Raw genomic sequence first — 56,875 nt, 5'->3', positions numbered from 1 at the left:
GCAGTCGAATCATCGGACGGAGCGAAAGACAGCTTGCCGCCTTCGCTCGTGATTTTCACCAAGGCGTTCATTGGACGCACGAGTGTGCCCAAAGTGCCCTTGACGCTGATCTTGTCAGCTGTAACGGTAACGTCCACACCTTGCGGGATGGCGACCGGCATTTTTCCTACGCGGGACATTGTTTGTCTCTCCTTGCGCTTAGGCGACGTAGCAAAGCACTTCGCCGCCGATGCCGGCTTGACGTGCTTTACGGTCGGTCATCACACCTTGCGGCGTAGTGACGATCGCCACACCCAGGCCATTCATGACCTGAGGGATATCGTGGCGGCCCTTGTAGATGCGCAGGCCGGGACGGCTCACGCGCTCGATGCGCTCAATCACCGGCTTACCGGCGTAGTACTTCAGCGCGATCTCCAACTCTGGACGGGCGGCTTCGCCACGCACAGCAAAACTGTCGATGTAGCCTTCGTCCTTGAGGACTTTGGCAATCGCCACTTTCAATTTCGAGGAAGGCATCACGACGCTGACCTTCTCAACGCTTTGGGCGTTTCGAATGCGGGTCAACATGTCGGCGATAGGATCACTCATGCTCATTTGCGATTTCTCCTAATCGTGCCGATTACCAGCTAGCCTTGACGACACCAGGGATGTCGCCTTTGAAGGCCAGCTCACGAATTTTGTTACGGCCCAAGCCGAACTTGCGGAACGTACCGCGGGGACGACCAGTCAACGCGCAGCGGTTACGCTGGCGAGTTGGATAGGCGTTGCGTGGGAGCTTTTGCAGCTCCAGGCGCGCCAAGTAACGCTCTTCGTCAGACTTCTTAGCGTCGTTGATGATGGCCTTCAGATTCGCATACTTAGTAGCGAATTTGGCAACCAGCGCATCACGCTTGAGTTCACGTTGAATGAGAGAAGTTTTAGCCACAAGTCACCTCAGTTCTTGAACGGAAACTTGAATGCTGCCAGCAAGGCCTTGCACTCATCGTCCGTCTTGGCAGAGGTGGTGATGCTGATGTTCAGCCCACGCAGCGCATCCACCTTGTCGTAATCGATCTCGGGGAAGATGATTTGTTCTTTGACGCCGATGTTGTAGTTACCACGGCCGTCGAACGAGCGGCCGGAGATACCCCGGAAGTCACGCACACGCGGCAAGGCGATAGTTACAAAACGATCCAAGAACTCATACATCTGAACGCCACGCAGCGTCACCATGCAACCGATAGGCACCGAGTCACGGATCTTGAAACCCGCAATCGCCTTCTTAGACTTGGTGACAACTGGCTTTTGACCAGCGATCTTAGTCAGGTCACTGACTGCGTGATCCATAACCTTCTTGTCGGCTACGGCCTCGCTCACACCCATATTGAGTGTGATCTTGGTGATGCGTGGCACCTCCATGACCGACGTGTAGCCAAACTTTTCAGTCAGGCCGGGCACAACTTTTTCGCGATAAAACGCTTGCAAACGAGCCATGTCGAACCCCTTAGGCCTTGATCTCTTCGCCGGTCGACTTATAGACGCGCACCTTCTTGCCGTCGGCTAGCAACTTAATGCCCACGCGATCGGCCTTACCGGATGCAGCGTTAAAAATCGCCACGTTGGATTGATGGATAGGCATCGTCTTGTCGACCACGCCGCCAGTAGTACCCTTCATTGGGTTTGGCTTGACGTGCTTCTTGACCATATTCACACCGTCAACAACGATGTGATCTTGGTCAATACGCTGCGCTACTGCGCCGCGTTTGCCCTTGTCGCGACCGGTCAAAACAATGACCTCGTCGCCTTTGCGAATCTTGTTCATGGCAATACCTTTTACTGTGGCCGCGCTCAGAGCACTTCAGGCGCCAGCGACACGATCTTCATAAACCGCTCGGTACGCAATTCACGCGTCACGGGGCCAAAGATGCGAGTGCCGATTGGCTCCAGCTTGGCGTTCAGCAGCACAGCAGCATTGCCGTCGAACTTGACCAGCGAGCCGTCCTGACGACGAACACCCTTGGCGGTACGAACGACCACTGCACTGTAAACCTCGCCCTTTTTAACTCGGGACCGAGGCGCAGCTTCTTTGATGCTGACCTTGATAATGTCACCAATCCCTGCATACCGGCGCCTGGAACCACCAAGCACTTTGATGCACATGACGGATTTAGCGCCAGTGTTGTCCGCGACGTCGAGTCGCGATTGCATTTGAATCATGTCTATCCCCAACTTTTCCCAAATCACCACCAAGCCTAGGCCAGGGAGTTCATCGGTCAGTCTTGGGCCCGTTGACCAAGTGAAAACCCATCACACCCGTGATGACCTTGCACCCAGCAGTAGAGGGCGGATCCGAGGCCTTAACGCATCATGAAATGCGCCTTGCGTTCGGCGAAGCTTTAGATTGTGCATCAAAAGCTAAGCGACCGTCAAGCCTCGGCGTGAAATAACTTTTAAAAGAGTGACGGAGATACTTCCGCCACTCAGTACCAATCAGGACTTAGAGAGCAGCCGCTTGCGCCAACATCGTGTTCGCGTCACTGACTTCAAATTTACCCGCCGCTTCGATGTTGAGCGTTTTGACCTGGCCATTCACCAACAACATCGAGTAACGCTGTGAACGTAGGCCCATGCCGCGAGTGGCGAGATCAAGTGTCAAACCCGTCGCCTTGGTGAAGTCCGCACTGCCATCGGCCATCATGCGCACTTTGCCTGCCGCTGCCAGATCCCGGCCCCAAGCACCCATGACAAACACGTCATTGACCGACACGCACCAGATCTCGTCCACCCCTGCTGCCTTTAGCGCGGCCGTTTGAGCGATATAGCCAGGCACATGCTGAGCGGAGCAGGTCGGCGTAAAAGCGCCAGGCAGAGCAAACACAGCAATTGTCTTTCCAGCGGTTGCCGCAGCAACGTCCACTGCGTTTGGACCGATAGAACAAGCACCGCCCTCGACGTCGACAAACTCTTGAAGAGTGCCAGCCGGGACTTGATCACCAATTTTCAGCATGAAAGTTCTCCAAAAACGAATTGCACACACGCAGACTCAAAGAAAAAACGGCCGGGCGCCGGTTCCCCAGCACTCCGACCGTTCTGCACAATCAGGCTTGAGGCCGTCTTGCGTCTTTACCGTCAGTCCAAATCAAACGATTTGAGCCTTCTCGACCAAGCGGGTCACAACCCAGCTCTTGGTCTTCGAAATTGGACGGCCTTCAGCGATTTCAACGACATCGCCCATCTTGTACTCGCCATTTTCATCATGAGCGTGGTACTTGCGGGACAGCGCGACGATCTTGCCATAGAGCTCGTGCTTGGCACGGCGCTCAACGAGCACGGTCACAGTCTTGGAACGCTTGTCGCTGACCACACGGCCCACCAGGGTCCGTGTGTTCTTCTCTTGAGCTTGCGTCATTTCGCGGCTCCCTTCTTCTTCTCGGCCAAAACAGTCTTGACGCGAGCAATGTCACGGCGCGTGTTGCCCAACACAGTGTGGTTGGTCAACTGTTGCGTCGCTTTTTGCATGCGCAGACCGAAATGGGCCTTCAGCAGATCGGTCACTTCCTTCTCCAAGGCAGCGACATCTTTGCTACGCAGTTCAGATGCATTCATGGTGTTCTCCGCTTCAGGTGCCGACCTGGCGAGTCACGAAGGTGCAACGCAATGGCAGCTTTGCAGCAGCCAACGTGAACGCTTCGCGAGCCAAGGCTTCTGGCACACCGTTGATCTCGTAGAGCACCTTGCCTGGCTGAATCTCAGCGACGTAGTACTCTGGATTGCCCTTGCCGTTACCCATCCGGACTTCAGCAGGCTTCTGGGAGATCGGCTTGTCAGGGAAGATGCGGATGAAGATGCGACCACCGCGCTTGATATGGCGCGAGATAGCACGACGTGCAGCTTCAATTTGACGAGCCGTCAGACGGCCGCGTTCGGTAGCCTTCAGGCCGAAGTCACCGAAAGACACGGCGGCGCCGCGGGTTGCAACACCAGTGTTACGACCCTTTTGCTCCTTGCGGTATTTGCGACGAGCTGGTTGCAGCATTGTTATTCTCCTTTGGCCTCGCCACCAACGGGCGCGGCCTTGCGGACCACGCGCTTGGCAGCGGGCTGGGCTGCGTCACCTGTTGCGGCCGGCTTGTCGCCGCCCTCACCAGGAGCGCCACTCGAACGCGGACCACCACGGCTGTCACCAGGACGGCCACGGCCGGCAGGAGCGCCTGGGCGAGCATTGCGACGTGGGCGACGATCGTCGTCACCTGCATCGCTCTTGATCACCGGCGCATCGCCATTGGCCAAACGGTCACCGCGGTAAACCCAGACCTTCACGCCAATAATGCCGTAAGTGGTGCTGGCTTCCGAGAAGCCGTAGTCAATGTCAGCCTTCAGCGTATGAAGAGGCACGCGTCCTTCGCGATACCACTCGCAACGAGCGATTTCGATACCGTTCAAACGGCCCGAAGACATGATCTTGATGCCCAGGGCGCCAAGACGCATCGCGTTCTGCATCGCACGCTTCATGGCGCGGCGGAACATGATGCGCTTTTCCAGCTGCTGAGTGATCGAGTCAGCGATCAGTTGAGCATCGATTTCAGGCTTGCGCACTTCTTCGATGTTCACTGCCACTGGCACGCCCAGACGCTTGGTCAGTTCGGCCTTCAGGTGTTCGATGTCCTCGCCCTTTTTGCCGATCACCACACCCGGACGAGCCGAGTAAATAGTGATGCGTGCATTCTTGGCTGGACGCTCAATCAGAATGCGCGAAACCGCAGCATTCTTCAGCTTCGCCTTCAGGTATTCGCGAACTTGCAGATCTTCAGCCAACATGGTGGCGAAGTTCTTGTTCGACGCATACCAGCGCGACGCCCAGTTACGAGTGACAGGCAGGCGAAAACCGGTCGGATGTATTTTCTGTCCCATAGTCTTCCTTCAGCCTTCAGTTGCCGACCGACACGAAGATGTGGCAAGTAGGCTTGCTGATGCGGTTGCCACGGCCTTTGGCCCGGGCAGAAAAACGCTTCAGCGTAGCACCTTGCTCCACATAGATCGTGGTGACTTTAAGCTCATCAATATCGGCGCCGTCGTTATGCTCGGCGTTGGCGATCGCAGATTCGAGCGCCTTCTTGATGATGCCAGCGGCCTTTTTCTGGGTGAATTCCAGGATGTTGAGAGCCTGGTCCACCTTCTTGCCGCGGATGAGGTCCGCCACGAGCCTGCCCTTATAGGCAGACAAGCGGACTCCGCGAACGATTGCACGGGTTTCCATCGTCTCAGTCCTTATTTCTTCCCGGCCTTCTTGTCGGCCGGATGGCCTTTGAAGGTGCGGGTCAGCGCGAATTCGCCCAGTTTGTGGCCGACCATTTGGTCAGAAACATAAACCGGCACGTGTTGCTTGCCGTTGTGCACAGCGATCGTCAACCCGATGAATTCGGGCAAGATCGTCGAGCGACGCGACCAAGTCTTGATAGGCTTCTTGTCCTTGATGGCAACCGCTTTCTCGACCTTAGCCAAGAGGTGGTGATCAATGAACGGGCCCTTCTTCAGTGAACGAGTCATGGCCTACCCTTTACTTCTTGCGACGCGAAACGATGAACGTCTGCGTGCGCTTGTTGCTACGAGTGCGGAAGCCCTTCGTGAGGGTGTTCCACGGCGACACAGGCGCCTGGCCTTCACCGGTACGACCTTCACCACCACCGTGCGGGTGATCCACCGGGTTCATCGCTGTACCGCGAACGGTTGGGCGAATACCCTTCCAACGGATCGCACCGGCCTTGCCGTACTGGCGCAGTTGGTGTTCTTCGTTGCTGACTTCGCCAATGGTTGCGCGGCAGTCGATATGGATCTTGCGGACTTCACCGGAGCGCAAGCGCAACTGGGCGTAAACGCCTTCGCGCGCCATCAGCACCACAGACACGCCAGCCGAACGCGCAATTTGCGCACCCTTGCCAGGCTGCATCTCGACGCAGTGAATGGTCGAACCCACCGGGATGTTGCGGATTGGCAATGTGTTACCGGCCTTGATGGGAGCCTCGGCTCCGCTCAAAACGGTTGAACCCACTTCCAAGCCACGCGGTGCAATGATGTAGCTGCGCAAGCCGTCGGCATAACACACCAAAGCGATGTGAGCCGTGCGGTTTGGGTCGTACTCAATGCGCTCAACCTTGGCCGGAATACCGTCCTTGTTGCGCTTGAAGTCGACAAGCCGATAGTGCTGCTTGTGACCGCCGCCCCGATGGCGAACCGTGATGTGACCGTTGTTATTACGGCCGGAATTTTGCTTTTGTGGCTCAAGCAACGATGCTTCGGGCGCGCCCTTATGCAGATGCTTGTGCACCACCTTCACGACGGCACGGCGGCCAGGTGAAGTAGGTTTGACTTTAACGACAGCCATTACGCAGCCTCCCCGGTGAAGTTGAGCTCTTGGCCCGCCTTCAGCGAAACATAAGCCTTCTTGATGTGGTCACGGCGACCGATCGAGCGGCCAAATTTCTTGACCTTGCCCTTCACGTTCACCACGTTCACCGCCTCAACCTCGACCTTGAACATCAGTTCAACAGCGGCCTTGATTTCTGGCTTGGTGGCGTCGCGCATCACCTTGAACAAGACTTGATTGTGCTTTTCAGCAACCGCCGTGGCCTTTTCGGACACGATGGGAGCGAGCAACACCTGGGCCAAACGGCCTTCAGAATACTTTACGGCGCTCATGCCAGCATCTCCGTCAGTTGTTCCATTGCAGCCTTAGTCACCAGGACCTTCTTGTAGAAGACCAGCGACAACGGATCGGCGTAGCGTGGCTCGCAAACCAGCACATTGGCCAGGTTGCGCGATGCCAACAGCAAGTTGTCGTCCACTTGGTCAGCAATGACCATCACCGATTCGAGGCCCATGGCCTTGAATTTAGCGGCCAAGAGCTTGGTCTTCGGGGCTTCGAGAGTGATCGAATCCACCACAGCCAGGCGACCTTCACGAGCCAACTGCGAGAGGATCGCAGCCATACCGGCGCGATACATCTTCTTGTTGAGCTTGTGTGTGAAGTTCTCGTCGGGCATGTTCGGGAAAATCCGACCACCTCCGCGCCACAAAGGCGAGGAAGTCATACCAGCACGAGCACGGCCAGTTCCCTTTTGACGGAAAGGCTTCTTCGTCGAGTGCTTAACTTGTTCGCGATCCTTCTGGGCGCGGGTACCTTGGCGGGCGTTGGCCTGGAAGGCCACGACCACCTGGTGAACCAGGGCTTCGTTGTAGTCGCGAGCAAACAGCGTGTCAGGAGCGTCCACCTTAGCGGTGGCCTGACCTTGTTCATTCAGGAGCTCGAGCTGCATCAGATGGCTCCCTTCTTGAGCTTGACCTTGACGGCAGGGCGAACGACAACGTGGCCGTTCTTGGAGCCCGGCACAGCACCACGGACCAGCAGCAGTTGACGAGCCTCGTCAATGCGCACGATGTCCAGGTTTTGTGTTGTCACGGACTCATCACCCATGTGACCGCACATCTTCTTGCCGGGGAAAACCCGACCAGGATCCTGAGCCATCGAAATGGAACCAGGAACATTGTGCGACCGACTGTTACCGTGCGAAGCACGCTGCGAGTGGAAGTTGTGACGCTTGATGGTACCGGCAAAGCCTTTACCGATCGAAGTTCCTTGAACGTCAACCAACTGACCAATTGCAAACAAGGAGATTGGCACTTGCACGCCAGCCTTGTATTCAGCTGCAACATCAGCGGTAACGCGGAATTCGCTCATGACTTCACCAGCCTCAACACCCGCCTTGGCGAGGTGTCCGGCTTCCGGCTTGGTGACGCGCGATGCTATGCGCGTACCGAACGCCACCTGAATGGCGGTGTAGCCGTCGGTCTCTACGGTCTTGATCTGGGTCACGCGGTTGTTGGACACATCCAGCACCGTCACAGGAACGGCGTCGCCGTCGTCTGTGAAGATGCGCATCATGCCCACCTTGCGGCCCAGCAATCCGAGACGATTGCTTAGACTCATGTTTTTCTCCAGCCCCTCAGGTTGACCCTGGAAGCCATTTACATACACCCGACATCGATTGGCCGGGCTGACCAGTGCAACACATGAATGACCTAACCCTTGCGGGCCAAACCTGTGCTGCGCCAAATTCCGCGCAGGAAATTCCTCCGCGGAAAAGCTGGCGAGTATAGCGTGAAAGTTGCGACTAGCGCAAGTGCCACCTATCTCGCCAACAAAAAAGGGCCGCCTTGGCGGCTGCCCTGGCCATCAATCCACCGAAGTGGATCGATGTTTTTACTGCAACTTGATCTCGACGTCGACGCCGGCAGGCAGGTCGAGCTTCATCAAAGCATCAACTGTCTTGTCGGTAGGATCAACGATGTCCATCAAACGCTGGTGCGTACGGATTTCGAACTGGTCGCGCGATGTCTTGTTGACGTGCGGCGAACGCAGGATATCGAAGCGCTGCATGCGTGTCGGCAATGGCACTGGGCCCTTGACGATGGCGCCAGTGCGCTTGGCGGTTTCAACGATTTCAGCTGCCGATTGATCGATCAACTTGTAGTCAAACGCCTTCAGGCGGATGCGGATCTTTTGCTTTTGCATGACGATTCCTTCAAAGAGCGAGCGGCACAGAGCCGCGAAGTGGGTGAAGCCCTGCTTGCTACCACTCGCGGCAAGCAGGACCGGTCACGCAAAAGTCTTAGGCGATGATCGTAGCAACCACGCCCGAACCAACGGTACGGCCACCTTCGCGAATCGCGAAGCGCAGACCAGTTTCCATCGCGATCGGAGCGATCAACTTGATCGTCATACCGACGTTATCGCCAGGCATAACCATTTCCTTGTCCGCTGGCAGCTCAACAGCACCGGTCACGTCAGTTGTACGGAAGTAGAACTGTGGACGGTAGTTGTTGAAGAACGGCGTGTGACGGCCGCCCTCTTCCTTCGACAAGACATACACCTCAGCCGTGAAGTGGGTGTGTGGCTTGATCGAACCCGGCTTGCTCAGCACTTGGCCGCGCTCAACATCTTCACGCTTGGTGCCGCGCAGCAAGATGCCGACGTTGTCACCAGCTTGACCTTGATCGAGCAACTTGCGGAACATTTCCACGCCGGTCACGGTTGTCTTCTGGACATCACGGATACCAACGATTTCGATTTCTTCGCCGACCTTGATGATGCCGCGCTCGATACGACCAGTCACCACGGTGCCGCGGCCAGAGATCGAGAACACGTCTTCAACCGGCAGCAAGAAGGCGCCGTCCATGGCACGCTCAGGCTGGGGAATGTAGCTGTCCAGCGCTTCGGCCAGAGCCATGATCGCGCCTTCGCCCAAGGGGCCTGTGTCGCCTTCCAGCGCCAACTTGGCCGAACCCTTGATGATCGGTGTGTCGTCGCCAGGGAAGTCGTACTTGGACAAGAGCTCGCGCACTTCCATTTCGACCAGTTCCAGCAACTCAGCGTCGTCCACCATGTCGCACTTGTTCAGGAAGACGATGATGTACTTCACGCCCACCTGACGAGCCAACAAGATGTGCTCGCGGGTCTGTGGCATCGGGCCGTCAGCGGCCGAGCAAACCAGAATCGCGCCGTCCATCTGCGCCGCGCCGGTGATCATGTTCTTCACATAGTCAGCGTGGCCTGGGCAGTCCACGTGTGCGTAGTGACGGCCGGCCGTCTCGTACTCAACGTGAGCAGTGTTGATCGTGATGCCGCGGGCTTTTTCTTCCGGTGCTGCGTCGATCTGGTCGTAAGCCTTGGCCTCGCCGCCAAACTTCTTCGACAGCACGGTCGCGATAGCAGCCGTCAGCGTGGTCTTGCCATGGTCAACGTGACCGATCGTGCCCACATTGACGTGCGGCTTGGTACGTTCAAATTTGCTTTTTGCCATTTGTATTCTCCGAAAAGAGCATTTTGCCAATCTACTGGTTTAGCGTTTCCACAGCACCTTGAACCCCCAACGATTGGCAATTGGGGTAGCGACTGCAAAGACGAACTTGAAATGCAAAAAGAGGTCAGCCCAAAGGCCAACCTCTCCAAAGACTCTTACTTACCGCGGGCGGTAATGATCGCCTCGGCCACGTTCTTAGGAGCTTCGCTGTAATGCTTGAACTCCATCGTGTACGTGGCACGACCCTGGGTCGCAGAACGCAGTGTGGTCGAGTAGCCGAACATTTCCGACAACGGAACTTCGGCCTTGATGACCTTGCCGCCACCGACCATGTCGTCCATGCCTTGAACCATACCGCGACGGCTGGACAGATCGCCCATCACGTTACCGGCGTAGTCTTCAGGCGTTTCGACTTCCACAGCCATCATTGGCTCCAGAATCACCGGCGAAGCGCGGCGGCAGCCTTCCTTGAAGCCCAAGGAAGCAGCCATCTTGAACGCGTTTTCGTTCGAGTCAACTTCGTGGTAGGAACCGAAAGTCAATGTGACCTTCACGTCCACAACCGGGAAGCCGGCCAACACGCCGTTAGGCAGCGACTCAAGCACACCCTTCTCAACCGCAGGGATGAATTCACGTGGAACCACACCGCCCTTGATCGCGTCGACGAACTCGAAGCCCTTGCCCGGCTCTTGCGGCTCAACCGTCAGCACCACGTGACCGTATTGACCCTTACCGCCCGACTGACGAACGAACTTGCCGTCGACATCCGCAACCGACTTGCGAATGGTTTCGCGGTAGGCCACTTGCGGCTTGCCGACGTTGGCCTCAACACCGAACTCGCGCTTCATGCGATCGACAATAATTTCCAGGTGCAACTCGCCCATGCCGGAAATGATGGTCTGGCCCGACTCTTCGTCGGTACGCAGACGGAACGATGGATCTTCCTTGGCCAAACGGCCCAGAGCGATACCCATCTTTTCCTGGTCGGCCTTGGTCTTAGGCTCAACCGCTTGCGAAATCACTGGCTCAGGGAACACCATCTTTTCCAAGGTGATGATCGACTCTGGATCGCACAATGTTTCGCCGGTGGTCACGTCCTTCAAGCCCACGCATGCTGCGATGTCGCCGGCCAGAATTTCCGAGATTTCCTCGCGCTGGTTGGCGTGCATCTGCAAGATACGACCGATACGCTCTTTCTTGCTGCGAATCGGGTTGTAGACCGAATCACCCGACTTCAAGACGCCCGAATAGACGCGCACGAAAGTCAGCTGACCCACATACGGGTCGGTCATCAGCTTGAAGGCCAGAGCCGAGAACTTGGCCGAGTCAGACGCTTCGCGAGTCACTGGCTTGTCGTCTTCGTCCGTGCCCGGCACTGGAGGAACGTCCAGCGGCGAAGGCATGAAGTCGATCACGCCGTCCAGCATGCGCTGCACGCCCTTGTTCTTGAACGCGGTACCGCAGAACATCGGCTGGATTTCGGCAGCCAAGGTACGCGTACGGATGCCCTGCATGACTTCAGCATCGCTGAGTTCACCGGTTTCCAGGTACTTGTTCATCATGTCTTCGTTCGACTCGGCGGCGGCTTCAACCAGGTTGTCGCGCCACTTTTGTGCTTCCGCCAGCAGTTCAGCCGGGATTTCACGGTAGTCGAACTTCATACCCTGGGACGCTTCGTCCCAGTAGATGGCCTTCATCACGGTCAAGTCGATGACGCCTTGGAAGTTGTCTTCGGCACCAATCGGCAGCACCACGGGCACTGGATTGGCCTTCAGACGTGCCTTCATCTGGTCATAGACCTTGTAGAAGTTGGCGCCCGTGCGGTCCATCTTGTTGACGAAAGCAAGGCGTGGAACCTTGTACTTGTTAGCCTGGCGCCACACAGTCTCGGACTGTGGCTGCACGCCACCGACGGCGCAATAGACCATGCAAGCACCGTCCAACACACGCATCGAACGCTCAACTTCGATCGTGAAGTCAACGTGCCCGGGGGTGTCAATGATGTTGATGCGGTGCTCGGCGCGGCTTGCGTCCATGCCCTTCCAGAAGCAAGTCGTGGCAGCCGACGTAATCGTGATGCCGCGCTCTTGCTCTTGTTCCATCCAGTCCATGGTGGCAGCGCCATCATGGACTTCACCGATCTTGTGGTTCACACCGGTGTAGTAAAGGATCCGCTCTGTCGTCGTTGTCTTACCGGCGTCAATGTGCGCCGAGATACCGATATTGCGGTAGCGCTCGATAGGGGTCTTGCGTGCCATGATGTCACTCCAAAAAGGCAGGAGCCGCCAGCGGGTTAGTATTAACCCGAGGCGGCCGGAACTTGGTAGTTTAGAAGCGGAAGTGCGAGAACGCCTTGTTGGCTTCTGCCATGCGGTGAACTTCGTCACGCTTTTTCATGGCGCCGCCGCGGCCTTCAGCAGCCTCGAGCAATTCGTTAGCCAAACGCTGGAACATCGACTTCTCACCGCGCTTGCGGGCCGATTCCTTCAGCCAACGCATGGCCAAAGCCATCCGACGAACGGGGCGAACTTCCACGGGAACTTGGTAGTTTGCACCGCCGACACGGCGTGACTTCACTTCAACCATTGGCTTGACGTTGTTCAGGGCGACCATGAACACTTCCAGCGGGTCTTTGCCGGCCTTCTTTTCGATTTGCTCCAAAGCGCCATAAATGATGCGCTCTGCAACGGCCTTCTTGCCCGATTCCATGATCACGTTCATGAATTTGGACAGGTCAACATTACCGAATTTTGGATCAGGCAGGATTTCCCGCTTGGGTACTTCGCGACGACGTGGCATGGGATTCTTCCTCTTGCTTCAGTTGGTACGGGCATATGCCCTGCACCGTTGGATGGCCACCGACTTCTGGGGCATCCACTTACTCGATCTATTGCCACTCTTGAGAGCGACATGAGTCGAAAAATATCGAGCGCCAGCAAAATGCCGGGCCGACATGGCTTGTATTACTTGTTCTTCGGACGCTTCGCGCCGTACTTGGAGCGCGACTGCTTGCGGTCTTTCACGCCCTGCAAGTCGAGTGATCCACGCACGATGTGGTAACGCACACCTGGCAAGTCCTTGACCCGGCCGCCGCGCACCAGCACAACGCTGTGCTCTTGCAAGTTGTGGCCTTCACCGCCGATGTACGAGATAACCTCGAAACCGTTGGTCAGACGCACCTTGGCGACTTTACGCAAAGCCGAGTTAGGCTTCTTAGGAGTCGTGGTGTACACACGAGTGCACACGCCACGACGCTGGGGGCAACCCTGCATCGCTGGCGACTTAGATTTCGTGACCTCGGTCTCTCGACCGTGGCGCACGAGTTGATTGATTGTTGGCATAAGTAACTTGTTCCCGTTTGAAGTCACACGCTTCGGCTCAAAGGCACTCAGGATGAGTGCAAGCCCTGTGTAGCCCCTTGCAAAACCGACAAACCCAAAGGAATTCGCCGGATTTTCTTAGTGCGCCGCGCCATGCGGAGCACTTGAGGATGCTTCGGCCGCGCGAAATGCGCAGCAAGGCCCGCCGAAGAGCCTGTGATTGTAGTCCAGAACAGTCCTAAGATACAAGTGGCGCATTTGCCGCAGGTGGATCGCCTACCTTTTCCCTCGACTAATACCCACAGTTGACCAGTTGTCCCAGGTCGGAAGTCTATGGATTCAAGTCACAACACGCCCACGATGATCCCAGTAATCCCAGTCCCCACGAACGCAGCTCCACCGAAGGTTGTCATTGACACCCAAGTCATCATGGATTGGTTGGTCTTCAACAATCAAAGCGTTGCCCCTTTGATTCAGGCCGTGCAAACCCAGGCCTTGAGATGGATTGGCCTCGCCGCCATGAAGGCGGAGTTACTGCATGTGCTGGGGCGCGGCATTGCCGCGAGTTACGGGCCCGATCTTGTTTTGATTGACCAAGAGTTTGCGCGCTGGTGCCATCTGATAGAAAAGGATCCCCTGCCCGCGGTTCGGCTGGTCTGCCGGGACAAGGACGATCAGATGTTCATCGACTTAGCCTTGGCCGAACAGGCGAGCTTTCTGATTTCGCGCGACCGGGCGGTTTTGGCCTTGGCGAAACGTGCGCGGCGAGCCGGGCTTGCGATCATGACGCCGGAGGCTTGGATCAAGCAGGCAACACCCGCAGCCACGGGAGTTTCGCAAGCAGAATGAAGAAAGGCCGCCCATAGGGCGGCCTTTTCAATTGAGGGCGAAAGCTCTCAGTGATTATTCAGCACTACCTTCGATGTCCGCGTCAACGTGAGCCATCTGGGCGGAAGCCAATTCTTCGGCCTCCTGCTGAGCAATCGCGCGACGCTCGGTGTCGTCCATCTTTTCCTTGGCAATACGAGCACGGTGGAATGCCATGCCTGTACCTGCCGGGATCAAACGTCCAACGATGACGTTTTCCTTCAAGCCGCGCAGCTCGTCGCGCTTGCCCATGATGGCAGCCTCGGTCAGCACGCGGGTGGTTTCCTGGAAGGAAGCCGCCGAGATGAAGGAGTCGGTCGACAGGGAAGCCTTGGTAATACCCATCAGCACGTCGACGTGGGTGGCAATCATCTTGCCTTCCTTGCGCAGACGGTCGTTGGTATCCAACAGCTCCGAGCGCTCAACTTGCTCGTTGATGATGTACTTCGAATCGCCAGAGTTGGTGATTTGCACGCGACGCAGCATCTGGCGAACGATCACCTCGATGTGCTTGTCGTTGATCTTCACGCCCTGCAAGCGATACACGTCCTGCACTTCGTCGACGATGTAGCGAGCCAGCTCTTCGATACCCAGCAAACGCAGGATGTCTTGAGGGTCGGCCGAGCCGTCCACAATCAATTCGCCGCGGTTGACCACCTGGCCTTCGTGCACCAAGATGTTCTTCTCCTTGGGCACCAGCTCTTCGTGCTTCTTGCCATCCGGATCGGTAATTTCCAGGCGATTCTTGCCCTTGGTTTCCTTACCGAAGGAGACCGTACCGGTCATCTCGGCCAGCAGACCCACATCCTTAGGTGAACGGGCCTCAAACAGCTCGGCAACCCGCGGCAAGCCGCCGGTAATGTCTCGCGTTTTCTGACCTTCCATGGGGATACGAGCCAGCACTTCGCCCGGAGCCAATTCTTGACCGTCGCGCACCTGAATCAGCGCGCCGACTGGGAAGCCAATCGTCACCGAGTGATCGGTGCCAGGAATCTTGACTTCGTTGCCATTGGCGTCGAGCAACTTGACCTGTGGACGCACCACCTTGGTCGCGCCGCGGCGCTTGGCGTCAATCACCACCAGTGTGGACAAACCGGTCACTTCGTCGACCTGCTTGGCCACGGTGACGCCCTCTTCCACATTCTCGAACTTCGCCTGACCGGCGAACTCGGTAATGATTGGACGGGTCAGCGGATCCCAATTGGCAAGAATAGTACCGGCCTTGATGGCTTGATCAGCACGGATGCTCAACACGGCGCCGTAAGGCACCTTGTGACGCTCGCGCTCACGGCCATGGGGATCGGCAATGATGATTTCGCCGGAACGCGAAATCACCACCAAATCACCCTTGCCGTTGGTCACGTAGCGCATCGTCGCATTGAAGCCGATCAAGCCTTCGGACTTGGCATCTACGCTGGAAGCAACCGCCGCACGCGAAGCCGCACCACCGATGTGGAAGGTACGCATGGTCAGCTGGGTACCCGGCTCACCGATCGACTGCGCCGCGATCACACCGACGGCTTCACCGATATTGACCATGCCACCACGACCCAGGTCGCGACCGTAGCAATGGGCGCACAGACCGAAACGGGTCGCGCAGGTCAGCGGCGTGCGGACCTTGATCTCGTCCACGCCATGCGTTTCCAGCATGTCCAGCGTGTCTTCGTCCAGCATGCTGAGCGCAGGCAACACAACCGCTTGCGTTTCTGGATGCAGCACGTCGATCGCAGTCACGCGGCCGAGCACGCGGTCACGCAAGGACTCGATCACTTCACCGCCCTCAACCAGAGCGCGCATCGCCATACCGTTTTCGGTACCGCAATCTTCTTCGATCACCACCAAGTCTTGCGTCACGTCCACCAGGCGACGTGTCAGGTAACCCGAGTTCGCTGTCTTCAAAGCCGTATCCGCCAGACCCTTACGAGCACCGTGGGTGGAAATGAAGTACTGCAGAACGTTCAGACCTTCGCGGAAGTTCGCGGTAATCGGCGTCTCGATGATGGAGCCGTCAGGCTTGGCCATCAAACCCCGCATACCGGAGAGCTGGCGAATCTGAGCGGCAGAACCTCGAGCGCCCGAGTCAGCCATCATGTAAATCGAGTTGAAGGACTCCTGATCCACCTGATTGCCGTGACGGTCGGTCGTCTTCTGCTTGGACAGCTGGCTCATCATGACCTTGCCGACTTCGTCGCCGGTCTTGCCCCAGATGTCCACCACCTTGTTGTAACGCTCGCCGGAAGTCACCAAACCGGAGATGTACTGCTGTTCGATCTCCTTGACTTCCTTCTCGGCGCGCTCGATCAGCATCGGCTTCTCGGGCGGCACCAACATGTCGTCAACAGCGATCGAAATACCTGCACGCGTTGCCAGCTTGAAACCAGCTTGCAGCAGCTTGTCTGCCAAGACGACCGTTTCCTTCAGACCGCACTTGCGGAATGACATATTGATCAACTTGGAGATTTCTTTCTTCTTCAGCGCCTTGTCGATATTGGCGAACGGCAAGCCCTTGGGCAAGATTTCGCTCAGCAACGCGCGACCAACGGTCGTGCTAACCAGCTTGGTCTCGGGGATCCATTCGATCTCCTGACCTTCGACCACGGCGCCCTTGGTGTACTGCACCATGCGCACATTGATACGGGCAGTGATTTCAACGGCACCGTTTTCCAAGGCGCGGATCAACTCGGAGATGTCCGAGAAGACCATGCCCTCGCCCTTGCCGTTGATGCGCTCGCGGGTGGCGTAGTACAAGCCCAGCACCACGTCTTGCGACGGCACGATCGACGGCTCGCCCGAAGCCGGGAACAGCACGTTGTTGGAGGCCAGCATCAGCGTGCGGGCTTCCATTTGCGCTTCGATCGACAGCGGCACGTGAACAGCCATCTGGTCACCGTCGAAGTCGGCGTTGAAGGCGGCGCAAACCAGCGGGTGCAGCTGAATGGCCTTGCCTTCGATCAACACAGGCTCAAAGGCCTGAATGCCCAAACGGTGCAGCGTAGGCGCACGGTTCAAGAGCACCGGATGCTCCTTGATGACCTCTTCCAGGATGTCCCAAACGACTGGCGAGCCGGATTCGACTTCCTTCTTGGCGGCCTTGATCGTCGTCGCGATGCCCATGGCCTCGAGGCGCGAGAAGATGAAGGGCTTGAACAACTCAAGCGCCATCAACTTGGGCAAACCGCACTGATGCAGCTTCAGCGTTGGGCCCACCACAATGACCGAACGGCCAGAGTAGTCGACGCGCTTGCCCAGCAAGTTCTGACGGAAACGACCGCCCTTGCCCTTGATCATGTCGGCCAGCGACTTCAACGCCCGCTTGTTGGCGCCGGTCATGGCCTTGCCGCGACGACCGTTGTCCAGCAGCGAGTCAACCGCTTCCTGCAACATGCGCTTTTCGTTGCGCACGATGATCTCAGGGGCCTTCAACTCCAGCAGACGAGCCAGACGGTTGTTGCGGTTGATGACGCGACGATACAGATCGTTCAGGTCGGAGGTCGCAAAGCGGCCGCCGTCCAATGGCACCAGCGGACGCAGGTCCGGTGGCAACACGGGCAGCACTTCCAGCACCATCCAGTTTGGCTTGATGCCCGAGCGTTTGAAGGCTTCCATCACCTTGAGGCGCTTGGAATTCTTCTTGACCTTCAGCTCGGAGCCGGTCATGTCGTTGCGCAGGCGGTCGATCTCGACGTCGAGATCCATATCTTCCAGCAAGCGCTTGACGCCTTCGGCACCCATCAGGGCAACGAATTCATCACCGAACTCAACGACCTTCGCGTCGTAGTCATCCTCGGTCATGATCGTGAATTTCTTCAACGGTGTCATGCCTGGGTCAACCACCACATATGCTTCAAAGTACAAGACGCGTTCGATGTCGCGCAGCGTCATGTCCAGCACCAGGCCCAAGCGCGATGGCAGGGACTTCAGGAACCAGATGTGGGCGCAAGGGGCGGCCAGGTCGATATGACCCATGCGGTCACGGCGAACCTTGGTCTGGGTGACTTCAACGCCGCACTTCTCGCAGATAACGCCGCGATGCTTCAGGCGCTTGTACTTGCCGCACAGGCATTCGTAGTCCTTGATAGGCCCGAAGATCTTGGCGCAGAACAAGCCGTCGCGCTCGGGCTTGAAGGTGCGGTAGTTGATGGTTTCAGGCTTCTTCACCTCACCAAATGACCACGAACGAATCTTCTCGGGCGATGCAAGCCCGATCTTGATGGCGTCGAAGTGTTCATCCGGGGTGAACTGCTTGAACAGGTCCAGTAAGCCTTTCATGGCTTTCTCCTAATTTGTGTTTGGAAGCGAATCTAGAAACGAATGGAGGGCAGAGTCACCGCAATTGCGGTGCCCTGCCACGCACAGCGCTTAGTTACGCTCCAACTCAATATCGATACCGAGCGACCGGATTTCCTTGACCAACACGTTGAACGATTCCGGCATGCCGGCTTCGATCGTGTGCTCACCCTTGACGATGCTCTCGTAGACCTTGGTCCGGCCGTTCACGTCATCGGACTTGACCGTCAGCATTTCCTGCAAGATGTAGGAGGCGCCATAAGCTTCCAGCGCCCACACTTCCATCTCACCGAAACGCTGGCCACCGAACTGAGCCTTACCACCCAGCGGCTGCTGAGTGACCAAGCTGTACGGGCCGGTCGAACGGGCGTGCATCTTGTCGTCCACCAAGTGGTGCAACTTCAGCACATGCATATAGCCCACGGTCGTCGGACGCTCGAAAGCCTCGCCGGTACGGCCATCAGACAGGAACGCCTGGGTACGCGTGGCGGTCAAGCCCTTCTTGGCGGCGATGTCATCCGGGTACGCCAACTTCAGCATCGCGCGGATTTCTTCTTCCTTGGCCCCGTCAAACACCGGCGTCGCAAACGGCACGCCGTTGGTCAGGTTGTGCGCCATCTCAACGATTTCGGTGTCGTTCAGATCGTCAAGGTGCTCCTTCTTGCCGGACTGGTTGTACAACTCGTCGAAGAACTTGCGCAACTCGGCCACGCGGGCTTCTTGCTGCAGCATGTCGCCGATGCGCTGACCAATGCCCTTGCCGGCCCAACCCAGGTGCACTTCCAAAACCTGACCCACGTTCATCCGTGAAGGCACGCCCAGCGGGTTCAAGACGATGTCAACGGTGGTGCCGTCGGCCATATAAGGCATGTCTTCGATCGGAGCGATCTTGGACACAACACCCTTGTTACCGTGACGACCGGCCATCTTGTCACCCGGCTGCAAGCGACGCTTGACGGCCAGATAGACCTTGACCATCTTCAGCACGCCAGCCGGCAGCTCATCACCTTGCGTCAACTTCTTGCGCTTTTCTTCAAAGCCCAAGTCGAAGCTGTGGCGGGTCTGCTCCAGCGAGTTCTTGATCGACTCCAATTGGTTGGCGACCTCGTCCTCGGCGGGACGGATATCGAACCAGTGGAATTTCTCGACGCTCTGCAGATAGGCCTTGTCGATGACAGTGCCCTTGGCGATCTTCTGCGGGCCGCCGTTGGCCACGCGGCCGGTCAGCAGCTTCTCGATACGGTCGAACGAGTCGGCCTCCACGATACGCAGTTGGTCGTTCAGGTCCAGGCGGAAGCGCTTCAGCTCATCGTCAATGATCTGCTGAGCACGCTTGTCGCGCTGGATGCCTTCACGGGTGAAGACCTGCACGTCGATGACGGTGCCCGAAGTGCCTTGATCGACACGCAGGGACGTGTCCTTCACGTCGGAAGCCTTCTCGCCGAAGATGGCGCGCAGCAGCTTCTCTTCAGGCGTCAGCGTGGTCTCGCCCTTGGGCGTGACCTTGCCGACCAGCACGTCGCCGGCGTTGACTTCGGCGCCGACGTAGACGATGCCGGACTCATCCAAACGACCAAGCTGCTGCTCGGACAAGTTCGGAATGTCGCGGGTGATTTCTTCGCTGCCCAGCTTGGTGTCACGCGCATTGACCACCAACTCTTCGATGTGAATCGAGGTGTAGCGGTCTTCAGCGATCACACGCTCCGAGATCAGGATCGAATCCTCGAAGTTGTAGCCGTTCCATGGCATGAAGGCGACCAGCATGTTCTGGCCCAGCGCCAACTCACCGATGTCGGTGGAAGCACCGTCAGCAATGATGTCCTCGGCAGCCACCTTGTCACCACGGCGCACGATAGGGCGCTGATGGATATTGGTGTTCTGGTTGGAACGCTGGTACTTGATCAGGTTGTAGATGTCGACGCCAACTTCACCGGCCACGGTTTCGTTGTCATTGACACGAATCACGATACGGTTGGTATCGACGTAGTCGACGATACCGCCGCGGCGCGCCGCCACAACAGTGCCCGAGTCCTTGGCTGCGACACGTTCCACACCGGTACCGACCATGGCCTTTTCGGGACGCAAGATAGGCACGGCCTGACGCTGCATATTCGCACCCATCAAGGCGCGATTCGCATCATCGTGCTCAAGGAATGGCACCAGCGAGGCCGCGACCGACACGATCTGCGTAGGCGCAACGTCCATGTACTGGATGCGCTCTGGACTGGTCAACACCGATTCGCCGTTCTCGCGCGCCGACACCAACTCGTCCGTCAGCGAACCTTCGCTGCTCAAGGTCGCGTTCGCCTGGGCGATCACGTACTTGCCTTCTTCGATGGCCGACAGATAGTCGATCTGGCTCGTGATCTTGCCGTCGACAACGCGACGATAAGGGGTTTCCAGGAAGCCATACTCGTTCAGCTGCGCGTACAGAGCCAAGGAGTTGATCAGACCAATGTTCGGGCCTTCAGGTGTTTCAATTGGGCAGACACGACCGTAGTGAGTCGGGTGCACGTCGCGGACTTCAAAGCCAGCGCGCTCACGCGTCAAACCACCAGGGCCCAGGGCGGAAACGCGACGCTTGTGCGTGATTTCCGACAAGGGGTTGGTCTGGTCCATGAATTGCGACAGCTGCGACGCACCGAAGAACTCTTTCAACGCGGCCGAAATCGGCTTGGAGTTGATCAAGTCATGCGGCATCAAGGCTTCGGTCTCGGCTTGACCCAGACGTTCCTTGACGGCCTTCTCGATCCGAGCCAGACCCGAACGGTACTGGTTCTCGGCCAGTTCGCCGACGCAACGTACGCGACGATTGCCCAAGTGGTCGATGTCATCGACTTCGCCACGGCCATTGCGCAGCTCGACCAAGATCTTGACAACGTCCAGGACGTCTTCGTTCGACAAGGTCATCGCGCCTTCCGGCGTATCGCGGCCAGCACGGGCGTTGAACTTCATGCGGCCCACGCGCGACAGATCGTAGGTGTCCGGGTTGTAGAACAAGCGGTTGAACAGCGCTTCGACCGCGTCTTCCGTTGGCGGCTCGCCTGGGCGCATCATGCGATAGATCGCAACGCGCGCGGCCAGCTGGTCAGCGGTTTCGTCGGCGGCCAGGGTCTGGCTGATGTAAGCACCTTCGTCCAGCTCGTTCGTGAACAAGCACTGCACGTCCTTGATGCCGGCCTGACGCAGCTTCTTCAGCAAAGCGTCGGTCAATTCATCATTGGCCTTGGCGATGATCTCGCCGGTGTCGCCGTCGACCATGTTCTTGGCCAACACACGGCCGACCAAGAAGTCTTCAGGCACCGTGACGTGCTGCGTGCCGGACTGCTCCAGTTGACGCGTGTGACGCGCGGTGATGCGCTTGTCTTTTTCGACAATGACGGCACCGGACTTGTCGGTGATGTCAAAGCGGGCAACTTCACCCTTTAGACGGTCGGCCACAAATTCCATTTGTGCGCCGGCGTCCATCAGACGGAAGTTGTCGAAGACGAAGAAGTGCGCCAGGATTTGCTCGGGGTTCAGGCCGATGGCCTTGAGCAGAATCGTGACAGGCATCTTGCGGCGACGGTCAACGCGGAAGAACAGGATGTCTTTGGCGTCGAATTCAAAGTCCAACCACGAACCGCGGTAAGGAATGATGCGAGCCGAGAACAACAGCTTGCCGCTAGAGTGCGTCTTGCCCTTGTCGTGTTCGAAGAACACGCCAGGCGAGCGATGCAACTGGGAGACGATGACACGCTCGGTGCCATTGACGATGAAGGAGCCGTAATCGGTCATGAGCGGAACTTCGCCCATATAGACCTCTTGCTCCTTGATCTCCTTGACCGTCTTCGCCTGGGGCGATTCACGGTCATAGATGATCATCTGCAGACGCGCACGAACGGCGGCCGCATACGTCAAACCACGCTGCTGGCACTCGCGAGTGTCAAACGGCGGTTTGGCGATGTTGAATTCGAGGAATTTCATCTCCACGAAACCATTGTGCGAAACAATGGGGAACGCGGAAAGGAAAGCTGCTTGCAGGCCCTCGGGCTTGCGTTTAGCAGGGGGGACGTCCTTTTGCAGGAAGGCCACATAAGCCTCTTTCTGCATGGTGAGCAAATAAGGAACGTTGAGAACGCTCTCACGCTTGCCGAAGCTCTTGCGAATTCGCTTGCGCTCGGTAAAGCTATAGGGGGTTGCTTGCGCCATAAACACTCCGTGTCGAGAGCCCACCCCTGGCCGTGGGACGGGCTTCGTCGGCGACTGGCTTCTCGAACTCCATCCCGGACGGACGGCTCGACGCTTGGTGATTGGCCACTACCAACCGCTGGCGGACAACTTCGGCATTGCACCAAAGCCCGACCAAACCGGTTCTCTGCAGTCGGATCAGAGAACACTTGAAATAACCGCACATCATACCTCGCGCGACGCTTTCAACTAATCTCTACCCGGAATAACCCTCAAACGCTAAAAGGGGAGGCCGTGAGGCCACCCCTTTTAAGCCTTGCTAAGCGCCTGTTTATCGATCTGCCCCCAGCCCTCGTCAGGTGGAGCAAAACATTCAACACGCGCCAATTGCAGGCCTGTCAGCAAAACTGAAGCAGCTCGCAAGCCACCCCAATTCGAGACAATTACTTGACGTCGACCTTAGCGCCGGCTTCTTCAAGCTTCTTCTTGGCGGCTTCGGCATCAGCCTTGGACACGCCTTCCTTGACAGCCTTAGGAGCGCCGTCGACCAGGTCTTTAGCTTCCTTCAGGCCCAGGCCGGTGATTTCGCGAACAGCCTTAATCACGGAAACCTTCTGTGCGCCGCAATCGGTCAGGATCACGTTGAACTCGGTCTGCTCTTCAGCAGCAGCAGCGCCACCAGCTGCGCCACCGGCAGCAGGAGCGGCCATAGCAGCGGCGGACACGCCGAATTTTTCTTCAATGGCCTTGACCAGGTCATTGAGTTCCAGAACGGTCATTGCGTCCAGGGCGGAGATGAATGCGTCTTTATCGAATGCCATTTTTAGGCTCCTAGATAGATTGTTTGATGAGCCGGGTGAGGTGGTGGGTGTCATGCACCCGCCTCGCCCTCAACACATCAATAGTGGTTGCTTTATCAGCAGATCGTTCAGGCGGCAGGTGCAGCTTCTGCTGCAACTTCCGTGGCTTCGGCAGCAGGAGCTGCGCCGGCGGCACGTTGTTCCGACACTGCGGCCAATGCGCGTGCGAAACGCGACACAGGCGACTGCATCAGACCCAAGAGCTGGGCCAGCAAAACTTCCTTGCTTGGGACTGAAGCCAATGCCTTAACGGCGTTGACGTCCAGAGCCTTACCACCGTAGGCACCACCCTTGATGATCAGTTTGTCGTTGGTTTTAGCGAAGTCAGACATGACTTTCGCAGCAGCGACAGCGTCTTCAGAAAAGCCATAGATCAGCGGGCCGACCATGCTCTCCGAGATGCACTCGAACTGAGTACCGGCGACGGCACGACGCGCCAGGGTGTTCTTCAGCACGTGAAGATACACACCCTTGGCACGCGATTCGACGCGCAGCTTGTTCAAGGCTTCTACGGTGAGGCCACGGTATTCGGCCAACGCCAAGGTCTGCGACTTAGCCGCTTGGGCTGCCACATCCGTAACGACGGCTGCTTTCTCGTTGCGATTGAGACTCAAGGTCTACTCCTCACAAATACGTGCCCTTTGCCTTGCGGCTCTAGACACACCCGGGTTCAGCGACCTTCTGTCCAGAAACCCACCGGTCGACCCTCAACGAATCGACCGACAAATCCTTTACAGCGGGACCGCCATCTGCGCTGGCTTCAAACAAGGCCGCAAGCTTTGACACCCTCGGCACCGTTATCCATTAAGCAAACGCCCGCAAGCATTCGCACCAACGGTCTTGGATGACGCGAATCAGATTTGCACCCGATTCGCCCCACCAATTCTTCAGCACAGCGCCAGACTCGCGCTGCGCAAATTTTCTTAGCTTAAGCGGAAGCCTGAGCGTTGATGCTGGCCACATCCACACGGGCGCCAACGCCCATGGTGGAGGACACTGCTACCTTACGCAGGTAGACACCCTTGCTGGTCGCTGGCTTGGACTTGTTCAAAGCCTCGATCAGCGCGCGCAAGTTGCCTTCCAGCTTGTCGGTGTCGAACGAGCGACGACCCAAGGTGCCGTGAATGATGCCGCCCTTGTCAACGCGGAACTGGACTTGACCAGCCTTGGCATTGCGAACAGCAGTCGCGACGTCAGGCGTCACGGTGCCGACCTTGGGGTTAGGCATCAGGCCGCGTGGGCCCAGCACTTGACCCAAGGTACCAACGATACGCATGGTGTCAGGCGAGGCGATGACCACGTCGAAAGGCATGTCACCAGCCTTGATACGCTCGGCCAAATCTTCCATGCCGACGATGTCAGCACCGGCAGCACGGGCTTCGTCAGCCTTGGCGCCTTGGGCGAACACAGCGACGCGCTTGGTCTTGCCGATACCGTGAGGCATCACGACCGCGCCGCGAACGACCTGATCAGACTTCTTCGAGTCCACGCCCAGCTGAACAGCCACGTCGATGGATTCGTCGAACTTGGCGACGGCCAGGCTCTTCACCAGATTCAGCGCTTCGCTCAGCGAGTACAGCTTGGTCGTCTCGACCTTGCCCAGATTGGCCTTTTGGCGTTTTGTAAGCTTGGCCATATCAGACTCCTTCCACCAGCACGCCCATCGAGCGAGCCGAACCAGCAATCGTACGAACTGCTGCGTCCAGATCGGCTGCAGTCAGGTCCTTGGTCTTGATCTTGGCGATCTCTTCCAACTGGGCGCGGGTCAGCTTGCCGACCTTTTCCAGGTGCGGCTTGGCCGAACCCTTGTCCAGCTTGGCCAACTTCTTGATCAGAGCAGTCGCTGGAGGCGACTTGATCACGAAGGTGAAGCTCTTGTCCGCGAAAGCGGTAATCACCACCGGCAGCTTCATGCCTGGCTCATGACCCTGCGTCTGGGCGTTGAACGCCTTGCAGAATTCCATGATGTTCAGGCCACGCTGACCCAGCGCGGGACCGACTGGCGGCGATGGATTCGCCTTGCCTGCCGCTACTTGCAGCTTGATAAAGCCGACAATTTTCTTAGCCATATATTCTCCTGACAGAGTCACGGCGGCTGAGCCGCAACCCCTGAGTGCTAGCGCAAGGGGCTAGCGGCTTGACGCCACATACCCTTGCTCCTCTTGTTCACATCTCGTTGTGAACTGACTACGGACAGATGCCAGCCGATGACTCGGCCAACAGGCTCTGTCAAGCCTTTAAACCTTCTCGACTTGAGCGAAGTCCAACTCGACCGGCGTCGCGCGGCCGAAGATGGTGACCGACACGCTGACCTTGGATTTGTCGTAGTTGACACCCTCGATGGCGCCGTTGAAGTCCGTAAACGGGCCTTCCTTGACGCGCACGATTTCGCCAACCATCCACTCGACCTTTGGCCGCGGCTTCTCGATGCCTTCTTGCATCTGGTTGACGATCTTGTTGACCTCCGCCTCGGAGATCGGAGCGGGACGATTCTTTGCTCCACCCACAAAACCAGTCACCTTGGAAGTGTGCTTGACCAAATGCCAAGTGTCATCTTCCATCACCATTTCAACCAGCACATAGCCCGGGAAAAAGCGTCGCTCGGTGACAGCCTTCTTGCCATTCTTCAACTCAACGACTTCTTCGGTCGGCACCAAGATGCGACCAAACTTGTCTTGCATTTCGGCCCGGTCGATGCGTTCACGCAAATTGCGTTCGACCGCCTTCTCCATACCCGAATAGGCATGCACCACATACCAGCGCTTGGGGAGTCCGGTCGGCACGACGGCCTCGGCCGCGGCATTGCCTTGTTCTTCAGTCATTGCAATCCTTCAACGCTTACTTAACGCTTCCAACCCAAGACCAGGTCGTACAACACCCACTCCAGCGTCTTGTCGGTCAACCAGAGGAACAAAGCCATGATCACCACGAAGGCAAAAACATAGCCGGTCATTTGGCGCGCTTCTTTGTGCGTCGGCCAAACCACCTTGCGCACCTCGCGCGCCGAGTCGCGCCCATAAGCGATCAACGACTTGCCCGATTCGGAAGTAAAAAACGCACCGACCGAAGCCGCCAGCAACACCAGCAGCGCCGCCCATTGCGCGATCGGGCCCTGCTTTGCCAACGCATAGTAGGCGACCAAAGCGGCCGCCAGCAACAGGACAGCACCGGCCAGCTTCGCTTTGTCAGCGCTGGTCGTTACCGTTTCGACTTGAGAATTGGACATTGATTCACTTCCATGCCACACAAAGCTTGCGGACATTCGATATTTCAAACACTTGTTTGGTGATACCCACCAGCAGCAAAGCCCGCCGGGAATAACTCCCGCGGGCCGATTGCCTAGAACCAATAAACCAACAACCGTGATCAGCGGAAGTTGGCAGGGGCGGAGGGTTTCGAACCTTCAACCTTCGGTTTTGGAGACCGACGCTCTGCCAATTGAGCTACGCCCCTATGGCGCTGATAGTTTAAGCGATGATCGTAGCAACCACGCCCGAACCAACGGTACGGCCACCTTCGCGAATCGCGAAGCGCAGACCAGTTTCCATCGCGATCGGAGCGATCAACTTGATCGTCATACCGACGTTATCGCCAGGCATAACCATTTCCTTGTCCGCTGGCAGCTCAACAGCACCGGTCACGTCAGTTGTACGGAAGTAGAACTGTGGACGGTAGTTGTTGAAGAACGGCGTGTGACGGCCGCCCTCTTCCTTCGACAAGACATACACCTCAGCCGTGAAGTGGGTGTGTGGCTTGATCGAACCCGGCTTGCTCAGCACTTGGCCGCGCTCAACATCTTCACGCTTGGTGCCGCGCAGCAAGATGCCGACGTTGTCACCAGCTTGACCTTGATCGAGCAACTTGCGGAACATTTCCACGCCGGTCACGGTTGTCTTCTGGACATCACGGATACCAACGATTTCGATTTCTTCGCCGACCTTGATGATGCCGCGCTCGATACGACCAGTCACCACGGTGCCGCGGCCAGAGATCGAGAACACGTCTTCAACCGGCAGCAAGAAGGCGCCGTCCATGGCACGCTCAGGCTGGGGAATGTAGCTGTCCAGCGCTTCGGCCAGAGCCATGATCGCGCCTTCGCCCAAGGGGCCTGTGTCGCCTTCCAGCGCCAACTTGGCCGAACCCTTGATGATCGGTGTGTCGTCGCCAGGGAAGTCGTACTTGGACAAGAGCTCGCGCACTTCCATTTCGACCAGTTCCAGCAACTCAGCGTCGTCCACCATGTCGCACTTGTTCAGGAAGACGATGATGTACTTCACGCCCACCTGACGAGCCAACAAGATGTGCTCGCGGGTCTGTGGCATCGGGCCGTCAGCGGCCGAGCAAACCAGAATCGCGCCGTCCATCTGCGCCGCGCCGGTGATCATGTTCTTCACATAGTCAGCGTGGCCTGGGCAGTCCACGTGTGCGTAGTGACGGCCGGCCGTCTCGTACTCAACGTGAGCAGTGTTGATCGTGATGCCGCGGGCTTTTTCTTCCGGTGCTGCGTCGATCTGGTCGTAAGCCTTGGCCTCGCCGCCGAACTTCTTCGACAGCACGGTTGCGATAGCAGCCGTCAGCGTGGTCTTGCCATGGTCAACGTGACCGATCGTGCCCACATTGACGTGCGGCTTGGTACGTTCAAATTTGCTTTTTGCCATTTCTGCGCTCCGAGAGAGTATCAGTACAGACTAGAAGAAGAAAACAGGTGGTGCCCATGACGCGGATCGAACGCGTGACCTCTCCCTTACCAAGGGAGTGCTCTACCACTGAGCCACATGGGCATCGACACAGGTTTGGAGACTTGACTCAAAACCGCAAACCAGTATCGACGACTTACAAACAACACAAACCGACACCAACAACACTGGAGCGGGAGACGGGAATCGAACCCGCGTGATCAGCTTGGAAGGCTGGAGTTCTACCATTGAACTACTCCCGCCCGGGAGCCTTGCTTGCCTTACTTCTAACAACCCTCCTGGGATCGAGTCGCCGGACCGGCCAGCGACTCGAATCAAGAAAAGCGTTTGCCTTGGTGGAGGAGGCTGGATTCGAACCAGCGTACGCGTTAGCGGGCAGATTTACAGTCTGCTGCCTTTAACCACTCGGCCACCCCTCCGAGGCAAGCCCGCAACTATAGCACAGCATTTTTGCAGCGCAAACAACTTTCTTGAACTCTGGTGAAGAACCTCGGCACCAAGCCGCCCTAGACAGCGTGAAGTCAGCTGAACCCCGACAACCAAGTCAATACCACCCCACGCCCGCGCCAGATACCAATCAGCTACCTACCACAAGCTAGCCAAGTCAATTCAAGGAGTAAGAGTCAAGCAAAAAGGCCGTCGCAAGAAGGCTACAAAACGACGCCTACAAGGCAATTTCTGCTTTTACGCACTTTTAAAACTTTGCGGAGCGGAGCAGTATTTACCCCAGCTTCAGCGCTCGCCACACCTCATGAACAGGGCGCTTAGCTCGATGCTGGACCTTCTCTCGTTGATTTTCCCGGTCCAGCCGCCGCAAGCAGCCGCCGCCGAAAGAAAGGTAGCCAGGCCAAGCATGCAAGCTTGAACATTTCGGTGGCGGCGCCGCCACAGCAGGGAAAACACGGACATAAAAGTGGTAGCAAAGTGGCACTACCGAGCCGTATAGTGGCATGGCATTGGTTGCATTCGTATGTCTTTAGCGGTGTCAAGCCTTGAGCGGTCACAAAAAAACGACCGCCAGAGCTGAGGTACCAAGTGGAAACAGGCCGAGTTGTTAATTAGTTATCTCTTGGCCAATTTAAGGAAAAGAAATGAAGGTCAAACAGAGCCCTATCGCAGCTGCCGTCACGATGACGCTGCTGAGCATCACTATGGCTGCACAGGCGCAGCAAGCAGCAACTGCTCCAGCTGCGGCACAAGACACAGCCCAACTTGAAGCGGTTGTGATCACAGGTATCCGCGCTTCGCTGCAAAGCGCAGCCAACATCAAGAAGGGTGCTAGCGCCGTCGTTGATGCTGTTTCTGCAGAAGACATCGGCAAGCTGCCAGACAGCGACGTGGGCCAGGCCCTGGGTCGTATCCCTGGAGTTACTGTCGGTCGTGCTTTCGGCCAAGGCGCTTCGGTCTCGATTCGCGGCACCGACCCGCAAATGACCTACACCACGCTGAACGGTCAATCCGTTGCATCGACCGGTTGGTATGACCAACAAACCATTGACCGCTCGTTCAATTACTCCCTGCTGCCAGCCGAACTCATCGGCGGCATGGAGGTCTTCAAGTCGTCGCAAGCTGATTTGACTGAAGGTGGCATCGGCGGCACCGTCATTGTGCGGACACGCAAGCCTTTGGATCTGGATGCCAACACAGCTTTCGTCAGCGCAAAGCTGGGCAAAGGCTCGGTCAGCGATGATCTGAGCAAGGAAGTTTCAGGCCTGTACAGCTGGAAGGATTCCCAGAAGAAGTTCGGCGCTCTGATCGCCGTCGCTTACGAGGACTCCGAGTACATTCGTCGCGGTATTGAGTCCGACGCACGTTGGTCAGGCGACGTCGCCCCGACAACTTTTGTTCAAGACCGCAAGCGCACCGCCGTCAACGTGGCACTGCAAGCTCGCCCAACCAAGTCGATTGACCTGGGCCTGAACTACTTGGCCTTGGAACTGACGGGTGACAACTCGAATACCAGCCACTACATCTTCCCAGGCAACGCCAAAACAGACCCTTGCTCGCAGAAGAATGCTGCTGGTTTGTGCACCAAGAGCGACATCACCGCTGCGAACGCGACGGACGCCTTCGTGCAAACTTGGGCTCGTACCGGCAAGATGACTTCGGACACTCTGGCACTGACCGGAACATTCCGCGCCGACACATTCAAGGTTGACGCCGCAGCCGGCTCGACGAAGGCCGAAGGCGGTACCTCGCAGACGACTAACTATTCATACGGTTGGTGGACGGCTGGCAGCTCTTTGCCGAAGTGGGTCGGTTCCATCGACGCAACGGGCAAGCAAATTTCGGTCAATCCTGGCGCGAACCAAAACGTCGCTCTGTCTAATCTGCCAGCAAAAACAGGTCCTGCCGGCTCTTGGGCAACTTCACGTGGTCCAAACTCGGACAAAGAAACTTACGCCCAGGCTGACCTGACCATGGACCTGGAACTGGGCCCCATCAACTCGTTCAAGACTGGCGTGCGTGCCACCGATCACGAGTTCAAGAAGAGCACCGACCGGGCGAGTTTTGCCGCCACAGCCATTGAGGCTGATACCGCCAGCCTGTACAACGGCAATATCGCCATGGGCACGAACGGCTGGAATTCGCCAAAGCCAAACATCGGCGGCATGATGGCTAACACCAATGCCAACGTGACGGGCTGGACCGAAGAGCGTGGCGGCTTGGGCATCATTAAAGAGAAGAACACCGCTGCCTACGGCATGTTCGAGTTTGAGAAAGACCAGTGGCGCGGTAACTTCGGCCTGCGCTACATCAGTTCCAAGGTGACTGGAACTGGTTATGCCTTCGACGGTACGCCACTGGCAACCGGTGATATTGACCAGAACCAGGGCTGGAGCAAGAACCGGACATCGAAGGATGCGAGCTATAGCGACTGGCTGCCATCGTTGAACGTCGCCTACACGCTGCAGAAGAACACATTGCTGCGTATGGCTGCGGGTCAAGCCATCACTCGTCCAAACTTTGACAATATGTTCCTGGCCAGCCAAAGCGGATGGAAGGACACCGTCGCGGGCAACGAGACGATGACTTTCGGCGATGTGGGCCTCAAGCCGCAAAAGTCGACTCAGTTCGACCTCGGTTTGGAGTACTACTACGGCAAGGGCAATTTGGTCGCCGGCGGTGTGTTCTACAAGGACATCAACAACTTCATCACGACCAACACCAAGGTTGACCAAAAGATCGGTGTGATCAGCCCAGATAGCGGCAAAGACAGCTGGACAGTCAACCAGTTCGTCAACGCTGGCGGCGGCAAGATCAGGGGCTTGGAAGCGCAAATCAACCATGCCTTCGACAACGGCTTTGGCGTTGCAGCGAACTACACCTACTCGGATGCCACCGCCCCAGGCGAGAGCTTCCAAGACCGGCGCGCGCTGTTCACCTTGGCCTCCAAGCACACTTACAACGTGGTGGGCTACTACGAAATGGCGGACTTCTCTGCCCGTATGGCCTACAACTATCGCTCGGAGTACATGATTCGTGAAACCGGCTGGTACGGTAACCGTATGCACGAAGGTTTCGGCACCTTGGACCTGGGCCTGGGCTACAACATCACGAAGAACATTCGCCTGAACTTTGATGCCACCAACCTGCTTGCAGCTGATGACGTCCAGTTTGGCGCAGCAGGCGTAGACACCACTGTCAAGGCACCATTGAAAGTGGGTTATCCCGCATGGTCCTTCATGGGTGAGCGTACTTACCGCGTGGGCATCAGCGCCAAGTTCTGATCTGGCTTAAGTCTTGAAAGCAAAAAGCCCGGCACTCGCCGGGCTTTTTTTATTTGAGCTTGGTGTTATCAAAAATCGAAAAAAGTATTCACAGTCAAACGCCCTTTGCGTGGGTCATCGCAAATGCCGATACTCGGATTGATGCAAGCGCTGTGCAACAAGCTGCCTGGGTACAACACCAAACGGTTGAAGCGGGCTGGCATCATCCCTAAGAATGTGAAACGTTGATCGGAGTCATCAAAGTACCTCGGGCTTGGATCGGCCTCACGCAACTCCTCGCAATAGACATCTGAATAATGCCGGCAATTCTCAGGCGTGACTCTTTGAATACCGGTGGCCACATGTCGATAAAAACCGGTCCCCCCATGCTCCGGACCACACAAATACAAAAGTACGGCCATATGGTGCGGTGATACCGAATCAAAATGCGGCGTCCTTTGCATCATGCCCAAACCATCGGGCGCCACCGTTGTCAGTGAAAACTCACATTCACTCTTTCGTAAATCAAGATGCTCCGGCACTTGGAAATTCATTTTGATCAACGGGTCCACCAATTCGACCAAGGCATTGGAATACTCGGCCGGCGCCGTTGCACGGATACCTGGATATCCTTTTTTCTGATCAAAACCCGGGCAAGGGAGAAACTTGCTTCCACTGGCAGCCGCAAGCATCAACTCGGGTTCTGTCAAAAAGTCATCGATAAAAACGACCTGATGCCCGCCCACTGTCACGGACTGAATATCAGGCGGCATGCGAACAGAAATTTTATTAATCATGATTTACTTTGATATAAAAAGAGCTGCACTGCGCATGGATGAATCAAGCAGGGCGCATGCTTTTGTAAGCTGCCAAAAATCCATCGATCCATTCGCGGTGACCGATGAGTTCCTTGGCCAAAAAACTTTCTGTGTTCCTGACGTTTTGAAGCTCACGCGTGAAGGCTTGCAGCTCTGCTTGCGTCATGTTTTTCTTGATCGTTTTGTATTTCATACCGTACAAAACAAACAGAAAGTTCTCCACGTCAAATAAATCAAAACGACTGAAGAAGTCAGATTTTTTGGGGGCATTGAATTTCCACATAGCAAGTCGCTCCGTCAAAACATCCGACAACTTGGGCTCCATGGTATTTAGGCGCCAAAAGTCGGAGTCGCGCCGGTCTGAAATGCAGTAGTGCAATTGAACAAAATCCATTACACGCTCCCACGTGTATGAGATGACTTTGTTGCAATAATCCGCGGCAACTGACATGCCGGACTTGTCAACCGAGAAGTTTCTAGCAAACAAATCGGCGGCCAAGTCAGTTACAAAAATAGAGGTCGCCTCCAAAGGCTCCACAAAGCCTTGGGCCAAGCCTAGAGCCACCACGTTTTTGCACCAAAATTTCTCGCGATAGCCGATTTTCATCGGGATTCTGCGCGGCGAGAGCCGTTCTGCATCCATGCCAAGATGCGCCGCCAAGCCCTGCAGGGCCTGCTCTTGCGTCATGTGCGCACTGGCGTAAACAAAGCCCACTCCGCGCCGATTTGTCAAAGGAATATCCCAAAGCCAACCGGCTTGGTGCGCCTTCGCAAGTGTGTAGGGAGGAATTTCACAAGCCGGCTCGGTCGCAATTTGTACAGCCAAAGCCGTATCAGTCAATATCTGCGCCGACTTATCAACGAAGGGTACCTGGTAAAGTTTACCCAGCAGCAGGGAATTAAAGCCCGTGCAGTCGACGTAAAAGTCATAATGAAGGCGCTCGCCCTCTTGGGTCAACAAATAATCGACCTCTCCCCTTTCATTCAGGCATGCATCAATGATGGTGGCCAGCTTGTGCTTAACTCGCAATTTTTGCACCGCATTCTTGGCCAGCAATTGGCCAAACTTCACGGCATTAAAATGGTAGGCATAGTTGACCGGCCCCTCAAACGGCGGGGACTCTATTTTCTTGGGGGCTTTCATCGCCTCCGCCAAGCCGGGCACTTCAGTCACTTCCGCAAATTCAGTAGTTTCAGCCTGTTGCAAATACAGTGAGCTGGTGTCAATCCCGCCTGGGTAAGGCGAAGAAAAGGGGTGATAGTAGAAATTTTCGATTCCGGAGGGCCCAGCGGCCATCCAATCAACAAATTTGATACCCACCTTGAAGGTCGTATCGCAGGTAGCCAACAAATCGGCTTCCGAAATACCAAACTTCATCAATGATTTCCGGATGTGCGGGACCGTACCTTCCCCCACACCAATAATGCCAATCTCCGGGGATTCAATCACAGTGATGGTGATGTCTTGCTCCGCTCGAAGCTCCACAGCCAAATGATTGGCAGCTAACCAACCGGCTGTGCCTCCGCCAATGATGGCTATATTTTTGACTCGCATCGACTGCTTCCCCATAGAAATGGCAATTTTCCCAAAAAAACACCTTAGCCCGAAGCTAAACAAGCAAGGCCGGAGCTGAAAAGTTTTTATCGAAGCTTCAGCCCATCAAACAGCTCTTCAAGTTATTCATTCTGGAAGCTTCGGCCAGCTTTTGATATGTCCACACCCCCTGAAGGGGGTGCAGTCACAAATATTCACAAATTCAAATTATGATGCCTTGCTTATGGCTCGGCGCCATAATTTTCTGTAGCCGACTCAACTCTACTACCTCCGAGGCGAAGAATGAAGTATTGGAAACTGGCAGCGCTCACTTTGATTTCGGGGTTTTTTGTGGGCTGTTCAAGTATCCAAACTCCTGAGTCGGCGGAATCTCTGGCCTTGCGCTTAGATCTTGATACCTGCCGAGCCTCAAGCCTTTTGGAAGTTCCGCCAAAGGTGGTGGTGATCACGCCGGCGATATCATTGCCCGACCAGATGAGATGCTCCTCGAGCAGTCAAAGCGGGGGTGCGACGGGCTGCGAAAGAATCCCCGGCCTGCGGTTTCCCGCCGTTGAGGAAGATCTCAATGCCGAGCCCCGGGCCCAGCTCTTCAGTGCCTGTCTGATGGTTAAACGCTATTCAGTACAACCCGTCATTGCCAGCGCGCCCAGCACGCACACCCTCCAAACTACAAAGAGTCTTCCAGCATCCCCGGCCTCATTGACCGCGAAAACGACCGAAGGGCTCGCCGCTCCTGAGATCGTCGCTAGCACGACCGTCAGCACAGACATGCTTGAGTCACTGCGCTCCCGGCCTTGGCAGGGCATCAAGGATTGCGACACATGCCCGCGCATGGTTTTGATTCCCTCCGGTAGCTTCAATATGGGCAGCACGGCGAGCCCATCGGAGCAACCTGTTCACACCGTCAAACTGCGCAGCTTCTTGCTGGGCAAATATGAGGTCACACAAGCGGAATGGCAGGCCGTCATGGGCAAGAACCCCAGCGCCAATACCTCCTGCGGCCGCCGCTGCCCGGTTGAGCGTGTGACCTGGAATCAGGCTCAAGAGTTTTTGAAAAGGCTCAACAGCCGCACCGGCTTGAATTTCCGGCTGCCCAGCGAAGCTGAATGGGAGTATGCGGCACGCGCTGGGCAAGACACGCGGGCTCAAGATGAAGCGTTTCAGACCCTGAAGAACTTTGCTTGGTACAACGGCAATAGCGGCGGGGAAGCTCATCCGGTCGGCCAAAAGATCCCGAATGCTTTTGGGCTGCATGATATGCAGGGCAATGTTTGGGAATGGGTCGAGGATGCCCAATACGATAACTACCAAGGGGCTCACCCTGCAGGCCTGGCGAGGCAAGTCAGCTCACCAAAGCAAGAAAAGCGCATCCTTCGTGGCGGCTCCTATTTTGACAACCCGAAATCACTCAGGACCAGCCATCGCAATGCTGACGAGCCAGATGCGGTCTACGTCTTCTTTGGCTTGCGAGTCGCTCGCGACCTCGAACCCGCTACAAGACAGGTTGAACGCAGCGATCCTTCAAGCTCCAAGCCGCAGTAGCCCGCTACTCGCTCAATATTGCAGTGGCCGCAGAGGCTTCAAGTGAAGCTCGCTTTGAAGCCTCACACCTTGAAGTAGATTTTGCGTCTATCCAGCTCTCGCACTATCAGCGCCCACACGCCCACGAAAGCCAGTGCGAACGCCAGTGACTGACCATATGGCCCGACCAAGGGCTCGAGCCAGCCGAAGGCGCTGGCGTAGAGGGGCTTCATCAGGCCAAAACCTTCCAGCAGCACCGTGCACATCCAGGCGCCCGCATAGGCTGCGATCGCGTTGACGCCAAAGCTGCGGCCAATCGGCGGCCAGCCGGTCTTGTCGATCAACTGATGCGCCAGCCCCAAGGCCAAGGCACCGAGACCGCCGGTCCACAGCACAAAGCTGGACGTCCATAACTGCTTGTTCAGCGGCAACCATTCGGCCCAGATCAGCCCCAACATCGCGCAGCCCAAGCCAAGTGCGATCAAGTTGAGGATTTGAGCGCGGCGCAGGTACTGGCCCGCTATCAAGCCCAGCAACGTCGTCGACAAAGCGCCCAAGGTGCTGACCAGGCCTTCTGGATCATGACCAATACCGGTCGCCGCCGCCCATTCGAGCGCAAAGCGCCCAAGCAGCAACGCATCCCAGCGCGAGGCAATATTGCCGATCTTCTCGAGCGAGCCACCCCAGGTGAGCAGACCGGCGTAGCCAATCAAGAGCGTTGCCAGCAGCAGCCACTGCGCGCGCGCCCGCAGGTAGATAGCGGCGAGCCCGACAAAAGCAAAACACAGACCGATGCGCTGCAGAACGCCTGGAATGCGGTACTCGGGCTTACTCATCAGCCACCAAGCCAGCGCATGCAAGACCATGCCGAGCACGACGATGCGCAAGGCGCGCTTGATCACGGTTTGCGCCATGGGTGCGTTTGGAGCACCCGCCTCAATCCTGCCGCCAAAAGCCAGCGCAATCGACACGCCGACGATAAACAGGAAGAAAGGAAATATCAGATCGGTCGGCGTGCAGCCATGCCAGGCGGAATGCTCCAGCGGCCCATAGACAAAACTCCAGCTGCCGGGGTTGTTGACCAATAACATGGCCGCCACCGTCAGGCCGCGCAGCGCGTCAACCGACGCGAATCTCTTGTTGACGCTCATCTCGGATTTTTATAAGTGCGACTCAGAAGTCGCAAAGACTACTCAAGGCCGGCTTGGCTGCGGGCACGTTATCGGTCTGCTTGACACCTGCCGCCCTGAACTTGGCCACCTCGGCATCCACTTGCGCCGGGCTCAAGACCTCATTGCGGGCGTGGAAGACCCAGTCGACATCCTGTTCATAGCGACGCGGCTGCTCGGTCTTGGCCAAGAGCCCGCCGGGCGAGAACCAGAGGTTGAAATTGATCGACATCGGAGACACCGGGTAGGTGCGCCCACCGTGAGTGGCGATTTGCCGGCCATCCAGAAACAGTTTCACGCGGCCTTCGGCGACCTGCATCATCAGCTGATGCCAGCCGTCCAGGCTGCCGAATTCTTCGTGTTGCTGGTTATGCGCTTGCCAGGGGTTCAGTTGCACGGTCTGCCAAGCGATGCCGTAAAGCCGCGTCTTCTCGCTGCCCCAGCCGCCATTGGGCAAATACTCCCAATCCATTTCACTGAATTCGGGGTCGAAGTCGTGCTTGAGCGGCGTCACCGCATAAAAGGTCTGGATCACCGGGTCGCCGTCAATGCCGGCCACCGGTTGGTCGCTGAAACGGATGCGGGCGGCGTAAGTGCCTTCTAGATATTTGCGGGCGTGGCACAACTGTGCCTGCGTGGTGCCGGCGCCGCTGCCATCGGTGCTGGCCGCCAAGCGCAAGAGGCGATTGCCCTTGCTCAAGGGATCATCCAGCAGGCTGAACTGAGCCGCACTCCAGGTCGCGCCCTCGACGCCTGGGTGACCTGCTTTGTTGCGTGGCGTCCATCCCTTGGCCTGCATGGCGGCGTTGTCGGCATAGCTGAAGTCGTCGAAAAAACGCTCCGGGGCTGCCCAGGCGGCAGCGCCCCAAAATGCCAACAAGCTCAGCATGCCCCTCAAGACAAGGCGACTCATGCTGCAGGCTTGCTTTCTTGCGCCTCTTCATCCTCGCGGATCGGCAAGATCCGCATCATCAGAAACACCGGCACGGCCGAGAGCAAGACCCACAGGAAGAAATTCTGATAGCCCAAGAACTTCTGGATATCGCCACTGACCGACTTGAAAATCACATAGCCCAGGGCCATGAAGCCGGTCGCAATCGCGTAATGCGCGGTCTGATACTTGCTCTTGGCGACGAACTGCATCATGAACAAAATCACCGCGACGAAACCGAAGCCATAACCAAAGGTTTCCAGGCTCACGGCCAGCGAGATGGCCCACAGTTCCGTCGGCTGGAACATCGCCAGCAGATAAAAGGCGAAGTTCGGCAGATTCATCGCCAGCAGCAGCCACAACATCGCGCGGCGCAGGCCCAACCAGGCCGTGAAATAACCCGAAGCAATGCTGCCGGCCAAAAAGGCCAGCGTGCCGGCTGTGCCGTATGACAGGCCCACATCGGTGGTCGCCATGCCCAAACCACCCAGCTCGCGCGCGTCCTTCATGAACAGCGGGCCGAGCGCCTGCACCTGCGACTCACCGGCGCGGAACAGCAAGATGAAAGCAATTGCCGTCCACACGCCCTTCAACTGGAAGAAGCTGCGGATCACATCGCCCAAGGTACCGGCGACCTCGCCAGCCGCATCACCCTCAACGCTCTTGCGCGTGTCCGGCAAGGCCCAGACGTGATAGCCGGCCAGCACCGCCATGGTCAGCGCGGCAATCGCGAACACCGTTGCCCAAGCAACCACGGGGCCGGCGCTCTTTTCCAGATGGCCGGCCAGAATTACCAAGCCACCCATCGCAAACAACTTGGAACCGTTGAAGCAGGTACCCAGCCAACCGGCCCAGACGGCGCGCTGCTTGCCGTTCAAGGTGGCGATGTAGAGGCCATCGCAAACGATGTCATGCGAGGCCGAGGCGATCGACGCGACCGCCAACAAGGCGATGCACAGAATAAAGAAGTTAGGCAGATTGAGCGACAGCGCGATCAAACCCAAGGCTACGGCGCCGACGCCTTGAAAGGCAATCACCATCCATTTTTTGCTCGGCGCCAATTCCAGCAATGGGCTCCACAGGGGCTTGAACACCCAGGCCAAGCCCAGCAAGCCGGTCCAGCGGGTGATGTCTTCGTTGGAGACCCCCAGGCTCTTGAGCATCAGCCCGGCCACCACATTGACCATGAAGAAGGGCAGGCCCTGCAGGAAATACAGGCTCAGCACCCAGGTCGCGGGTGTGCGCGCCTTGCCGGAGGACGGGTTCATGGGCGGCTTGGCGGTCAATGTGGATGAGCTCATGGGATGTCCGGGTTCAGTCCAGGTTCACGGGCGATGTGGCCGTGGCGCTGGCGCGCCCTTCCAGCCACGCCTTCAGGCCCGCCAAAGCGCCATCGGCATAACCCCAGGTCACAACAGTTGGCGCCGGCACGTCATGGGCCTGAAACGGGTTCCACAACACCAGGTGCAAATCAGGCCGCCAAGTTTGAGCGTTAGCGCCGTAGCGCATGCGATGCGTGGAGGCCACGATATTGAGGCGGCCGTCTTGCGGCACTTGGGCCCAGTCCAAATTCAGGATGTCGTCGACATACTGAATCTGCGCGTTCGGAAACTCGGCAAACAACTCGACGATCTGCTGGCCCAAGGGGCCGGCTTCAGACACGCCATCGGTAGGCACCTCGGGCTGCACGAACACGCGCAAGGCTGCATTCAGTGCCGGCGGCGTGGCGCCGCGCAGCGCGGTCAGGCCGGCGGCCCAAGCTTTGCGCATCAGGACGTCATCGGCCTCGCGAGGAGCCCCTTGATAGTCGTCGTGGCGCACCGGGTAGGCCAGCGCCAGCTTGTCCAAGCGCGCACAGGCAATGCGGCCCTGCTCGGCCGTCAACTCGCCGCTGGCGAAGGCGTCGTTAAGTGCTTGAATCGACTTGCCCTGCTCTTCCAGATCGCCCTGGGCCAAGATCATGTCGGCGCCGGCTTGGATGGCCATCACCGCCGCGCGGGCGTAGCCATAGCGCTCGAAAATCGCCTTCATCATCAAGGCATCGGTGATGACGACGCCGTCGTAGCCCCATTCATTGCGCAAGATGTCGCGCAAAATTTTGGTCGACAGCGTGGCGGGGTGCTCGGGGTCGATCTGCGGGTAGACGATGTGGGCGGTCATCACCGCCGGTGCTTCGTCCCTCAAGGCCTTGAAAGGCCGCAGCTCGAGCGCGTCCAGCTCGGCGCGGCTCTTGTCCACCGTCGGCAGCGCCAGGTGCGAGTCCACATGGGTGTCGCCGTGACCGGGGAAATGCTTGACGCAGCAGGCCACGCCTTCTTTGAGCGAACCGCGCATCCAGGCGCCGGCCAAACGGGTCACATCATCGGCATCTTCAGAAAAGCTGCGCTCGGCGATGACCGGGTTGGCCGGGTTGTTGTTGATGTCCAGCACGGGCGCGAAATTCCAGTTCACGCCGATGCTGGCCAAGCCGCGCGCCACACCCGCGCCAACCTGCTCGGCCAAGGCCTCATCATCGGCCGCGCCCAGCGCCATCGCCGAAGGCGCTTGCGGCAAGAAGGTCGCGCGCACCACCGAACCGCCCTCTTGGTCGAGGCCGATCAGGGCTGTGGGGCCCATCACGGCGCGCAAGTCACGGGTCAGTTGGCGGACTTCGGCTTCGGTGCCGAGGTTCTTGCGGAACAGGCAAACGGCGCGAACTTGGTTGTCGCGCAGGAAGGCGGCGGTGGCGGCGTCCAGGGACTTGCCCTGGATATCGACCATTACGAGTTGGCCGGGGTGGAATGCTGTCATAACAGGGGCAATCAATCAGTTGGTCTTGGTGACTTTGGCCAGATGCGGCGGCGAATCGGGGTTGCGGCCGCGTGCGCGGGCCAGGGCTTCCACCATCGGATAAAAACTCTGCACCACGGCGATCGGATCGAGGTCCTCGTTGCCGGTGCAACTCAGCGTGAGCTCGGCGCCTACTTCCTTGGCAATGCCGGCAGGTGCGGCCAGCAGTACGCGCGCACCACGGCCGCGCATCTCTTCGGCCAAGGCCAGCAAGCCGGCTTGCGCCGGGCCGCGCGGCGCGAACACCAGCATCGGATAACCCTGTTCCACCAGCGCCATCGGCCCATGCTTGACCTCGGCGCCCGAGAAAGCCTCGGCCTGGATACCGCAGGTTTCTTTGAATTTCAATGCCGCTTCCATCGCCACCGCGTAGCCGGTGCCGCGCCCGATGACAAAGAGCTTGTCGACATCCTTCAAGACCTCGACGGCCACATCCCAACGCTGCTGCGCGGCTTGCTCCAGGGCCGCCGGCAACTGTTCCAGCGCGGCCTGCAAATCATCATCAGCGCTCCAAGCGGCCACGACACGGGCACCGGCCACCAGCTGGCAGATATAGCTCTTGGTCGCAGCCACGCTCAGCTCGGGGCCGCTGTGTAGCGGGAAGACGAACTGCGCGGCTTCGGCCAGCGGCGAGCCCTCGGCATTGACAAAGGCCACCGTGCGAGCACCGCCGGCGCGGAAGAACCGGGTCGGCGCGATCAGGTCAGGGCTTTGGCCCGATTGCGAAAACGCAAAAGACACCAGTCCCTCGCAGCGAATCTTGCTTTGGTACAGCGTCACCAGCGACATCGGCAGCGAAGTCACCAGCCGCCCCATGCGCGCCATCATCAGATAGGCCATGTAATGCGCGGCATGGTCGGAGCTGCCGCGCGCCACGGTCAACAAGCTGCTGGGCGGCTGCTCGCGCAGCGCCTCGCCGAGTTCGGCATAGGCGTTGCGATCATGGGCCAGCTGGTACGCGACGGCTGCCGGGGCGCCCAGCGCCTCTTCTTGCATGCGGGAGGCGTAAGCGCGCGCCGGCAGGCGCTCACGCGAGTTCAATTTCTTCACCTTCTACGATCACGCGCTGCAACTGCAGTTCACGGTTCATCACGACCACATCTGCCCAGGCGCCAACCACCAACTGACCTCGATCGCTCAGGCCCAGGTAGTCGGCCGCATAGGTCGAGACGCGCTTGGATGCGTCTTCGATTTCCAAGCCCAGCCAAACCAGATTGCGCAGCGCTTGGTCCATGGTCAGCGTGCTGCCGGCCAAGGTGCCATCGGGCAAGCGAACGCCGCCCATGCATTTGGTCACGGTGTGGCTGCCAAGTTTGTAGTCGCCATCGGGCATGCCGGCGGCGGCGGTCGAGTCGGTCACGCAAAAGGTGCAGGGAATCGAACGCATTGCGACGCGGATCGCACCCGGATGCACATGCAGCAGATCGGGGATGATTTCGGCGTAACGCGCATGGGCCAAGGCCGCGCCGACCATGCCGGGCTCGCGGTGATGCAGGCCGGTCATCGCGTTGAATAGATGCGTGAAACCGCCCGCGCCCTTGTTGATCGCCGCCACGCCGTCTTCATAGGTGCCGGCCGTATGGCCGATCTGCACCTGGAAGCCGGCCGCGCGCAGCTCGCCAATCAACTCCAACGTACCGGCCATCTCAGGCGCCAAGGTGATCAGTTTGATCGGCGCCAGCGCATTCAGCGCCTGGATTTCTTCCATGCTGGCCGGCTTGGCAAAGTCGGGTTGCGCACCCAGCTTGCCCGGGTTGATGTAAGGGCCTTCGAGGTGCACGCCCAAGATGCGGGCAGCATTGGGCGCGCGCTCACGGCAGACCGGACCCAAGGCCGTCAAGGCCGATTCGATATCGGCCAGCGGTGCGGTCATGGTGGTGGCCAACATCGCCGTCGTGCCATGCTTGACATGCAGGCGCGACATCTGCAGCGCGGCGTCGCCGCCTTCCATCGTGTCGTGGCCGCCGCCGCCATGCACATGCACATCGATGAAACCCGGCAGCACGATGGGCAGGGCCAGCTTATCGTGGCGGACTTGGGCCTCGGTGACGGCTTCGCCCTCAATACGGCTGATTCGGCCCTCGTTGATCTCGACAAAACCGCGCACAAAACCCTGCGGTGTCAGCACGTAGCCGTCTATTAGCTGAGCCAAAGCCTTACCCCTCGCGCCGCATCTCGGCAACAAAATCGTAGTAGTCGCTGCGGCAATATGAATGCGTCAGCTCCACCGCCAAACCCGATTCCAGATAGCCGACCCGCGTGATGAACAAGACCGCCTGCCCGACCGGCACTTCCAGCAAGCCGGCCAGTTTGGCGTCGGCATTGATGGCCCGAATATGTTGCAAGGCCCGCACCGGCGCTACACCCAAGGTGGCCAGATGCTCGTACAGCGAAGCCTGCACCGCCATCGGATCGGGCAAAACCGCCTCCGGCATCACCGTCACTTCGTAATTCATCACCACCGAATCGGCCAAGCGCAGGCGCTCCAGGCGCGCCACGCGCTCGCCGGTACCCAGCCCCAGGCTCAGCTGCTCATCGGGTGCCGCCGGAGTGAAGCTGCGCGACAGCCAGCGCGAGCTGGGCTTGAAGCCGCGCTGATGCAACTCCTCGGAAAAACTGGTCAGGCGCGACAGCGGCTGCTCCAGCTTGGGCGCGATGTAATTGCCCGAGCCGCGCTTGCGGATGATCAAGCCCTGCTCGACCAAACGGTCGATCGCCTTGCGCGCCGTCACTCGCGACAGCTCAAGCGACTCCGCCAGCACCCGCTCGGACGGCAGCGCCTCCTCGGCGTGGTACTCCCCTTGCCGAATCGCCTGCGCCAGCTTGTGCGCCAACTGCATATACAGCGGCGACGCGGCGTCCGGGTCGGCTTTGAATTGGAAGGTCATGTCAATTTCGCTCAGTTGACTGTGCGTTGAAGTAAGCCGCGCACCAGATGCAAACCACCATCGGCCGAGTCGCCCAAGGGCGCCACGCACCGAGCGCGCAAGGCGGCGGAAAATTCAGGCGCCAAGCGCACGGCAATACTGCCGCACAAGGCCAAGGGCAGGCTGGCTTCAGGATCCAGGGCCAGCGCAAGCTTTTCCAGCTCAAACACCGCCTCGGCGACAAAGCCGGCCGCAACCGGATCACTGCCAACGCAATCAAACACCAAAGGCGCCAAGCTGGCATAGGCATGCTGGCCGGCCACGGCACCCCAGGCGAGCATGGCCTCGGTTGTCGAGCCCGCCACCGCCCAGACCGCCTGCGCCAAGGGGCTGGCCGGCACCCGGCCGTCCATCGCCTGGCAAGCGTGGCGGATCGCCTTCAAGCCCAGCCAAGCGCCGCTGCCTTCGTCGCCGGCAATCCAGCCCCAGCCACCAGCCACGCCGCGCGAGCCATCACGACGCAAGACCTCGCCGACCGAGCCGGTGCCCGAGGCCACAACCGCACCCGGCTGACCGGCATGGGCGCCCAAGACGGTCGTGAAGCCATCGTTATCCAAAGCCAGCGCGGCATAACCGGGCTGGCGCGCCAAAAATTCGGCCGCTTGAGATGGCACACCGGCGCCAGAAAGACCAAGCCCAATGGCACAGTCAATGGGCGCCAAAGTCGCCAAACCCGCCTGCGCCGCTGCCGCCTCTACGGCCTGTTGAATATGGCGCCAAGCCTGCTCGGCCCCCTGCCCCAAGGCTGACGGACCCGCATCACCAAGGCCCAGGACTTTGCCCTGCAAATCAGCCAGCTTGACCCGCGTGCCGGTGCCGCCACCGTCAACGCCAATCAGAAAGCGCGGCGCAGCGTCTGGCTGAGCAAGAATTTGGGTACGGGTGGAGTCGAGCGTGAATGTCATAGCGATACCAGTCTAATACCAAAAATAATGCCAGTCAATGAAACTGGCATTGGTGTTTACCTTAGGGCAAACCCCTTGCCATGCGGCTGTGGCAGCAGCTTTTCGACCCCGCAGCAGCACCGCCCGGCCACGTTTGGTGAAGGCCGGCGAGCACAACGGCTATCCTTGCGGTCTTGGACCCGCCGCGCCAGCCGCAAAGCCAGCGCCAAGGCCCCGCAAATGCGCTGACAACGCCCTGCCAACCCTTGATCTAGCCAGCCCGTGACAGAAGCCGACGCCCTGCCCCCCGAAGTCCTGAAGCGCCTCTCAAGGGTGGCGCAGCGCCACCCCAACAGCGCCCTGCTGCGCCTGGCTGCACTTGAGCATTCGGCCAAGGCCGCCGGCCGACATGCTGCGGCCAGCGATGCGCTGTACGCACATTTCTATCTTCTGGAACATCGCGGCCGCGCCTTGGAGTTGCAAGCGGCGCTGGTGCAGGCACAGGCCGACTTGGACGCGGACGCGCATCCCTTGCAGGGGGCACGCCTGCATGAGGCCTTGGGCCGCATCGCCTACCAACAAGGCGAATACTTTGAGGCCACCGAGCATTGGAATCAATCGGCCGAGTTGGCAGCCGCCGTGCCCGACGCGCGCGCCGGCGCCGCTGCGCGCATCGGCCTGGGCCAGATTCATTACGCTTTTGGCGCTTGGGCGCGCGGCCGCGAAGTGCATGGCGAGGCCGCCCAATTGCTGGGCGCGGCCGATGACAGCTATCTGGCCGCCAAACTGGCCTTGAATATTGGTGTCGGCCATTTCGAAACCCAAGAGCTCGACGATGCCGAGCGGCATTTCAGCCATGGACTGGCTGCGGCGCGGCGCGGCCAACACCGCGAATACGAGGCCGAGGCGCATTGGCAATTGGCGCGCGCGGCCCTTGCGCGCGGTCGGCTTGATTGGGCGACGGTGGACTGTCGGCTGGCCTTGAGCATTGCAGCCAAGCTTGGCCACAGCTGGCTCGAAGCCGCCGCCAGCCGCACCTGGACCGATATCTCCTTGGCCCGCGGCGACCGCGCCGGCGCCATCCGCAGCACCGAGCATGGACTACTGCTGGCCAATCGCATTCACTCCCGCCCGCAGCAAAGCCAGGCCCATCTGCTCTTGGCCAAATTGCATGAGCAACAAGGCGATAAAGAGGCGGCGATACCCCATCTCTGGCAACATCTGAACCTGCAAGCCGAGATCGAGCGCCTGAGCAGCCCGGTGCGACCAGGGCTGGCCAGCCTTTTCGACCCAGCCCGCCAAGCCGCCGAAGGCCAGTTGCTGAGCCTATCGATGCGCCGCTGGAAAATCCAAACTTGGGGCGACCGCCTGAGCGCACTGACCCAGCTGTGCGCCGAAGCACAGCAAATCCTGTGTCTGGATCGGCTGCAGTTTTGGTGGGTCGGTGAACCGACGCAAGCCCAAACGGGCGGCTACCCGAGCCTGCGCCGGCCCGAGCAAGCGCGCTACCTGGACTGGTTGAATGCAACGCCCAAGCTGCAGGCACTGGGCACGGTGAGCAACCACCCCTGCAAAACCGAACTCAGCACCCTGCCCCAAGCCGCAGGAACGCTTTCACGCATCGAACTGCCGCTCTACGTCAAGGGCGAAATGGTGGCCGTGCTGTGGCTGGCCCATTGCCAGCAAAAACATATGTGGAGCCGCCAAGAGCAATTGCAGGCCAGCCATATCGCACGGCTGTTCGAGCTGGTCCTGGCCTGATCACAGCGCCCAGTCCAGCCGTACACCCCGCTCGGCCAACCAGGCCGCCGCTTGCGAGAAATGCCCGCAACCGATAAAGGGCGCGGGCGGGCGCAGCGCCGACAAGGGCGACGGATGATTGGCCCGCAAAATCAGATGCTGCGGGCCGGCAGCCGCGATCACGCTCGCCTTGGCCTGCGCATGTGCGCCCCAGAGCATGAAGACCTTGGGCCGGGTTTCAGCGGCTGCGGCCAGGGTCAAGGCATCGGTCAGCGCCTCCCAGCCCTTGTTGGCGTGGCTGGCCGGCGCAGCTTCTTCCACCGTCAGGACCGTGTTCACGAGCAGCACACCGCCTTGCGCCCAGGGCAAAAGGCTGGCCGACATCGGCGGCTGCTGGCCCAGGTCCCGCTGCAACTCCTTGAAGATATTGCGCAAACTGGGCGGTGCCTTGACGCCGTCTGGCACCGAAAAAGCCAGCCCTTCGGCTTGACCTGCGCCGTGATAAGGGTCTTGCCCCAGAATCACCACCCGGGTCTGTGAAAGCGGCGTTAGGCGCAAGGCCCGCAAAGGCTCGGGAGGATAGACAGTTGCGCCTGCTGATTTGCGCTGCGCCAGAAACTCTTGCAGTTGCTGGCCGGCCGGGCTTGCGCGCCAAGCGTCGACGATGGGCTGCCAACCGCCATCAAGCCCAAGCCATTCGCTCATCTCAAGCAAACACCGCCGCCAAGGCAGCACCCGGGTCAAGTGCCCGCATAAAGGCCTCTCCGACCAAGAAAGCATGCACATTCGCGTCCCGCATGCGCTGCACATCGGCAGCGCCCAGGATGCCAGACTCGGTCACCAACAAGCGATCCGCCGGCACCCGGTCCAGCAAGCCCAGCGTGGTGTCCAGTGTCACGTCGAAGGTGCGCAGATTGCGGTTATTGATGCCGACCAGCGGCGTCTTCAAACGCAGCGCACGCTCAAGCTCTTCGCCGTCATGCACCTCCACCAACACGTCGAGCTTGAGGCTGAACGCCACGGCCTCAAGGTCGGCCATTTGCGCATCGTCCAAGCATGCAGCGATCAGCAAAATGCAATCCGCCCCCATCGCACCGGCCTCGAAGACCTGGTACTCGTCCACCATGAAGTCCTTGCGCAAGACCGGCAAGTCGCAGGCCGCCCGCGCTTGGTTCAGGTAAGCGACCGAGCCTTGGAAGAACTGCTCGTCGGTCAGCACACTCAGGCAAGCCGCGCCATGTTTGGCATAACTCTCGGCTATAGCGGCGGGCTGGAAGTCGGCGCGCAGCACGCCCTTGCTGGGCGAAGCTTTCTTGATCTCGGCGATCACCGCGCTTTGGCCAGCCGCTACTTTGGAGCGCAGCGCGGCCGCAAAACCGCGCCGGTCATGCCTGGCCTCGGCCTCTTCACGCATGCTGACTAAGGAACGCTGCTTGCGCGAGCGCAACAGCTCTTCATGTTTGACCGCGACGATGCGGCGCAGGATGTCGGACATTTCAGCCTCGGCCCAGGGTTTGTGTGCTGCTGACGAATTGATCCAGCTTCGCGCGCGCCGCGCCCGAAGCGATCGCCGCGCGGGCCAGCTGTATGCCGCTGGCGATCGAGTCGGCCACATTGGCAGCGTAAAGCGTTGCGCCGGCGTTCAGGATCACGATGTCGCGTGCGGGGCCTTCTTCGTTGTTCAAGGCCCCAATCAGCATCAAACGCGAGTCCTCCGGGCCAGCCACCTTCAGCGTGCGGTTCGAGGCCATGGCCATGCCGAAATCCTCGGGGTGAATTTCGTACTCGCGCACCTCGCCGTTTTTCAGCTCGCCCACCAGCGTCGCGGCGCCGAGCGAGATTTCGTCCATGCCGTCCTTGCCGTAGACGACCAGCGCGTGTTCGGCGCCCAGGCGCTGCATCACGCGCACCTGAATACCGACCAGATCGGGGTGAAACACACCCATCAAAATATTGGGCGCGCCGGCCGGATTGGTCAGTGGACCCAGGATGTTAAAGATGGTGCGCACGCCCAATTCACGCCGCACCGGCGCGATATTCTTCATCGCCGGATGGTGGTTGGGCGCGAACATGAAACCGATGCCGGTTTGCGCCACCGAAGCCGCCACCTGGGCCGGCGTCAGCATGATGTTGGCGCCCAAGGCTTCCAGCACATCGGCGCTGCCGGTCTTGCTGGAAACGCTGCGATTGCCATGTTTAGCGACCTGCGCGCCAGCGGCGGCAGCGACAAACATCGAGCAGGTCGAGATATTGAAGGTGTGCGCACCGTCGCCGCCGGTGCCGACCACGTCAACCAGATGCGGGTGGGCCGCAGTCTCCAGCGGCACCTTGGTCGACAGCTCGCGCATCACCTGCGCGGCGGCGGTAATTTCACCAATGGTTTCCTTCTTGACTCGCAGGCCGGTCAACAAGGCCGCAGCCATCACCGGCGACATCTCGCCGGCCATGATGCGGCGCATCAGGGTGAGCATTTCGTCGTGAAAGATTTCGCGGTGTTCGATGACGCGGGTCAGCGCTTCTTGGTCGGTAAAAGGCATCTTGAATCCAGTCCTGTTTATCCTGCGAAATACTCGCGCATCGCCGAGATGGCTTGATCCACCGCGGTTTCGTCCACATCCAGGTGCGTGACGAAGCGCAGCTTGTAGAGGCCGGTGGCCAAGACGCCGCGCGCCTTCAAGTGATCGATGACGCCGGCGGCCCTGGGGCCTGCCACCTCTACAAACACGATATTGGTTTGCGGCGCTTCAACCGTCACGCCGGCCAGGCCTTGAAGGCCGGCCGCAAGACGCTGCGCCAGCGCATGGTCAAAGCCAAGCCGCGCGACCTGGTGGTCGAGCGCGTAATGTGCCGCTGCCGCCAACACGCCAGCCTGGCGCATACCGCCACCCAACATCTTGCGCCAGCGCTTGGCCTGTTGGATGAAGGCGGCTGAGCCGCACAAGACCGAGCCGACCGGGGCGCCCAGGCCCTTGGAGAAGCAAACCGACACGCTGTCGAAGTATTGCGTTATCTCGTGGGCGGCGACGTAAGGGTCACCGCCGGCGGCCACTGCCGCATTGAACAGACGCGCGCCGTCCAAATGGCGAGCCAGCCCATGCTTTTGCGCCAAGGCCGAGGCATCGGACAAATAGGGCAGCGGCAGCACCTTGCCGCCTATGGTGTTCTCCAGCGTCAGCAGCTTGCTACGGGCGAAATGCACATCGTCCGGCTTGATGCTCGCTTCGACCTCCGAGAGCAAGAGCGAACCGTCCGGCTGGTGATTCAGTGGCTGCGGCTGGATGGAGCCCAAGACCGCGGCACCGCCACCCTCCCAGCGGTAGGTGTGAGCAAACTGGCCGACGATGTACTCGTCGCCGCGCTGGCAATGTGTCATCAGCGCACACAGATTGCTCTGCGTGCCGGTAGGCATGAACAGCGCCGCCTCGAAACCGAGCCGCTCGGCGACGGCCTGCTGCAGCGCGTTGACACTGGGGTCGTCGCCGAACACATCGTCGCCCAGCGGCGCTGCGGCCATCGCGTCGCGCATGCCCGTCGTTGGCTGCGTCACCGTATCGCTGCGGAAATCGACAGTCTTCATGGCCTACAGCGCCAGCGTTAGAAAATTCTTCAACATCGCGTGTCCATGCTCGCTCAAGATGGACTCCGGGTGGAACTGCACGCCCTCCAGCGGCGTGGCCGTACCGGCCAAATCGCGGTGGCGCACGCCCATGATCTCGCCGTCTTCGCTGCGTGCTGTGATCTCCAGCACCTCGGGCATTGAGGCCTCCTCAATCACCAGCGAGTGATAGCGGATGACGCTGAAGTCCTTGGGCAGACCCTTGAATACGCCCTTTTGGTCGGTGGTGATCGTGCTGGCCTTGCCATGCATCTGGCGCTGCGCTCGGATGATCTTGCCGCCCAGCGCCGCGCCCATGCTCTGGTGCCCCAGGCAAACGCCCAGAATCGGCAGCTTGCCCATGAAATGCTGGATCGCGCTGACGCAGATGCCGGCCTCGGCCGGCGAGCAAGGGCCGGGCGAGAGCACCAGATGATCGGGCTTCATCGCCGCGATCTCGGCCAGCGTGATCTCGTCGTTACGGGCAACGCGCACCTCGGCGCCCAGTTCCCCAAAATACTGCACCAAGTTGAAGGTGAAGCTGTCGTAGTTATCAATCATTAACAACATGTCATGCCTCCTGCCGGGCCGCCCCAAAGGAGGCATGCACCCCCTCGGGGGGCAGTGAATGAATATGAACGTGGGGGCGCATCAGAACCCCTCTTCAACAAGTTCAGCCGCGCGGATCAAGGCTCTGGCCTTGGCTTCCGTTTCGGCCCATTCCAACTCGGGCACCGAATCGGCCACCACGCCGGCCGCCGCCTGCACATAAAGCGTCTCATCCTTGATGATGCCGGTGCGGATCGCAATCGCCAGGTCCATATCGCCGGCAAAGCTCAGGCAACCGACCGCGCCGCCATAGATGCCGCGCTTGACCGGTTCCAACTCATCGATGATCTGCATTGCGCGGATCTTGGGCGCGCCGCTCAAGGTGCCTGCGGGGAAGCTGGCGCGGAACACGTCCAAGTTGCTCATGCCGTCCTTCAGCAAGCCCTCGACATTGCTGACCAGATGCATCACATGCGAGTAGCGCTCGACCACAAAAGCATCGGTCACCTTGACCGAGCCGGTCTTGACGATGCGGCCGATGTCATTGCGGGCCAGGTCGATCAGCATCAGATGCTCGGCCAACTCCTTGGGGTCGGCTTTGAGCTCGCGCTCCAGGGCCAGATCCTGCTCTGGAGTGCCGCCTCGCGGGCGGGTGCCAGCCAAGGGGCGGATGGTGACCTTGTCGCCGTCCGGCGAATGCTCCTGGCGAACCAGGATTTCGGGCGAGGCACCAACAATCTGGAAGTCACCCATATCGTAGAAATACATATACGGGCTGGGGTTCAGCGAGCGCAGTGCGCGGTACAGGCTCAGTGGAGATTCGGTGTAACGCTTGCGCAAGCGTTGGCCAATCTGCACCTGCATCATGTCGCCGGCGGCGATGTATTCCTTGGCTCGCAAAACCGCGCTCAGATAGTCGGCCTTGGCAAATTCACGCTCAACCGGGTGCGCTTGGCCGCGTTTGACCAGCGGCGCCGAGACGCTATAAGCGAGCTTGTCGCGCAACTCGGTCAGGCGCTTTTGAGCCTTGAAAAAGGCCTCGGGTTGGCTCGGGTCGGCATAGACAATCAGATAGAGCTTGCCGCTGAGGTTGTCGATGACCGCCAACTCCTCGCATTGCACCAGCATCACATCAGGTGTATCGATGCCGCCGGGCATTTCTGTCTTGGCGAGCTTGGGCTCGATATAGCGCACCGCGTCATAGCCGAAGTAGCCGGCCAAGCCGCCGCAAAAACGCGGCATGCCGGGCCGCAGCGCGACCTTGAAGCGCTGCTGGTAGGCAGCGATGAAGTCGAGCGGGTTGCCGCTGTGAGTTTCGACGACTTGGCCGTCGCGTATCACCTCGGTCAGCTGGCCCCGGCTCTTCAGCACGGTGCGGGCCGGCAGCCCGATATAGGAGTAACGCCCAAAGCGCTCGCCGCCGACGACAGACTCCAGCAAAAAGCTGTTGCGGCCGCCTTGCCCTCCGTAGGCACCGGCGCCCGAGCAGAGCTTGAGGTAAAGCGAGAGTGGGGTCTCCAGATCGGCGAAGGCCTCGCTGATCAAAGGGATGCGGTTAAAGCCCAGCGCGGCCAGGCTTTTGAATTCAAGTTCGGTCATCATCAAGTCAAACCCTTGCAGGGGCGCGCCGTCTTGTGTGGGGCGCGCCGCAGAGAAACAGGGCGCTCGGGGCTGACCGGGCTCTATTTATCGAGCGATAGCGGGCAGCGAGCTGAGCGTCATCCAAAGAGCAACGGGCGGGCGACGCCAGGGCCAGGCTCCCCGGTCGTGAGACCCTTTGATGAAGTTGCGCGTGATGAACATAGTGCTTTCAGTGTATCAGCCCTGTGTGACGTCTTGTGCAGACAGAGCCCCTGCTAAGCGGCATACTGAAGCTGCTCCTGCCGTGCTGCGAGGGCATGGAACAAAACGCCTCGCGCGAGGAATTCGCCAAGACCATCAATGGCGTGCTTCGGGTCGCCGAGATCTTTTCAAGCCGCAAGAGCCTGAGTGCCGGCGAACATTTTTCGATCGATTTCATCCCCGGCACCGGCTCTGTGGTGCTGCTGAACGGCAAGCCGCAGGGCGCGCCGATCAAAGAGCCCGAGTTCTACTCGGCGCTGTTGCGCATCTGGCTGGGCAAACTGCCCGCCGATGAACAACTGAAGAACGCCTTGCTGGGCACGGTCAAGGAACGCTCAGGAAGAAGCTAAGGCAGCTTGATCTCGTCCAAGCGGTCCACATATTGCTGTGCCGGCACGCTGCCGATAGGCTCACCATGGTTATAGCCATAACTCACCAGCACGACGGGGCATCCCGCCGCATGGGCCGCCTGCGCATCATTGCTGGAGTCGCCAATCATCCAGGTCCTCGCCGGGGCCGAGCCCAGAGCCTCGCAAGTCTTTAGCAGCGGCAGGGGATCGGGCTTTTTGCGCTCAAAGTCGTCGCCGCCAAAGACCTTGTCGAAATAGCCGTCCAGCCCTTTTTGTGACAGCAACTCACGTGCAAAGGCCGCCGGCTTGTTGGTCAGACAGGCCATCGGCAAGCCCAAGCAGCGCAGGCGCTGCAGTCCCTCGCGCGCGCCTGGGTAGACCTCGGAGAACTGGCCATTGAGGACACGGTATTGCATTTGATACTGCTGCCAAGCCTGCTCATACAAGGCAGGATCGCCGCCCACCCGCGCCAGGCAGCTGCGGATCAAATGTTCGCTGCCGCGTCCGACCGTCAGCTCGACGAATCCGCGATCCACCGCCGCCAGGCCCAGGCCTGTCAACACCCGCTCTAGAACAGCTACAAAGTCCCCCAAGGTGTCTACCAAGGTGCCGTCTAAATCGACGATGAAGGCCTGTGGCGGCTCGTGGTACGACGGAATAGAGTTCGGAAACATGGAATAGAGTTCGGAAAAATTGAGCCAATTCTGACCTGACGAAAAGAATAGAGTTCGGAAAAGCTATTGCAGGCTTAGGTAAAGCCAACCCCTACCTGCCGACCACGTTGGAAGTTGGCCCAATATGGAGAACTGCTTCATCAGCGTTTGTCCGACATGGGTAGATGACTCTGAATTCCAATCCTGTGTCGGCCTGAGCCAGTATCGGCGTCAGTTGAAGAACAGGTTCTCCAAAGCTTGGGCTGGCGGACTGGATTGCCGAATCGCAAGTCGAAGGGCTTCGCGGCTTGCTTGGTCCATGGCATATACAGAACAATAGACCCGCGCCCTCCAGTAGTTGAAGGGACTCACCCTGCAAGCGCCCGATTTGGCCTGCGCCCGCCTTTCGAGATCCGCCATGAACTCTGCTTCGCTATCGGATGTCACGTCCTCGGCGACCTTTTCCCGCAGTGCAAGGAATTCACCTTCGATGCGGTTCTTGATCTGGTAGACCTCGTTCCAAGTATCCAGCTTATCCTGCCGGTCAACAGAGCCTCCTAGAAGGTGGACAACAACCCGCGGGAAAACGTCGGCGTCATCAATTGTGACCACTACCTCCGCAGGTAAGGCGCACTCGGTCCAGGGCGAGAAGCTCAGTCGTCGTTGGCCATCTTTGTGCAGCAAGTCCTTCGCCAGCTTGGACTTGGAGTTGCATGTGTGGCAAATCGGCAGCAGGTTCCCCGGATGGACACCAAAGAGCGGGTACTCGTCTTTCGCCAGCAAGTGGTCGTACGGACCGCGCCACTGTTCGTTCTCGACTACGCCCGCCCGGACCTGTGCCAAATACTCTGTGCCGCAGACACAGCAGACATTGCCGTTTCCTGGTGCTGCGGCGGCGCGAAATCGTGAGCAGTGATCGTTGATGCACTCTCCGCAGCATGCCTCCACGCCGACGAGCTTTGCGGTCCGCCCGAACAGATGAACCGACAGTTGTTTCAGAGGGGAGAAAACACCATCAGGAATGACAGGCACCGCCAGCGCGCGATCAGTCAAAAAGTTACATGGCTCTCTGTCAAGAAGGAGCTCCCTTATCAGAGCGGTCTTTCGCTCTTGCTCCAACCCGACCAGAACCTCACGCAACGCAGTAGCTAGGTCCCGCGTTGCTTGGTTGCCATCGACAGCGGCGTGCAAGCCCACTGGCAGCGCACCGGGATCAAAGGCCCGCCCTTCCAGAGCCGCCATCATCAACTCGCGGAGAAACCGGTTCAACCCGTCAAACACCTTGGATTGCTCAAGGGCCGGTCTGATGGCAAAAAGCACTATTCACCCCTCAGCTTGTTGATCAGATAGGAGCGCTCAAACGAGTCACCCACCGACTCTTCCAGCCATGCGAGCTTGTCCTCGGTGCTCAACTTGTTGTCAGCCAGCTTCCCTCTGATGTCCTGGATGGCCGTTTCTGAGATCGCTGCCTTCAAGTCGAAATGTCTCTTGATCAGCAGCTCAAACGATGCGCCGAAAGTCTCGCTGTCCGGCGTTTCCATAGAAGTCATCTGATCGGTCTTCTTGAAATGGTAGATCGCATGTTTCGGCAGAGACGAAACCAGAAACGGGGAATGCGACGAAACCAAAGCCTGTGCAGAACCGTGTGCCCGGTTGGCTTGCTCGAAGTCCAAGTGGAAGCGCGTTCGCCAACTGGGATTGAGATGAGTTTCCGGTTCGTCGAAGAGAAACAAGGTCTCATCGTCACCGAACAGCCGGACCGCACCAAGCGTGAGCAAAAGTTGAAGCTCGCCGTCACTCAGGTCATCAAGCGCTACCTCGCGTTGTCCGTCAGACATCCAGAGCTCTTGCACCGACAGTGGCAGCTTCCCCTTGAGGGGCTTCTTCACGTGCCCCTGGAAGCCGTCTTTCCTCAGCGACTTCTTAACCTCGCCTGACCAGGCGCTCACGCCCAAAAGCTGCAGCTTGTAGAGCGCTGCGAACCACTGACTCGGACTGCGCGCGTTGTCATGCATACGCCCAAGAACCTGCGGGTCGGTAAAGTCGAGTTCAATGTCGCCAGCAAGGTACTCCAGTTGGACCAACTCGAACTGCTCCTCCGATGCTTTCGCCGAAAGTGGCTTCAGCTTGTCAGGGCCAGCCAGCTCGATCAGCCTCTGGATATCGCGCGCGTTGTCGCCGGCAGTGGACTGGCTCCTCAGGTCAAACCGAATGATGGCGCGTGATGGATGCCGAAACGGTATCTCACCCCAAATCGCATTTCGGTCACCGGCGGGCAACATGCCCAAGAGCGCGATGAGCAACGCCGAACAGTCGTAGTCGAGGAACAGACTCTTGGGGGCAACGGTGTCAGATTCCCGCAGGCGGAACAGCTCCGGGCCATCGGCCTCGCCCTCCGCGCCAAAGACCCCACGGTGCCGAGTCAAAAATCTTCGATTGATTTCAATCGTCCGACGTTCGTCCACGTGAGGCTGGGCGAGTTCCTCTTTCAGCCTGGATCGCACCCGGATCACGTCGTGAAACTGCAAAGCGTTTCTCATGAAGGGTCGTTGCAAGTTCTCGGAGAGACCTGATGCGTACCCAACGAGTCGAGGCAACACTACGTCATCCAGCCCATCAATGCCCTGGACAGGAAGCCAAGCGTTTGGCAGGTTGAGCTGCGCCACTCCCGGATTGGTGGGCGATTCGTAGACCTCAACCTGAATGCCGCCTCGAGAATCGATCGCATAGCGGCGGCTTCCCTGAAAAAGGACCGACGACAACTGGTATGTGACACGAAAGTCGTATCCGAGCGGTTCTCTGACGCGGAAGTCCGGGCGTTGCTTGCGCTCCAGGTAAGAGAAGACCTCGGCGATGAGCTCCATCACCTGGGACTTGCCGGAGCCATTCATGCCGATCAGTACGGCGACGTCGCTGTTGGCGATTGCATCGAACTGACCCACCGCGATCACGCAATACTGACCCACTGCTAGAGGCTACCCCAAGGTGCCTGCGTCAGTAGATTGGGATTGATTCTCGTCCTTGGATGAAGCTCCTTTCTTGCGTGGATTGGAAGACTTGGGTCTCGTGGCTGCCGTTGAACTGCTGTGCTTGAAGCGCCAGGATTCGTTGCCGGTCTCGACGATGTGGCAGTGATGAGTGAGACGATCCAGCAGCGCCGTGGTCATCTTGGCGTCGCCGAAGACGCTGCTCCATTCGCCGAAGCTCAGGTTCGTGGTGATCGCCACGCTGGTGTGCTCGTAGAGCTTGGACAGCAGGTGGAAGAGCAGCGCGCCGCCGGCCTGGCTGAACGGCAGGTAGCCCAGTTCGTCCAAGATCAGCAGGTCGGCGTACATCAGCCGGTGCGCGATCTGGCCGGCCTTGCCGGCCGCCTTCTCGGCCTCCAGCGCGTTGACTAACTCCACCGTCGAGTGGAAGCGAACCCGCTTGCCGTGACGTTGGATGGCCTCCACGCCCAGCGCCGTGGCCAAATGCGTTTTGCCGGTGCCAGGCCCGCCGATGAAGACGACGTTGTGCGCGGTCTCGGTGAAGGCAGTGCTGTGGAGCCTGCGCACCAGCGCTTCATCGACGGTGCTGTTGCCGAACTCGAACCCTGCGAGGTCGCGGTGCGCGGGGAAGCGCGCGGCCTTCATCTGGTAGCCGATTGAGCGCACCTGCCGCTCGGCCCCTTCGGCCTTCAGCAACTGGTCCACCAGCGCCTCGGGCTCCAATGCGGCATGTCGGCAGTGCGCGAGCAGCTCGGGCCAGTTGGCGGCCATGCCGTGC

56 protein-coding genes and 4 tRNA genes (1 of these 60 cut by a window edge) are annotated in these 56,875 nt (G+C 58.8%); 5 read left to right on the top strand and 55 right to left on the bottom strand.

Going from position 1 to position 56,875, the window contains the following annotated elements; translation table 11 throughout:
* The 22 genes from rplF to rpsL all read right to left on the bottom strand — a co-directional run.
* A protein-coding gene (gene rplF / locus PRZ03_RS17120; RefSeq protein WP_273601454.1) for a 50S ribosomal protein L6 crosses the window boundary here: on the bottom strand, window positions 1-179 show its 5' portion. It extends 355 nt beyond the left edge of the window; only the first 179 of its 534 coding nucleotides appear in the window; its start codon is at window positions 177-179; its stop codon lies off the left edge, out of view.
* Between the two features lie 19 nt (window positions 180-198).
* Window positions 199-594 carry a 30S ribosomal protein S8 gene (gene rpsH / locus PRZ03_RS17115; RefSeq protein ID WP_263535978.1) on the bottom strand — a complete coding sequence of 132 codons (396 nt, stop codon included), beginning with the start codon at window positions 592-594 and terminating at the stop codon, window positions 199-201.
* Between the two features lie 25 nt (window positions 595-619).
* Window positions 620-925: a 30S ribosomal protein S14 gene (rpsN, locus tag PRZ03_RS17110; RefSeq protein WP_263535979.1), complete on the bottom strand. Its 306-nt coding sequence runs from the start codon at window positions 923-925 to the stop codon at window positions 620-622.
* Between the two features lie 8 nt (window positions 926-933).
* On the bottom strand, window positions 934-1,473 hold the full coding sequence (rplE, locus tag PRZ03_RS17105; RefSeq protein ID WP_263535980.1) for a 50S ribosomal protein L5: 540 nt from the start codon (window positions 1,471-1,473) through the stop codon (window positions 934-936).
* Between the two features lie 10 nt (window positions 1,474-1,483).
* Entirely contained in the window at window positions 1,484-1,801 is a 318-nt protein-coding gene (rplX, locus tag PRZ03_RS17100) for a 50S ribosomal protein L24 (protein WP_263535981.1), read from the bottom strand.
* 26 nt (window positions 1,802-1,827) lie between these two features.
* On the bottom strand, window positions 1,828-2,196 hold the full coding sequence (gene rplN, locus PRZ03_RS17095; protein WP_263535982.1) for a 50S ribosomal protein L14: 369 nt from the start codon (window positions 2,194-2,196) through the stop codon (window positions 1,828-1,830).
* 280 nt (window positions 2,197-2,476) lie between these two features.
* A complete protein-coding gene (locus PRZ03_RS17090; RefSeq protein WP_273601452.1) occupies window positions 2,477-2,986 on the bottom strand; it encodes a peroxiredoxin in 510 nt (169 codons plus the stop codon).
* A 132-nt stretch (window positions 2,987-3,118) separates the two neighbouring features.
* On the bottom strand, window positions 3,119-3,388 hold the full coding sequence (gene rpsQ, locus PRZ03_RS17085; RefSeq protein WP_263535984.1) for a 30S ribosomal protein S17: 270 nt from the start codon (window positions 3,386-3,388) through the stop codon (window positions 3,119-3,121).
* Complete coding sequence (gene rpmC / locus PRZ03_RS17080; protein WP_263535985.1) at window positions 3,385-3,585, bottom strand: 50S ribosomal protein L29; 201 nt, start codon at window positions 3,583-3,585, stop codon at window positions 3,385-3,387. The genes rpsQ and rpmC overlap by 4 nt, the downstream gene beginning before the upstream one ends.
* Before the next feature lie 13 nt (window positions 3,586-3,598).
* Entirely contained in the window at window positions 3,599-4,015 is a 417-nt protein-coding gene (gene rplP / locus PRZ03_RS17075; protein ID WP_263535986.1) for a 50S ribosomal protein L16, read from the bottom strand.
* Between the two features lie 2 nt (window positions 4,016-4,017).
* Window positions 4,018-4,890, bottom strand: a complete 873-nt coding sequence (gene rpsC, locus PRZ03_RS17070; protein WP_273601451.1) for a 30S ribosomal protein S3 — start codon at window positions 4,888-4,890, stop codon at window positions 4,018-4,020.
* Between the two features lie 16 nt (window positions 4,891-4,906).
* Window positions 4,907-5,236 carry a 50S ribosomal protein L22 gene (gene rplV, locus PRZ03_RS17065; RefSeq protein WP_263535988.1) on the bottom strand — a complete coding sequence of 110 codons (330 nt, stop codon included), beginning with the start codon at window positions 5,234-5,236 and terminating at the stop codon, window positions 4,907-4,909.
* A gap of 11 nt (window positions 5,237-5,247) precedes the next feature.
* The gene (rpsS, locus tag PRZ03_RS17060; RefSeq protein ID WP_263535989.1) at window positions 5,248-5,526 is read right to left on the bottom strand and encodes a 30S ribosomal protein S19; all 279 of its coding nucleotides are present in this window, start codon (window positions 5,524-5,526) and stop codon (window positions 5,248-5,250) included.
* Window positions 5,527-5,536: 10 nt separating this feature from the next.
* Window positions 5,537-6,361 carry a 50S ribosomal protein L2 gene (gene rplB, locus PRZ03_RS17055; protein WP_263535990.1) on the bottom strand — a complete coding sequence of 275 codons (825 nt, stop codon included), beginning with the start codon at window positions 6,359-6,361 and terminating at the stop codon, window positions 5,537-5,539.
* The gene (rplW, locus tag PRZ03_RS17050) at window positions 6,361-6,675 is read right to left on the bottom strand and encodes a 50S ribosomal protein L23 (protein WP_263558994.1); all 315 of its coding nucleotides are present in this window, start codon (window positions 6,673-6,675) and stop codon (window positions 6,361-6,363) included. Before rplW ends, rplB begins: the two co-directional genes overlap by 1 nt.
* The gene (gene rplD / locus PRZ03_RS17045; RefSeq protein ID WP_263535992.1) at window positions 6,672-7,292 is read right to left on the bottom strand and encodes a 50S ribosomal protein L4; all 621 of its coding nucleotides are present in this window, start codon (window positions 7,290-7,292) and stop codon (window positions 6,672-6,674) included. Before rplD ends, rplW begins: the two co-directional genes overlap by 4 nt.
* Window positions 7,292-7,963, bottom strand: a complete 672-nt coding sequence (rplC, locus tag PRZ03_RS17040; protein ID WP_273601450.1) for a 50S ribosomal protein L3 — start codon at window positions 7,961-7,963, stop codon at window positions 7,292-7,294. The genes rplD and rplC overlap by 1 nt, the downstream gene beginning before the upstream one ends.
* 273 nt (window positions 7,964-8,236) lie before the next feature.
* Window positions 8,237-8,548, bottom strand: a complete 312-nt coding sequence (rpsJ, locus tag PRZ03_RS17035; protein ID WP_058721902.1) for a 30S ribosomal protein S10 — start codon at window positions 8,546-8,548, stop codon at window positions 8,237-8,239.
* Between the two features lie 97 nt (window positions 8,549-8,645).
* A complete protein-coding gene (tuf, locus tag PRZ03_RS17030) occupies window positions 8,646-9,836 on the bottom strand; it encodes an elongation factor Tu (protein ID WP_273601445.1) in 1,191 nt (396 codons plus the stop codon).
* Window positions 9,837-9,991: 155 nt separating this feature from the next.
* Window positions 9,992-12,094, bottom strand: a complete 2,103-nt coding sequence (gene fusA, locus PRZ03_RS17025; protein ID WP_273601449.1) for an elongation factor G — start codon at window positions 12,092-12,094, stop codon at window positions 9,992-9,994.
* A 70-nt stretch (window positions 12,095-12,164) separates the two neighbouring features.
* Entirely contained in the window at window positions 12,165-12,635 is a 471-nt protein-coding gene (gene rpsG / locus PRZ03_RS17020) for a 30S ribosomal protein S7 (protein ID WP_263535996.1), read from the bottom strand.
* A gap of 164 nt (window positions 12,636-12,799) precedes the next feature.
* On the bottom strand, window positions 12,800-13,177 hold the full coding sequence (gene rpsL / locus PRZ03_RS17015; protein ID WP_058721899.1) for a 30S ribosomal protein S12: 378 nt from the start codon (window positions 13,175-13,177) through the stop codon (window positions 12,800-12,802).
* Window positions 13,178-13,489: 312 nt separating this feature from the next.
* Between rpsL and PRZ03_RS17010 the strand changes: the two genes are divergently transcribed.
* Complete coding sequence (locus PRZ03_RS17010; protein WP_338109618.1) at window positions 13,490-14,005, top strand: PIN domain-containing protein; 516 nt, start codon at window positions 13,490-13,492, stop codon at window positions 14,003-14,005.
* A 54-nt stretch (window positions 14,006-14,059) separates the two neighbouring features.
* Here the strand turns inward: PRZ03_RS17010 and rpoC are convergent, their stop codons facing one another.
* The 13 genes from rpoC to PRZ03_RS16945 all read right to left on the bottom strand — a co-directional run bounded on the left by rpoC (window position 14,060) and on the right by PRZ03_RS16945 (window position 28,456).
* Window positions 14,060-18,292, bottom strand: a complete 4,233-nt coding sequence (rpoC, locus tag PRZ03_RS17005; protein WP_263535998.1) for a DNA-directed RNA polymerase subunit beta' — start codon at window positions 18,290-18,292, stop codon at window positions 14,060-14,062.
* 90 nt (window positions 18,293-18,382) lie between these two features.
* Window positions 18,383-22,501 carry a DNA-directed RNA polymerase subunit beta gene (gene rpoB / locus PRZ03_RS17000; protein ID WP_263535999.1) on the bottom strand — a complete coding sequence of 1,373 codons (4,119 nt, stop codon included), beginning with the start codon at window positions 22,499-22,501 and terminating at the stop codon, window positions 18,383-18,385.
* Between the two features lie 422 nt (window positions 22,502-22,923).
* A complete protein-coding gene (rplL, locus tag PRZ03_RS16995) occupies window positions 22,924-23,301 on the bottom strand; it encodes a 50S ribosomal protein L7/L12 (protein WP_263536000.1) in 378 nt (125 codons plus the stop codon).
* Window positions 23,302-23,408: 107 nt separating this feature from the next.
* Entirely contained in the window at window positions 23,409-23,954 is a 546-nt protein-coding gene (gene rplJ / locus PRZ03_RS16990; protein WP_263536001.1) for a 50S ribosomal protein L10, read from the bottom strand.
* A gap of 314 nt (window positions 23,955-24,268) precedes the next feature.
* Complete coding sequence (gene rplA, locus PRZ03_RS16985) at window positions 24,269-24,976, bottom strand: 50S ribosomal protein L1 (RefSeq protein WP_263559663.1); 708 nt, start codon at window positions 24,974-24,976, stop codon at window positions 24,269-24,271.
* Window position 24,977: 1 nt separating this feature from the next.
* Window positions 24,978-25,409, bottom strand: coding sequence for a 50S ribosomal protein L11 (gene rplK / locus PRZ03_RS16980; protein WP_263536003.1), 432 nt, complete (start codon window positions 25,407-25,409; stop codon window positions 24,978-24,980).
* Window positions 25,410-25,577: 168 nt separating this feature from the next.
* Window positions 25,578-26,162 carry a transcription termination/antitermination protein NusG gene (gene nusG / locus PRZ03_RS16975; RefSeq protein ID WP_263536004.1) on the bottom strand — a complete coding sequence of 195 codons (585 nt, stop codon included), beginning with the start codon at window positions 26,160-26,162 and terminating at the stop codon, window positions 25,578-25,580.
* A gap of 20 nt (window positions 26,163-26,182) precedes the next feature.
* Window positions 26,183-26,566, bottom strand: coding sequence for a preprotein translocase subunit SecE (gene secE, locus PRZ03_RS16970; protein WP_263536005.1), 384 nt, complete (start codon window positions 26,564-26,566; stop codon window positions 26,183-26,185).
* Between the two features lie 151 nt (window positions 26,567-26,717).
* Window positions 26,718-26,793: transfer RNA gene (locus PRZ03_RS16965), tRNA-Trp, on the bottom strand.
* Window positions 26,794-26,807: 14 nt separating this feature from the next.
* Window positions 26,808-27,998: an elongation factor Tu gene (gene tuf / locus PRZ03_RS16960; protein WP_273601445.1), complete on the bottom strand. Its 1,191-nt coding sequence runs from the start codon at window positions 27,996-27,998 to the stop codon at window positions 26,808-26,810.
* A gap of 48 nt (window positions 27,999-28,046) precedes the next feature.
* A tRNA-Thr gene (locus PRZ03_RS16955) sits at window positions 28,047-28,121 on the bottom strand.
* A gap of 84 nt (window positions 28,122-28,205) precedes the next feature.
* Window positions 28,206-28,279 (bottom strand) — tRNA-Gly (locus tag PRZ03_RS16950).
* Between the two features lie 91 nt (window positions 28,280-28,370).
* Window positions 28,371-28,456 (bottom strand) — tRNA-Tyr (locus PRZ03_RS16945).
* Between the two features lie 672 nt (window positions 28,457-29,128).
* On the opposite strand from PRZ03_RS16945, the gene PRZ03_RS16940 reads away from it, so the two are divergent.
* Window positions 29,129-31,768, top strand: coding sequence for a TonB-dependent receptor (locus tag PRZ03_RS16940; RefSeq protein ID WP_273601444.1), 2,640 nt, complete (start codon window positions 29,129-29,131; stop codon window positions 31,766-31,768).
* A gap of 68 nt (window positions 31,769-31,836) precedes the next feature.
* Here the strand turns inward: PRZ03_RS16940 and PRZ03_RS16935 are convergent, their stop codons facing one another.
* Window positions 31,837-32,544, bottom strand: coding sequence for a DUF6445 family protein (locus PRZ03_RS16935; RefSeq protein WP_273601443.1), 708 nt, complete (start codon window positions 32,542-32,544; stop codon window positions 31,837-31,839).
* Between the two features lie 43 nt (window positions 32,545-32,587).
* Window positions 32,588-34,120, bottom strand: a complete 1,533-nt coding sequence (locus tag PRZ03_RS16930) for a tryptophan halogenase family protein (RefSeq protein WP_273601442.1) — start codon at window positions 34,118-34,120, stop codon at window positions 32,588-32,590.
* A 282-nt stretch (window positions 34,121-34,402) separates the two neighbouring features.
* On the opposite strand from PRZ03_RS16930, the gene PRZ03_RS16925 reads away from it, so the two are divergent.
* Window positions 34,403-35,662, top strand: coding sequence for a formylglycine-generating enzyme family protein (locus tag PRZ03_RS16925; RefSeq protein WP_273601441.1), 1,260 nt, complete (start codon window positions 34,403-34,405; stop codon window positions 35,660-35,662).
* A 62-nt stretch (window positions 35,663-35,724) separates the two neighbouring features.
* Here the strand turns inward: PRZ03_RS16925 and PRZ03_RS16920 are convergent, their stop codons facing one another.
* Genes PRZ03_RS16920 through PRZ03_RS16885 form a run of 8 tightly spaced genes read right to left on the bottom strand, consistent with a single transcriptional unit; the run spans window position 35,725 to window position 44,402 of the window.
* A complete protein-coding gene (locus PRZ03_RS16920; protein ID WP_273601440.1) occupies window positions 35,725-36,792 on the bottom strand; it encodes an acyltransferase family protein in 1,068 nt (355 codons plus the stop codon).
* Between the two features lie 22 nt (window positions 36,793-36,814).
* Window positions 36,815-37,723 carry a glycoside hydrolase family 16 protein gene (locus PRZ03_RS16915; protein ID WP_263535941.1) on the bottom strand — a complete coding sequence of 303 codons (909 nt, stop codon included), beginning with the start codon at window positions 37,721-37,723 and terminating at the stop codon, window positions 36,815-36,817.
* Entirely contained in the window at window positions 37,720-39,042 is a 1,323-nt protein-coding gene (locus tag PRZ03_RS16910) for an MFS transporter (RefSeq protein WP_273601439.1), read from the bottom strand. Before PRZ03_RS16910 ends, PRZ03_RS16915 begins: the two co-directional genes overlap by 4 nt.
* A 13-nt stretch (window positions 39,043-39,055) precedes the next feature.
* Complete coding sequence (gene nagZ, locus PRZ03_RS16905; protein ID WP_273601438.1) at window positions 39,056-40,531, bottom strand: beta-N-acetylhexosaminidase; 1,476 nt, start codon at window positions 40,529-40,531, stop codon at window positions 39,056-39,058.
* Window positions 40,532-40,546: 15 nt separating this feature from the next.
* Window positions 40,547-41,566, bottom strand: coding sequence for an SIS domain-containing protein (locus tag PRZ03_RS16900; RefSeq protein WP_273601560.1), 1,020 nt, complete (start codon window positions 41,564-41,566; stop codon window positions 40,547-40,549).
* Window positions 41,567-41,597: 31 nt separating this feature from the next.
* A complete protein-coding gene (nagA, locus tag PRZ03_RS16895; RefSeq protein WP_273601437.1) occupies window positions 41,598-42,722 on the bottom strand; it encodes an N-acetylglucosamine-6-phosphate deacetylase in 1,125 nt (374 codons plus the stop codon).
* Between the two features lie 4 nt (window positions 42,723-42,726).
* Window positions 42,727-43,458: a GntR family transcriptional regulator gene (locus PRZ03_RS16890; RefSeq protein ID WP_263535937.1), complete on the bottom strand. Its 732-nt coding sequence runs from the start codon at window positions 43,456-43,458 to the stop codon at window positions 42,727-42,729.
* Window positions 43,459-43,469: 11 nt separating this feature from the next.
* A complete protein-coding gene (locus PRZ03_RS16885) occupies window positions 43,470-44,402 on the bottom strand; it encodes a glucosamine kinase nucleotide-binding domain-containing protein (protein ID WP_273601436.1) in 933 nt (310 codons plus the stop codon).
* 261 nt (window positions 44,403-44,663) lie between these two features.
* Between PRZ03_RS16885 and PRZ03_RS16880 the strand changes: the two genes are divergently transcribed.
* Complete coding sequence (locus PRZ03_RS16880) at window positions 44,664-46,142, top strand: tetratricopeptide repeat protein (RefSeq protein ID WP_273601435.1); 1,479 nt, start codon at window positions 44,664-44,666, stop codon at window positions 46,140-46,142.
* Here the strand turns inward: PRZ03_RS16880 and PRZ03_RS16875 are convergent, their stop codons facing one another.
* The 6 genes from PRZ03_RS16875 to trpE form a co-directional block, all read right to left on the bottom strand.
* Window positions 46,143-46,826 (bottom strand): uracil-DNA glycosylase, encoded by a 684-nt coding sequence (locus PRZ03_RS16875; RefSeq protein ID WP_273601433.1) that lies wholly within the window; start codon window positions 46,824-46,826, stop codon window positions 46,143-46,145.
* A 1-nt stretch (window position 46,827) separates the two neighbouring features.
* The gene (gene trpC / locus PRZ03_RS16870) at window positions 46,828-47,616 is read right to left on the bottom strand and encodes an indole-3-glycerol phosphate synthase TrpC (protein WP_273601432.1); all 789 of its coding nucleotides are present in this window, start codon (window positions 47,614-47,616) and stop codon (window positions 46,828-46,830) included.
* A gap of 1 nt (window position 47,617) precedes the next feature.
* A complete protein-coding gene (gene trpD, locus PRZ03_RS16865) occupies window positions 47,618-48,658 on the bottom strand; it encodes an anthranilate phosphoribosyltransferase (protein ID WP_263535932.1) in 1,041 nt (346 codons plus the stop codon).
* A 17-nt stretch (window positions 48,659-48,675) separates the two neighbouring features.
* Window positions 48,676-49,698 (bottom strand): low-specificity L-threonine aldolase, encoded by a 1,023-nt coding sequence (gene ltaE, locus PRZ03_RS16860; protein ID WP_273601430.1) that lies wholly within the window; start codon window positions 49,696-49,698, stop codon window positions 48,676-48,678.
* 3 nt (window positions 49,699-49,701) lie between these two features.
* Window positions 49,702-50,286 carry an anthranilate synthase component II gene (locus PRZ03_RS16855; RefSeq protein WP_273601429.1) on the bottom strand — a complete coding sequence of 195 codons (585 nt, stop codon included), beginning with the start codon at window positions 50,284-50,286 and terminating at the stop codon, window positions 49,702-49,704.
* Between the two features lie 81 nt (window positions 50,287-50,367).
* Complete coding sequence (gene trpE / locus PRZ03_RS16850) at window positions 50,368-51,867, bottom strand: anthranilate synthase component I (RefSeq protein ID WP_263535929.1); 1,500 nt, start codon at window positions 51,865-51,867, stop codon at window positions 50,368-50,370.
* A 296-nt stretch (window positions 51,868-52,163) separates the two neighbouring features.
* On the opposite strand from trpE, the gene PRZ03_RS16845 reads away from it, so the two are divergent.
* Window positions 52,164-52,457, top strand: a complete 294-nt coding sequence (locus PRZ03_RS16845) for a chalcone isomerase family protein (RefSeq protein ID WP_273601428.1) — start codon at window positions 52,164-52,166, stop codon at window positions 52,455-52,457.
* On the opposite strand, the gene gph is transcribed toward PRZ03_RS16845, so the two are convergent.
* From gph to istB, 4 genes are all read right to left on the bottom strand, one after another.
* A complete protein-coding gene (gene gph, locus PRZ03_RS16840; RefSeq protein WP_273601427.1) occupies window positions 52,454-53,131 on the bottom strand; it encodes a phosphoglycolate phosphatase in 678 nt (225 codons plus the stop codon). The genes PRZ03_RS16845 and gph overlap by 4 nt on opposite strands.
* Window positions 53,132-53,341: 210 nt before the next feature.
* Window positions 53,342-54,430: a hypothetical protein gene (locus tag PRZ03_RS16835; protein ID WP_273601426.1), complete on the bottom strand. Its 1,089-nt coding sequence runs from the start codon at window positions 54,428-54,430 to the stop codon at window positions 53,342-53,344.
* Complete coding sequence (locus tag PRZ03_RS23975; protein ID WP_273601425.1) at window positions 54,430-56,052, bottom strand: AAA family ATPase; 1,623 nt, start codon at window positions 56,050-56,052, stop codon at window positions 54,430-54,432. The genes PRZ03_RS16835 and PRZ03_RS23975 overlap by 1 nt, the downstream gene beginning before the upstream one ends.
* A 33-nt stretch (window positions 56,053-56,085) precedes the next feature.
* On the bottom strand, window positions 56,086-56,875 hold a 790-nt coding region (istB, locus tag PRZ03_RS16825), incomplete at its 5' end, for an IS21-like element helper ATPase IstB (RefSeq protein ID WP_409993973.1).

Origin of the sequence: Roseateles albus, assembly GCF_028595345.1 — a bacterium.
GTDB lineage: Bacteria > Pseudomonadota > Gammaproteobacteria > Burkholderiales > Burkholderiaceae_C > Paucibacter_A > Paucibacter_A albus.
Note: the sequence above shows the minus strand (reverse complement) of the source record. Positions and strands in the feature narration are given on the sequence as shown.

Bases quoted from the DNA above. Each gene is read 5' to 3' on its own strand.
- rpsH (WP_263535978.1), bottom strand. From the start codon at position 594: ATGAGCATGAGTGATCCTATCGCCGACATGTTGACCCGCATTCGAAAC.
- rplE (WP_263535980.1), bottom strand. From the start codon at position 1,473: ATGGCTCGTTTGCAAGCGTTTTATCGCGAAAAAGTTGTGCCCGGCCTG.
- rplX (WP_263535981.1), bottom strand. From the start codon at position 1,801: ATGAACAAGATTCGCAAAGGCGACGAGGTCATTGTTTTGACCGGTCGC.
- rplN (WP_263535982.1), bottom strand. From the start codon at position 2,196: ATGATTCAAATGCAATCGCGACTCGACGTCGCGGACAACACTGGCGCT.
- PRZ03_RS17090 (WP_273601452.1), bottom strand. From the start codon at position 2,986: ATGCTGAAAATTGGTGATCAAGTCCCGGCTGGCACTCTTCAAGAGTTT.
- rpsQ (WP_263535984.1), bottom strand. From the start codon at position 3,388: ATGACGCAAGCTCAAGAGAAGAACACACGGACCCTGGTGGGCCGTGTG.
- rpmC (WP_263535985.1), bottom strand. From the start codon at position 3,585: ATGAATGCATCTGAACTGCGTAGCAAAGATGTCGCTGCCTTGGAGAAG.
- rplP (WP_263535986.1), bottom strand. From the start codon at position 4,015: ATGCTGCAACCAGCTCGTCGCAAATACCGCAAGGAGCAAAAGGGTCGT.
- rpsC (WP_273601451.1), bottom strand. From the start codon at position 4,890: ATGGGACAGAAAATACATCCGACCGGTTTTCGCCTGCCTGTCACTCGT.
- rplV (WP_263535988.1), bottom strand. From the start codon at position 5,236: ATGGAAACCCGTGCAATCGTTCGCGGAGTCCGCTTGTCTGCCTATAAG.
- rpsS (WP_263535989.1), bottom strand. From the start codon at position 5,526: ATGACTCGTTCACTGAAGAAGGGCCCGTTCATTGATCACCACCTCTTG.
- rplB (WP_263535990.1), bottom strand. From the start codon at position 6,361: ATGGCTGTCGTTAAAGTCAAACCTACTTCACCTGGCCGCCGTGCCGTC.
- rplW (WP_263558994.1), bottom strand. From the start codon at position 6,675: ATGAGCGCCGTAAAGTATTCTGAAGGCCGTTTGGCCCAGGTGTTGCTC.
- rplD (WP_263535992.1), bottom strand. From the start codon at position 7,292: ATGCAGCTCGAGCTCCTGAATGAACAAGGTCAGGCCACCGCTAAGGTG.
- rplC (WP_273601450.1), bottom strand. From the start codon at position 7,963: ATGAGTCTAAGCAATCGTCTCGGATTGCTGGGCCGCAAGGTGGGCATG.
- rpsJ (WP_058721902.1), bottom strand. From the start codon at position 8,548: ATGCAAAAGCAAAAGATCCGCATCCGCCTGAAGGCGTTTGACTACAAG.
- tuf (WP_273601445.1), bottom strand. From the start codon at position 9,836: ATGGCAAAAAGCAAATTTGAACGTACCAAGCCGCACGTCAATGTGGGC.
- fusA (WP_273601449.1), bottom strand. From the start codon at position 12,094: ATGGCACGCAAGACCCCTATCGAGCGCTACCGCAATATCGGTATCTCG.
- rpsG (WP_263535996.1), bottom strand. From the start codon at position 12,635: ATGCCACGTCGTCGCGAAGTACCCAAGCGGGAAATCCTGCCTGATCCA.
- rpsL (WP_058721899.1), bottom strand. From the start codon at position 13,177: ATGCCAACAATCAATCAACTCGTGCGCCACGGTCGAGAGACCGAGGTC.
- PRZ03_RS17010 (WP_338109618.1), top strand. From the start codon at position 13,490: ATGGATTCAAGTCACAACACGCCCACGATGATCCCAGTAATCCCAGTC.
- rpoC (WP_263535998.1), bottom strand. From the start codon at position 18,292: ATGAAAGGCTTACTGGACCTGTTCAAGCAGTTCACCCCGGATGAACAC.
- rpoB (WP_263535999.1), bottom strand. From the start codon at position 22,501: ATGGCGCAAGCAACCCCCTATAGCTTTACCGAGCGCAAGCGAATTCGC.
- rplL (WP_263536000.1), bottom strand. From the start codon at position 23,301: ATGGCATTCGATAAAGACGCATTCATCTCCGCCCTGGACGCAATGACC.
- rplA (WP_263559663.1), bottom strand. From the start codon at position 24,976: ATGGCCAAGCTTACAAAACGCCAAAAGGCCAATCTGGGCAAGGTCGAG.
- rplK (WP_263536003.1), bottom strand. From the start codon at position 25,409: ATGGCTAAGAAAATTGTCGGCTTTATCAAGCTGCAAGTAGCGGCAGGC.
- nusG (WP_263536004.1), bottom strand. From the start codon at position 26,162: ATGACTGAAGAACAAGGCAATGCCGCGGCCGAGGCCGTCGTGCCGACC.
- secE (WP_263536005.1), bottom strand. From the start codon at position 26,566: ATGTCCAATTCTCAAGTCGAAACGGTAACGACCAGCGCTGACAAAGCG.
- tuf (WP_273601445.1), bottom strand. From the start codon at position 27,998: ATGGCAAAAAGCAAATTTGAACGTACCAAGCCGCACGTCAATGTGGGC.
- PRZ03_RS16940 (WP_273601444.1), top strand. From the start codon at position 29,129: ATGAAGGTCAAACAGAGCCCTATCGCAGCTGCCGTCACGATGACGCTG.
- PRZ03_RS16935 (WP_273601443.1), bottom strand. From the start codon at position 32,544: ATGATTAATAAAATTTCTGTTCGCATGCCGCCTGATATTCAGTCCGTG.
- PRZ03_RS16930 (WP_273601442.1), bottom strand. From the start codon at position 34,120: ATGCGAGTCAAAAATATAGCCATCATTGGCGGAGGCACAGCCGGTTGG.
- PRZ03_RS16925 (WP_273601441.1), top strand. From the start codon at position 34,403: ATGAAGTATTGGAAACTGGCAGCGCTCACTTTGATTTCGGGGTTTTTT.
- PRZ03_RS16920 (WP_273601440.1), bottom strand. From the start codon at position 36,792: ATGAGCGTCAACAAGAGATTCGCGTCGGTTGACGCGCTGCGCGGCCTG.
- PRZ03_RS16915 (WP_263535941.1), bottom strand. From the start codon at position 37,723: ATGAGTCGCCTTGTCTTGAGGGGCATGCTGAGCTTGTTGGCATTTTGG.
- PRZ03_RS16910 (WP_273601439.1), bottom strand. From the start codon at position 39,042: ATGAGCTCATCCACATTGACCGCCAAGCCGCCCATGAACCCGTCCTCC.
- nagZ (WP_273601438.1), bottom strand. From the start codon at position 40,531: ATGACAGCATTCCACCCCGGCCAACTCGTAATGGTCGATATCCAGGGC.
- PRZ03_RS16900 (WP_273601560.1), bottom strand. From the start codon at position 41,566: ATGCAAGAAGAGGCGCTGGGCGCCCCGGCAGCCGTCGCGTACCAGCTG.
- PRZ03_RS16890 (WP_263535937.1), bottom strand. From the start codon at position 43,458: ATGACCTTCCAATTCAAAGCCGACCCGGACGCCGCGTCGCCGCTGTAT.
- PRZ03_RS16885 (WP_273601436.1), bottom strand. From the start codon at position 44,402: ATGACATTCACGCTCGACTCCACCCGTACCCAAATTCTTGCTCAGCCA.
- PRZ03_RS16875 (WP_273601433.1), bottom strand. From the start codon at position 46,826: ATGAGCGAATGGCTTGGGCTTGATGGCGGTTGGCAGCCCATCGTCGAC.
- trpC (WP_273601432.1), bottom strand. From the start codon at position 47,616: ATGTCCGACATCCTGCGCCGCATCGTCGCGGTCAAACATGAAGAGCTG.
- trpD (WP_263535932.1), bottom strand. From the start codon at position 48,658: ATGCCTTTTACCGACCAAGAAGCGCTGACCCGCGTCATCGAACACCGC.
- ltaE (WP_273601430.1), bottom strand. From the start codon at position 49,698: ATGAAGACTGTCGATTTCCGCAGCGATACGGTGACGCAGCCAACGACG.
- PRZ03_RS16855 (WP_273601429.1), bottom strand. From the start codon at position 50,286: ATGTTGTTAATGATTGATAACTACGACAGCTTCACCTTCAACTTGGTG.
- trpE (WP_263535929.1), bottom strand. From the start codon at position 51,867: ATGATGACCGAACTTGAATTCAAAAGCCTGGCCGCGCTGGGCTTTAAC.
- PRZ03_RS16845 (WP_273601428.1), top strand. From the start codon at position 52,164: ATGGAACAAAACGCCTCGCGCGAGGAATTCGCCAAGACCATCAATGGC.
- gph (WP_273601427.1), bottom strand. From the start codon at position 53,131: ATGTTTCCGAACTCTATTCCGTCGTACCACGAGCCGCCACAGGCCTTC.